At 63.2% G+C, this 57093-nt stretch carries 48 protein-coding genes and 1 pseudogene (2 of these 49 only partly in view); 18 read left to right on the top strand and 31 right to left on the bottom strand.

The genetic code is table 11. The annotated features are described in order from the left end of the window. Positions 1-501, top strand: the 3' portion of a protein-coding gene (locus tag NKH30_RS19395; RefSeq protein WP_352996634.1) for an RDD family protein. The gene continues 288 nt to the left of window position 1, outside the view; the window shows 501 of its 789 coding nt (coding positions 289-789); the start codon falls outside the window, past its left edge; the stop codon is at positions 499-501. A gap of 269 nt (positions 502-770) precedes the next feature. Here the strand turns inward: NKH30_RS19395 and NKH30_RS19390 are convergent, their stop codons facing one another. Continuing rightward, positions 771-1457: a D-lyxose/D-mannose family sugar isomerase gene (locus NKH30_RS19390; RefSeq protein WP_023674428.1), complete on the bottom strand. Its 687-nt coding sequence runs from the start codon at positions 1455-1457 to the stop codon at positions 771-773. Between the two features lie 246 nt (positions 1458-1703). On the opposite strand from NKH30_RS19390, the gene NKH30_RS19385 reads away from it, so the two are divergent. Next, positions 1704-2762 (top strand): D-TA family PLP-dependent enzyme, encoded by a 1059-nt coding sequence (locus NKH30_RS19385; protein ID WP_352996632.1) that lies wholly within the window; start codon positions 1704-1706, stop codon positions 2760-2762. Between the two features lie 224 nt (positions 2763-2986). Here the strand turns inward: NKH30_RS19385 and NKH30_RS19380 are convergent, their stop codons facing one another. From NKH30_RS19380 to hutI, 8 genes are all read right to left on the bottom strand, one after another. After that, entirely contained in the window at positions 2987-3739 is a 753-nt protein-coding gene (locus NKH30_RS19380) for a heme ABC transporter permease (RefSeq protein ID WP_352820534.1), read from the bottom strand. 350 nt (positions 3740-4089) lie between these two features. Continuing rightward, complete coding sequence (locus NKH30_RS19375) at positions 4090-5859, bottom strand: glucan ABC transporter ATP-binding protein/ permease (RefSeq protein WP_352614164.1); 1770 nt, start codon at positions 5857-5859, stop codon at positions 4090-4092. Between the two features lie 364 nt (positions 5860-6223). Beyond that, on the bottom strand, positions 6224-14794 hold the full coding sequence (locus NKH30_RS19370; RefSeq protein ID WP_352996630.1) for a glycoside hydrolase family 94 protein: 8571 nt from the start codon (positions 14792-14794) through the stop codon (positions 6224-6226). A gap of 267 nt (positions 14795-15061) precedes the next feature. Further along, on the bottom strand, positions 15062-15649 hold the full coding sequence (locus NKH30_RS19365; RefSeq protein ID WP_352996628.1) for a HutD/Ves family protein: 588 nt from the start codon (positions 15647-15649) through the stop codon (positions 15062-15064). Between the two features lie 8 nt (positions 15650-15657). Next, positions 15658-17328 (bottom strand): urocanate hydratase, encoded by a 1671-nt coding sequence (hutU, locus tag NKH30_RS19360; RefSeq protein ID WP_352996626.1) that lies wholly within the window; start codon positions 17326-17328, stop codon positions 15658-15660. Positions 17329-17360: 32 nt separating this feature from the next. Beyond that, the gene (gene hutG / locus NKH30_RS19355) at positions 17361-18179 is read right to left on the bottom strand and encodes an N-formylglutamate deformylase (RefSeq protein WP_352922675.1); all 819 of its coding nucleotides are present in this window, start codon (positions 18177-18179) and stop codon (positions 17361-17363) included. 409 nt (positions 18180-18588) lie between these two features. Further along, the gene (gene hutH, locus NKH30_RS19350) at positions 18589-20124 is read right to left on the bottom strand and encodes a histidine ammonia-lyase (RefSeq protein WP_352996624.1); all 1536 of its coding nucleotides are present in this window, start codon (positions 20122-20124) and stop codon (positions 18589-18591) included. After that, the gene (gene hutI, locus NKH30_RS19345; RefSeq protein ID WP_352996622.1) at positions 20121-21371 is read right to left on the bottom strand and encodes an imidazolonepropionase; all 1251 of its coding nucleotides are present in this window, start codon (positions 21369-21371) and stop codon (positions 20121-20123) included. The genes hutH and hutI overlap by 4 nt, the downstream gene beginning before the upstream one ends. 98 nt (positions 21372-21469) lie before the next feature. On the opposite strand from hutI, the gene NKH30_RS19340 reads away from it, so the two are divergent. Both NKH30_RS19340 and hutC read left to right on the top strand, forming a co-directional pair. Then, the gene (locus NKH30_RS19340) at positions 21470-22822 is read left to right on the top strand and encodes a formimidoylglutamate deiminase (RefSeq protein ID WP_352996620.1); all 1353 of its coding nucleotides are present in this window, start codon (positions 21470-21472) and stop codon (positions 22820-22822) included. Then, positions 22819-23580 carry a histidine utilization transcriptional repressor HutC gene (hutC, locus tag NKH30_RS19335; RefSeq protein WP_352996618.1) on the top strand — a complete coding sequence of 254 codons (762 nt, stop codon included), beginning with the start codon at positions 22819-22821 and terminating at the stop codon, positions 23578-23580. The genes NKH30_RS19340 and hutC overlap by 4 nt, the downstream gene beginning before the upstream one ends. A 408-nt stretch (positions 23581-23988) precedes the next feature. Here the strand turns inward: hutC and NKH30_RS19330 are convergent, their stop codons facing one another. After that, on the bottom strand, positions 23989-24333 hold the full coding sequence (locus NKH30_RS19330; RefSeq protein WP_023674415.1) for a RidA family protein: 345 nt from the start codon (positions 24331-24333) through the stop codon (positions 23989-23991). A gap of 211 nt (positions 24334-24544) precedes the next feature. On the opposite strand from NKH30_RS19330, the gene aztA reads away from it, so the two are divergent. The 4 genes from aztA (at position 24545) to NKH30_RS19310 (ending at position 27658) form a co-directional block, all read left to right on the top strand. Beyond that, on the top strand, positions 24545-25357 hold the full coding sequence (gene aztA / locus NKH30_RS19325) for a zinc ABC transporter ATP-binding protein AztA (protein ID WP_352996616.1): 813 nt from the start codon (positions 24545-24547) through the stop codon (positions 25355-25357). Next, the gene (aztB, locus tag NKH30_RS19320; protein ID WP_352457155.1) at positions 25357-26232 is read left to right on the top strand and encodes a zinc ABC transporter permease AztB; all 876 of its coding nucleotides are present in this window, start codon (positions 25357-25359) and stop codon (positions 26230-26232) included. Before aztA ends, aztB begins: the two co-directional genes overlap by 1 nt. Before the next feature lie 22 nt (positions 26233-26254). Next, entirely contained in the window at positions 26255-27196 is a 942-nt protein-coding gene (gene aztC, locus NKH30_RS19315; protein WP_352501460.1) for a zinc ABC transporter substrate-binding protein AztC, read from the top strand. 123 nt (positions 27197-27319) lie between these two features. Continuing rightward, positions 27320-27658: a protein tyrosine phosphatase family protein gene (locus tag NKH30_RS19310; protein ID WP_352473646.1), complete on the top strand. Its 339-nt coding sequence runs from the start codon at positions 27320-27322 to the stop codon at positions 27656-27658. A gap of 262 nt (positions 27659-27920) precedes the next feature. Here the strand turns inward: NKH30_RS19310 and NKH30_RS19305 are convergent, their stop codons facing one another. Next, positions 27921-28388 carry an Lrp/AsnC family transcriptional regulator gene (locus tag NKH30_RS19305; protein WP_352525401.1) on the bottom strand — a complete coding sequence of 156 codons (468 nt, stop codon included), beginning with the start codon at positions 28386-28388 and terminating at the stop codon, positions 27921-27923. 141 nt (positions 28389-28529) lie between these two features. Here NKH30_RS19305 and hppD point away from each other — a divergent pair, with 141 nt between their 5' ends. The 3 genes from hppD (at position 28530) to NKH30_RS19290 (ending at position 30313) form a co-directional block, all read left to right on the top strand. Next, entirely contained in the window at positions 28530-29645 is a 1116-nt protein-coding gene (gene hppD / locus NKH30_RS19300) for a 4-hydroxyphenylpyruvate dioxygenase (RefSeq protein WP_352542358.1), read from the top strand. A 69-nt stretch (positions 29646-29714) separates the two neighbouring features. Further along, on the top strand, positions 29715-29939 hold the full coding sequence (locus tag NKH30_RS19295; protein ID WP_352473643.1) for a type II toxin-antitoxin system Phd/YefM family antitoxin: 225 nt from the start codon (positions 29715-29717) through the stop codon (positions 29937-29939). After that, complete coding sequence (locus NKH30_RS19290; RefSeq protein WP_352542356.1) at positions 29936-30313, top strand: type II toxin-antitoxin system VapC family toxin; 378 nt, start codon at positions 29936-29938, stop codon at positions 30311-30313. The genes NKH30_RS19295 and NKH30_RS19290 overlap by 4 nt, the downstream gene beginning before the upstream one ends. Here NKH30_RS19290 and NKH30_RS19285 read toward each other — a convergent pair. The 5 genes and pseudogenes from NKH30_RS19285 to hmgA form a co-directional block, all read right to left on the bottom strand. Further along, positions 30314-30864: pseudogene (locus NKH30_RS19285) on the bottom strand (DinB family protein). It lies immediately after the preceding gene. Between the two features lie 4 nt (positions 30865-30868). Beyond that, positions 30869-31162 carry a hypothetical protein gene (locus tag NKH30_RS19280; protein WP_352774959.1) on the bottom strand — a complete coding sequence of 98 codons (294 nt, stop codon included), beginning with the start codon at positions 31160-31162 and terminating at the stop codon, positions 30869-30871. Then, on the bottom strand, positions 31159-32181 hold the full coding sequence (locus NKH30_RS19275; protein ID WP_352996614.1) for a fumarylacetoacetate hydrolase family protein: 1023 nt from the start codon (positions 32179-32181) through the stop codon (positions 31159-31161). The genes NKH30_RS19280 and NKH30_RS19275 overlap by 4 nt, the downstream gene beginning before the upstream one ends. A gap of 48 nt (positions 32182-32229) precedes the next feature. After that, complete coding sequence (locus NKH30_RS19270; protein ID WP_352996612.1) at positions 32230-33129, bottom strand: MBL fold metallo-hydrolase; 900 nt, start codon at positions 33127-33129, stop codon at positions 32230-32232. 10 nt (positions 33130-33139) lie between these two features. After that, positions 33140-34453, bottom strand: coding sequence for a homogentisate 1,2-dioxygenase (gene hmgA / locus NKH30_RS19265; RefSeq protein WP_352501450.1), 1314 nt, complete (start codon positions 34451-34453; stop codon positions 33140-33142). 154 nt (positions 34454-34607) lie between these two features. On the opposite strand from hmgA, the gene NKH30_RS19260 reads away from it, so the two are divergent. Next, positions 34608-35045, top strand: coding sequence for a MarR family winged helix-turn-helix transcriptional regulator (locus NKH30_RS19260; RefSeq protein WP_352473669.1), 438 nt, complete (start codon positions 34608-34610; stop codon positions 35043-35045). A 30-nt stretch (positions 35046-35075) separates the two neighbouring features. Here the strand turns inward: NKH30_RS19260 and NKH30_RS19255 are convergent, their stop codons facing one another. The 3 genes from NKH30_RS19255 to NKH30_RS19245 are packed head-to-tail and all read right to left on the bottom strand — an operon-like array spanning position 35076 to position 37988. Next, positions 35076-35699: a DUF4304 domain-containing protein gene (locus NKH30_RS19255; RefSeq protein ID WP_352473634.1), complete on the bottom strand. Its 624-nt coding sequence runs from the start codon at positions 35697-35699 to the stop codon at positions 35076-35078. Between the two features lie 18 nt (positions 35700-35717). Beyond that, positions 35718-36752 (bottom strand): L-threonine 3-dehydrogenase, encoded by a 1035-nt coding sequence (tdh, locus tag NKH30_RS19250; RefSeq protein ID WP_352996610.1) that lies wholly within the window; start codon positions 36750-36752, stop codon positions 35718-35720. Positions 36753-36800: 48 nt separating this feature from the next. After that, positions 36801-37988 (bottom strand): glycine C-acetyltransferase, encoded by a 1188-nt coding sequence (locus NKH30_RS19245; RefSeq protein WP_352996608.1) that lies wholly within the window; start codon positions 37986-37988, stop codon positions 36801-36803. 265 nt (positions 37989-38253) lie between these two features. On the opposite strand from NKH30_RS19245, the gene NKH30_RS19240 reads away from it, so the two are divergent. Further along, positions 38254-40368 (top strand): putative bifunctional diguanylate cyclase/phosphodiesterase, encoded by a 2115-nt coding sequence (locus tag NKH30_RS19240; protein ID WP_352996606.1) that lies wholly within the window; start codon positions 38254-38256, stop codon positions 40366-40368. Here the strand turns inward: NKH30_RS19240 and NKH30_RS19235 are convergent. Both NKH30_RS19235 and NKH30_RS19230 read right to left on the bottom strand, forming a co-directional pair. Further along, positions 40340-40582, bottom strand: coding sequence for a type II toxin-antitoxin system Phd/YefM family antitoxin (locus NKH30_RS19235; RefSeq protein WP_352452273.1), 243 nt, complete (start codon positions 40580-40582; stop codon positions 40340-40342). The two genes, NKH30_RS19240 and NKH30_RS19235, sit on opposite strands and share 29 nt — an antisense overlap. A gap of 20 nt (positions 40583-40602) precedes the next feature. Beyond that, positions 40603-41031 (bottom strand): MarR family winged helix-turn-helix transcriptional regulator, encoded by a 429-nt coding sequence (locus NKH30_RS19230; protein WP_023674397.1) that lies wholly within the window; start codon positions 41029-41031, stop codon positions 40603-40605. A gap of 117 nt (positions 41032-41148) precedes the next feature. Between NKH30_RS19230 and NKH30_RS19225 the strand changes: the two genes are divergently transcribed. After that, complete coding sequence (locus NKH30_RS19225; RefSeq protein WP_023674396.1) at positions 41149-41556, top strand: hypothetical protein; 408 nt, start codon at positions 41149-41151, stop codon at positions 41554-41556. 140 nt (positions 41557-41696) lie between these two features. On the opposite strand, the gene NKH30_RS19220 is transcribed toward NKH30_RS19225, so the two are convergent. Beyond that, positions 41697-43742, bottom strand: a complete 2046-nt coding sequence (locus tag NKH30_RS19220; protein ID WP_352996604.1) for an oxidoreductase — start codon at positions 43740-43742, stop codon at positions 41697-41699. Positions 43743-43855: 113 nt separating this feature from the next. On the opposite strand from NKH30_RS19220, the gene queF reads away from it, so the two are divergent. After that, entirely contained in the window at positions 43856-44317 is a 462-nt protein-coding gene (gene queF / locus NKH30_RS19215; RefSeq protein WP_023674394.1) for a preQ(1) synthase, read from the top strand. A gap of 14 nt (positions 44318-44331) precedes the next feature. Here the strand turns inward: queF and NKH30_RS19210 are convergent, their stop codons facing one another. The 6 genes from NKH30_RS19210 to NKH30_RS19185 form a co-directional block, all read right to left on the bottom strand. Beyond that, the gene (locus NKH30_RS19210; protein WP_352473627.1) at positions 44332-45117 is read right to left on the bottom strand and encodes an alpha/beta hydrolase; all 786 of its coding nucleotides are present in this window, start codon (positions 45115-45117) and stop codon (positions 44332-44334) included. A gap of 110 nt (positions 45118-45227) precedes the next feature. Further along, positions 45228-46412 (bottom strand): mandelate racemase/muconate lactonizing enzyme family protein, encoded by a 1185-nt coding sequence (locus NKH30_RS19205; RefSeq protein WP_352542345.1) that lies wholly within the window; start codon positions 46410-46412, stop codon positions 45228-45230. Between the two features lie 11 nt (positions 46413-46423). Further along, entirely contained in the window at positions 46424-46981 is a 558-nt protein-coding gene (locus tag NKH30_RS19200) for a hypothetical protein (protein ID WP_352845185.1), read from the bottom strand. A gap of 4 nt (positions 46982-46985) precedes the next feature. Continuing rightward, positions 46986-47465, bottom strand: a complete 480-nt coding sequence (locus NKH30_RS19195) for a DUF3828 domain-containing protein (protein WP_352542343.1) — start codon at positions 47463-47465, stop codon at positions 46986-46988. 105 nt (positions 47466-47570) lie between these two features. Beyond that, positions 47571-49220 carry an ABC transporter substrate-binding protein gene (locus NKH30_RS19190; protein ID WP_352996602.1) on the bottom strand — a complete coding sequence of 550 codons (1650 nt, stop codon included), beginning with the start codon at positions 49218-49220 and terminating at the stop codon, positions 47571-47573. Positions 49221-49261: 41 nt separating this feature from the next. After that, the gene (locus NKH30_RS19185; protein WP_352569798.1) at positions 49262-50812 is read right to left on the bottom strand and encodes a trimethylamine methyltransferase family protein; all 1551 of its coding nucleotides are present in this window, start codon (positions 50810-50812) and stop codon (positions 49262-49264) included. 91 nt (positions 50813-50903) lie between these two features. Here NKH30_RS19185 and NKH30_RS19180 point away from each other — a divergent pair, with 91 nt between their 5' ends. Then, on the top strand, positions 50904-51806 hold the full coding sequence (locus NKH30_RS19180; RefSeq protein WP_352996600.1) for a LysR substrate-binding domain-containing protein: 903 nt from the start codon (positions 50904-50906) through the stop codon (positions 51804-51806). Positions 51807-51823: 17 nt separating this feature from the next. Here NKH30_RS19180 and NKH30_RS19175 read toward each other — a convergent pair whose 3' ends face one another. Further along, the gene (locus NKH30_RS19175; RefSeq protein ID WP_352996598.1) at positions 51824-52813 is read right to left on the bottom strand and encodes a zinc-dependent alcohol dehydrogenase family protein; all 990 of its coding nucleotides are present in this window, start codon (positions 52811-52813) and stop codon (positions 51824-51826) included. 103 nt (positions 52814-52916) lie between these two features. Here NKH30_RS19175 and NKH30_RS19170 point away from each other — a divergent pair, with 103 nt between their 5' ends. Both NKH30_RS19170 and mutL read left to right on the top strand, forming a co-directional pair. Further along, positions 52917-53819: a LysR family transcriptional regulator gene (locus NKH30_RS19170; RefSeq protein WP_352996596.1), complete on the top strand. Its 903-nt coding sequence runs from the start codon at positions 52917-52919 to the stop codon at positions 53817-53819. A gap of 603 nt (positions 53820-54422) precedes the next feature. Further along, positions 54423-56273, top strand: coding sequence for a DNA mismatch repair endonuclease MutL (gene mutL / locus NKH30_RS19165; protein WP_352996594.1), 1851 nt, complete (start codon positions 54423-54425; stop codon positions 56271-56273). 61 nt (positions 56274-56334) lie between these two features. On the opposite strand, the gene NKH30_RS19160 is transcribed toward mutL, so the two are convergent. Together NKH30_RS19160 and NKH30_RS19155 are read right to left on the bottom strand one after the other, a co-directional pair. After that, positions 56335-56679, bottom strand: a complete 345-nt coding sequence (locus NKH30_RS19160; RefSeq protein WP_352541554.1) for a DUF2185 domain-containing protein — start codon at positions 56677-56679, stop codon at positions 56335-56337. 76 nt (positions 56680-56755) lie between these two features. Further along, on the bottom strand, positions 56756-57093 hold the end of the coding sequence (locus NKH30_RS19155; RefSeq protein WP_352474383.1) for a DMT family transporter. 556 nt of this gene lie beyond the right edge of the window; 338 of the gene's 894 nt are visible here — the last part of the coding sequence; the start codon falls outside the window, past its right edge; it ends in the stop codon at positions 56756-56758.

The raw sequence follows: 57093 nt of genomic DNA, 5'->3' as shown, positions 1-57093 counted from the left end.
CGCAACCTGATGCGCGAGATCGAGGTGTTCCTGCCGCTGTCGATCATCGTTGGACGCAGCGGGACCGACCTCGCCGACACGTTGACGACGGTGTTCGGACTGGTGTGGACGCTGCTGTTTGCCTTGTTCCCGCTGTTCAATCGCGACCGCATGCGGATCGGCGACCTGTTGGCGGGGACCTGGGTGGTCGAGGCACCGAAGCGCGCCTTGCTGGAAGATCTGTCGGCCCGGCAGGATGCCGGCGCTGGCGCGTTCCGGTTCAGCCACGCCCAGCTCGACGCCTACGGAATTGCCGAACTCCACAAGCTGGAGGAGGTGCTGCGCCGCGACGACTATTTCGCCCTGCGGACGGTTGCCGAGACGATCGGACGCAAGATCGGCGCGGCACCCCAAGCCCATGACGCGCGCGCGTTCCTGACGGCGTATTATGGAGAACTGCGGGCGCATCTCGAGCGCAAGCTGCTGCTGGGCAACCGCAGGGCCGACAAGCATGCGCGGTAGCAGTTGCCGAACAGGTGCAGCTAGCGAGAAGCATCGGTGCTGCCCCTCATCCGCCTGCCGGCACCTTCTCCCCGTATAGTGACGGGGAGAAGGGAGATAGACGCAATGTCGACCACTATTCCGCAACGCTGCCTGTTTGCGAAACCATCTGCGATAGCGTCTTTCTCCCCGTCACTATACGGGGAGAAATGCCCGGCAGGGCAATGAGGGGCGGCGCCGACGAACCTGATGAGCCCCTCTCATGAGGCCGGTTGAAATGCCACCCTCCCCTATCCCACCCACTTCTCATAATCGGACACCAGCAGGTGCAGCGGTGCTGTGTCCTCGTCGATGTCCGCGAAGCGGCCGATTGGTTCGCGGAAGACGTTGTCGGTGAGATCGTCGTTGACGGTCGAAACCTCGCCGATCAGCACGTCCTTGCCCTCGGCCCAGAAGGCGTGCCAGACGCCCGGCAGCAAGGTGACGCTCTGGCCTGGGTCGAGCTTCAGGAGCCCACCCGCAGGTAGTCTGTGGATGGTTCCGTCGACAGGCACCGATACTTCGGCCTTCGGATCGATGCCGCCATCGCGATCATGCATGAACAGCTCCAGCACCAGTTTGCCGCCGCCACGGTTGATGATGTCCTCGGCCTTGATGTTGTGGCGGTGCATCGGCGACAGCTGATCCTTGCGCGAGATCATGATTTTTTCGGCATAAAGCATGCCCATGCCCTTCTTCATGTCCTCGTAGCGGCCGTTGCGAACGGTGAACAGGAACAGGCCGAGCTCGTCGAATTTCTCCTGGCCGTAGTCGGTGATGTCCCAGCCAAGCCGCGACGAGAAGATTGCCGACGAATCCTGCCGGCGCGCCTTCATCTCTTCCGGCGACCAGTAGGCGAAGGGCGGCATGATGTAGCCGAACGAGCGGATGAAGGCGTCGGCGTCGCGGATGATGTCGTTGATGGCGGAGCGTTTCATGATCGTGGTTCCTTCCCGTCGCTTTGCGAGCGCTAGAACGGTTCATCGTTTCACGGAAACGCCGAACCGCTCGATCTTTTTTTGGACGCAATTCCGGACGGAAAACCGTTTCACACTTTTCCTGGAATTGCTCAAACCGCAATAGCCGAACGTCCATCCGGTGTCGATGCAAACTGCTGTCGCTGGCCCCATGACATGCGGTCCGATCAGGGCCATAAGGTCAACCAATTTTCCGATGGTGAGACCATGCGCAGCATAGACGACCTCGATACGCCGGCGATCCTGATCGATGCCGACCGCGCCGAAGCCAATATCGCGCGGGCGCAGGCCCATGCCGACCGGCACGGGCTGAAGCTCAGGCCGCACGTCAAGACCCACAAGCTGCCCTACTGGGCAAAGAAGCAGATCGCGGCGGGCGCCGTCGGCATCACCTGCCAGAAGATCGGCGAGGCCGAGGTCATGGCCGATGCCGGACTGACCGACATCTTTCTGCCCTACAATATCGTCGGGCGGGCCAAGCTGGAGCGCCTCAAGGCGCTGCACGGCCGCGTAACCCTGTCGGTGACAACGGACAGCATGGACACGCTGATGGGGCTTGCCGCCACCTTTGCCGATCCCGGCCACCGCCTGCCGGTGCTGGTCGAATGCGACACCGGCATGGGCCGCTGCGGTGTGCAGTCGGCCGGCGAGGCAGTCGCGCTGGCGAGCGAGATCGACAAGGTTCGGGGGCTCGTCTTCGGCGGCTTGATGACCTACCCGGGGGCCGGCCGCGCCGCCGAGACCGAGGCGTGGCTCGCCGAAGCGCGGCAAGCACTTGCCGCAGCCGGCCTTGCTTGCGAGCGCATCTCCAGCGGCGGCACACCCGATATGTGGCGTTCCGGCGAGCACAGCGTCGTTACCGAATACCGGCCCGGCACCTACATCTATCTCGACCGCTACCAGGTCGCCAAAGGCGTCGGCAGCCTCGACGATTGCGCACTGACGGTGCTGTCGACGGTGGTCAGCCACCCAACGCCGACACGCGCCATCCTCGACGCCGGCAGCAAGGCGCTCTCCAGCGACACACTGGGGCTCGCCGATTTCGGCGAGTTGCTGGGCATTTCAGGCGCAAGGGTGACCAGCCTCAGCGAAGAGCACGGCAATGTCACGCTGTCAGGCGGCGCCGAGCTTCGCATCGGCGAGCGCGTGCGCGTCGTGCCCGATCATTGCTGCGTCGTTACCAACCTGTTCGACGAGGTGCATCTGGTCGAAGGCGAGACGGTGATCGAGACGCTCCAGGTCAAGGCGCGAGGACGGATGGGGTGAGTCCAGCTGGAGCGCGTGCGCTTCAGGTACAAAATCCTTCAAACGCTGGAGGGACAGCGCCCCCTCTGGCCTGCCGGCCATCTCCCCCTCAAGGGGGGAGATCGGTAGCTTCGCCTCTCTTTCAACATTCGCGATTGGCGAAACGATACGTGACATTCAATCTCCCCCCTTGAGGGGGAGATGTCCGGCAGGACAGAGGGGGGCGCGAAGGAACTCGACGGCGGTCAGTTAGCCTGCCTCGCGGCAACCCGCCGCATCGAAATGACGCGGCGGCGGAGGATTTCCGTGCGCATCGCCGCTAGGTGCAACGCGAAGAAAAGCACGGTGAAGCCGAGCGCCATCACCAGCAATGGCCACAACAGGCTTGGATCGATGGTCGGCCCGCCGAGACGGAACACCGACGCCGGCTGATGCAGCGTGTTCCACCAGTCGACCGAAAATTTGATGATCGGAATGTTGATGAAGCCGACCAGGGTGATGATGGCGGCGGCCCAGGCGGCGCGCCCGGCATCGTCGAGCGCGCGGGTCAGCGCGATGATGCCGAGATACATCAGGAACAGGATGAACACCGAGGTCAGCCGCGCGTCCCACACCCACCAGGTGCCCCACATCGGCTTGCCCCAGATCGAACCGGTGATCAGTGCAAGGGCGGTGAAGACGGCGCCGATGGGTGCCGCCGATTTCAGCGCCACGTCGGCCAGCGGATGGCGCCAGACCAGCGTGCCCAGTGCCGAGACCGCCATCAGCGTGTAGCACATCATGGCGAGCCAGGCGAAAGGCACGTGGATATACATGATGCGAACGGTGATGCCTTGCTGGAAGTCCTCGGGCGCCGTGAAGCTCATGTAGAGGCCGACAGCGAGGATGATGGCGGCAACGCTCGCCAGCCACGGCACGACCTTGTCGGCCAGCCCGACGAACCGCGTCGGGTTGGCAAGGTCCATCCAGCCGGAGAGGCGTGAAGTCGTGTCGCTCATGCCGCCTTACATAGACCGCCGGCGGAGTTGCGGCAACCGCAGCGGCGGTACGGCGTCTCCCGTTCTCCCCGTGAACGGCGGGGCAATCGCATTTGGATTCTTACGAAGATGGATCCCCACCCTAACCCTCCCCACAAGGGGGAGGGAACGCTGCCGCATGCCCTTACTTCCCCTTTTGGCGCCGAAAGGCAGGCAAATTTGCCGAGGTCAGCGCCAACGGAAGTCTCCCTCCCCCTTGTGGGGAGGGGTTAGGGGCGGGGGTACATCGTAGAGCGAAAGCCTCGGCTCTCCACCTGCGATGGCGCTGCCCCCCTTGTGGTTCCCACAGGGGAGAAGGCAAGCCGTGCTGCTCAAGCGGCTTCGTTCACCGGACGGCTGAGGCGGCGGACCTCCTCGTCGTTGAGCAGGCCGCCGGCGCGCAGCAGGCTGGCGAAGCGACCGTTGCGCAGCGACAGTTCGGTGAACCCGCCCATCTCGACCACCCGGCCCTTGTCCATGAACACGACCAGATCGGCATCGCGAACGGTGGTCAGGCGGTGGGCGATGATGAAGGTGGTGCGGCCGCGCCGCAATTCGTCGATGGCGTCCTTGACGCGGTCTTCCGTCTCGACGTCGAGCGCGCTGGTCGCCTCGTCGAGAACCAGGATGGGCGCGTCCTTCAGCACGGCGCGGGCGATCGCGATGCGCTGGCGCTCGCCGCCGGACAGCTGTCCGCCGCGTTCGCCGACGACCGTGTCGTAGCCCTCGCTCTTCGACAGGATGAAATCCTGCGCGGCGGCGGCATTGGCCGCGGCATGAACCTCGTCATAGGTCGCCTCCGCGCGGCCGACGCGGATGTTGTCCTCGATCGAGCGGTTGAGCAGGCCGGCATCCTGGAAGACGGTCGCGATCGAATGGCGCAGCGACTTGCGGGTCACCGTGCGGGTGTCGATGCCGTCGATCAGGATACGGCCGCTGGACGGGGTGAAGACGCGCTGCAGAAGGTTGATGAGCGTCGTCTTGCCGGCGCCCGTCGGGCCGACGATGGCGACGGTCTGGCCGGCCTGGACCTCGAACGACGCGTCGTCGACGCCCTGCCCGGAATTGCCGAACTCGAAGCAGACATTCTCGAAACGCACATGACCCGTGACGTTGACGAGATCGCGCAGCCCATCGGGCTCGGCGGCGTCGGATGCAGAGTCCTCGAGATGATAGAATTCCTCGAGCTTGGCGCGCGCCTCGGAAATCTGGTTGGCGAAGGCCGACATCTGGTCGAGCCGGGCAATCAGCAGCGTGGCAAAGCCGGTAAAGGCGATGACGTCGCCGATGCGCAACTGGCCGTGCGTCACCAGATAGGCGCCGATCAAGAGCACCACCATCATCGAAATCGTCGACGACAGGCGGTGCAGCGCGTTGGCCATCGCCCACCAGTCGAGCACCGGATTCTGTGCGTCGAGCAGGTTCTTGACGTAGCACTTCAGCGCCTCGGTCTCATGGCCGATGCGATTGTAGCTCTGCAGGACGGCGACGTTGCTGACCGAGTCGGTCACATGCGCAAATACCTTGTGGTAGTGCCGCTCCACGGCCGCCTGGCCTTCCTTGGTGCGCCGCATCACCAGCCGTCCGATGCCGACATAGAGCGCGCCAAGCGCCAGCAGCACCATCGACATGCGGATATCCATGCTGAGCGCGGTGGGCACCAGCAGGACCAACGCAACCGCGGTCGACAGATGCTGCCGCATGAATTCCAGCCAGAGGCTGAACAAGGTCTCGACCGCGCGCAGGAGCGTGTGCAGGGAATTGGAGGTGCCGCGCTGATGATGCCAGGCAAGCGGCATGGTGATCACGCGCTCGAACGACTGGCAAAGAACCTCGCTGCGCCGCTGGTGGGCAAAGCGGTCGGCGCCGCGCGCCACCAGCACGAAGGCGATGATGTTGAACGCGCCGAGACCGGCCCACATTGCGAGCGTCGCGAATACCGAGCCGCGGTCCGAAATGGCATCGATCACCCGGCCGAACATGATCGGCTCGAGAATGGCGATAATGGCAAGCGCGACATTCGCCCCGCAGATAAACGCAACGCGTTTCCTGTCGGCAGCGAGATAACCAAGGGCTCGCCAGTAGATTTGCAGAAGTGACACTTCAGCTACTCCGCCAATTATTTATGGTGCAGTGCGTCATTTTTTGACTCGTATCGGTTGACGCGTCGCAAAACAATGCTCGTCTAGCTCTTCCGTTCCCATTCCGCGAACAAAAGATGACGACGCTTCGAAATTTGCCGTGATCGTCTAACAGTTTGAGATAAAAGGTGAAATGTCAGCGTTGCGGCAAAATCATGGCAGCTGGAAAGCACTGCCACAATTTTAATCAGCAAGACCCTGGGCACGACGTCTAAAGTCGTGTGCAGGCATTCAGCAAGGTCAAACGCAAATATAACCGGTAGAGGCACTTGGAGCGCCCGTGCGTGCCCTGGGAAACGCTAAGCGACGCTCCAAGCCCTTGAATCTAGGCCGGTATTCTGACGACCACCTCGGCACTATCTCCGGCTTTTGGCTCGAAGGACGAAGATTTGGTCTTCGTGCCATTCACTTCAAGTGAGATGGCCCGGGCCTTTTTGTCGCGGACGACGCGTACTTTGATCTCGGCGCCCAGCATCTTCAGAGTTGCCGAATAGCCGTCCCAATGGCTAGGAAGTCTCGGCGTGAACTGGAGGCGCTGTCCGCGGCGCTCTATGCCGAGAATGCTCTCGACCGCGGCGCGATAAAGCCAGCCCGCCGACCCGGTATACCAGGTCCAGCCGCCTCGGCCGCCCTTGTCTTGCCCGGAATAAACATCGGCCGCGACGACATAAGGTTCCACGCGGTAGCGCTCCGCCGCGGCTTCATCGAGAGCATGGTAGACCGGATTGAGCATTGAAAGGCAGCGGTAGGCATCGTCGGTGCGACCCATCTCGGCCAGCGCAATGACGAACCATGTCGCCGCGTGCGTGTATTGGCCGCCGTTTTCACGGACCCCCGGCGGATAGCTCTTGATGTAGCCCGGGTCCTTTTCCGTCTTCGAGAAGGGCGGGGTGAACAGTTTGACGATGTTGAGGTCGTCGTCGACGAGCGCTTTCATCGCCTGCGCCATTGCCGTGGTCGACCGCGCCGGGTCGCCCTCGCCCGAAAGCACGCTCCAGGACTGGGCGATCGAATCGATCTTGCACTCGTCCGACTTGCGCGAGCCGAGCGGCGTGCCGTCGTCGAAGCTGCCGCGCCGATACCACTCGCCATCCCAGGCGGTGCTTTCCAGCGCCCGCTTCAGCACCTCGGCGTGCTTCGTCCAGGCCTGCACGCGCTTGGCATCGCGCTCCGCCTTGGCGACAGCGGCAAAGTCGCCCAGCGTCTTCAGCAGGAACCAGCCCAGCCACACGCTCTCGCCCTTGCCGTGCTCGCCGACGCGGTTCATGCCGTCGTTCCAGTCGCCGCCGAGGATCAGCGGCAGCCCGGCTGGGCTGCTGCGCTTGACGGCAAGATCGAGCGCCCGCGCGCAATGGTCGTAGAGCGAGGCTGTCTTCTTCGAGATTTCCGGGATGAAGAAAGCATCGTGCTCGCCTTCGCCCAGCGCCTGCCCTTCGATGAAGGGCAGTTGCTCCTTCAGGATCGCGGTGTCGCCGGTCACCAGCAGGTAACGGGCCGTGGCGTGGGCCAGCCAGACCACGTCGTCCGAGATCATGGTGCGGACCCCGGCCTCGGTGCGCGGCAGCCACCAATGCTGTACGTCGCCTTCGGGAAATTGCCGCCGCGCCGCGTTGAGGATCTGATCGCGCGCCAGCTTGGGGTCATGCGCCAGCAAGGCCAAGGTATCCTGCAACTGATCGCGGAAGCCGAAGGCACCGCTCGCCTGATAGAACGCAGAGCGGGCACGGATGCGGCAGGCCAGACTCTGATAGGGCAGCCAGTGATTGACCATGGCGTCGAGTGCCTTGTCCGGCGTCTCGACCTGGATGGTGTCGAGAAAGCCGCGCCATGTGCGCTCGTTGTCGGCCAGCCGCTGATCGAAATCCCTGGAGCGATGGGTCTGCACCAGCGCGCTGGCCGCCTCGGGTGAGGCCGCGTCGCCGAGCAGCCAGAGCAGCGTGACGTCGCCGCCGGCAGCGATGTCGATGTCGCGTGCGATGGCCGCGCAGGGATCGTCGCCGGCCTCGACACGGCCGGACAGGCCGGCGCCGCTCAGCACGGCATGCGGAAACTCGCTCGTGCCTTGCCTGCCGATGAACTCGCCGCGATCGGCGGTGACCGAATGCACAGCACCGTCGGCGGCCAGAAAGGCGATCCGCTCGCCGAAATCGAGCCCATAGGGATTTTGCGCCAGCAATGCGCCGGTTGCGGCATCCCTCGACGGAACGATGCTTGCAGCGGTGCGCGAGCGATGGCCGCCAAGAACCCATTCCGCATAGGCGTAGACGCGCAGCCGCATCGGCACCGAACCCGAATTCTGGATGCGCAGCCGCGATATCTTCACCGGATCGACGGGATCGACGACATGGGTCAGGTCCATCGACAGCGGCCCGCGTTTTGAGCGGAACGTCGAAAAACCCTGCCCGTGCCAGGTTTCGTAGGTCATTGTCGGATCACGCACCACGGCAGCCATTGGCGAGAACGCCCTGCCACTGGCGTGATCGTAGATGTAGATGCCCTCGCCCGGCCGGTTGGTGACCGGATCGTTCGACCATGGCGTCAACTGATAGTCGCGGCTGTTGCGGCTCCAGGTGAAGGCAGCGCCTTCAGCCGAAATGTGGAACCCGAACGATGGGTTGGAGATGACGTTGATCCACGGCTGCGGCGTCGTGCGCCGGCCGGCAAGACGCACGACGTAGTGGCGTCCGCCGCCGTCGAAGCCGCCGAAACCGTTCCATTGGTCGAGCCCGCTGCCGTCGACGCGGCCCTCGATCAGTGCCTGGGCGGCAGATACTTGCGACGTCGGCACCGGCAAGGACGGCTCGCGAAGCGCTGCAAGGTCTGCCGGCTGGAGGGCGGCGTCCCGCGCCTGCAGTGCCGCGGCCTCGGCACGCTCGATCTGGTCGAAGATGGTGCCGTTGCGCGTATGCAGCACCACCCGAGCGACGGCGAGCAAGGTCCGGTAGGTCGTTTCCTCCATCAGATCGCGGCGCACCGCGAAGATGTGCTGGCGGGGTCCGAGTTCCTTGCCGCGCAACCGGCTGTTTTCGCACAGCGTCTCCACCGCGCGCTGCAGGTCCTGCACGTAGGACGACGCCTGCTCGTTGACGACGACAAAGTCGATCATCATGCCGCGGGCGCGCATGTATTCCTGGAAGCGAAGCGCCTGGGCGACGATCTCCAGATCGGCGACATCGGCGATCCTGACCAGGAAAATCGGAAAATCGCCGGATATGCTGGTCGGCCACAGGCTGGACTGCCTGCCGAGCCCGGAGACGATGGATTCGCCCGGAAGGCGCAGGAACGGATCGGGATAGATCAGATAGCGCGCCAGCTTCTGCACATTGGCGGCGTCGGACAGGCTGAGGCCAAGGTGCCGGGTCTGTACCTGCGAGCGCGTCCAGGCGAGCATCGCCTGGCGGGCGAAGCTTTCGGGATGGTCGAGCCGTGCGATGGCGGCATCCAATTCGGCGCGATGGGTACCGACGACGGTCCAGAACGTCAGCGAAATCTTCTTGTTGGCCGGCACGCGCACCTGCCGGCGAAGCGATGCGATCGGATCCAGGGTGAAGCCGGAATGGCCGCCAAGCTTGGCGCCGGGATCAAAGGCCGCCGCTTCGGTGATGGTGCGGCCGCGGCCGATGAAGGCGCGCCTGTCGGTTTCCGCCTCGGCGTCTCGCGCCGATCCAGACGGGTCGGTGACGAAATGCACCATGGTGACGTCGGGTTCGTCCTTTTCGCGCTTGCGCCTGGTGGCGAAGATCGCGCCGTTGTTCGGCGCGATCTCGGTTTCCACGAACATCTTCGAAAAAGCCGGATGGGCATTATCCGAGGGCTCGGAGCCCAGCACCAGTTCGGCAAACGAGGTTACTTCGATATGCCGGTCGGCGGGGCCATCATTGTGGAGCGTCACCCGTCGGCCCTCACCATTGCCTTCCGAGATGACGATGCACTCGACTTCCGAACGCAGCGATCCAATCGATTTGACGAAGCTCGCCTTGTCGTCGGAGAACAGCGTCTGCGCACGCTCGCCGGCGGCGCGCTTCGGCTCGGCGGTGGCCGACCACCAGTCGCCGTTGCTGGCGTCGCGCAGGAAAATATAGGAACCAAGGCGGTCCTCGGTCGGATCCGGCTGCCAGCGCGTGACGGCAAGTTCGCCCCAGCGGCTGTAGCCGGAGCCGGTGGCGGTCACCATGACCGAATAGCGGCCATTGGACATGACACTGGTCGAGCGGAGCGCCCTGAGCGGATCGAGCACGATGCGGGTATCCGGGCTTTCCAGCTCGGTCTCGTCCTTCGAGCGCTCGTCGGCCTCGGTCCTGACGGTCGCAGTCGGGATGTCGCGCGGCGCCCTTTCCTGCAGCAGCAATTCGGCCGACTCGATCACCGGATCGCTGTGGAAGCGGTCGCGCAGGCGCCCTTCGAAGATCGCATCGGCAACTGCCGCAATCGACATGCCGGAGTGGTGGGCCATGTAGTTGAGCACGACGGCATGGTCGGTGCCCTCGGGGACGCGTTGCGGCGTGAAATCCACCGCGTCGTAAAAACCGTGCCGGCCCAGTGCGCCCAGCCGCCTCAGCCTGGCCAGGTTCTGGACGGATTCATGCGGCGTGAACTGCGCTGCGAGCACGGTCGCGTAAGGCGCGATCACCGTGTTTTGGCCAAGGCCGCGCTTCAGGCCGAGCCCGGGCACGCCGAAATTGGTGTACTGATAGGTCAGTTCACGGTCGCGGGCGTTGTAGGCCGCTTCCGAAATCCCCCAGGGAACGTTCTTCGAACGGCCATACTGGATCTGGCGCTTGATGATGAGCTTGCTGGTCTGGTTGAGAATGCTGCCTTGCGGCTCCTTCATCACCAGTGGCGGCATCAGATATTCGAACATCGAGCCGGACCAGGACATCAGTGCGCCCTGGAAGCCGATCTCGACGATCGGCCGGCCGAGCCGGAACCAGTGCTCGGTCGGCAAATCGCCCTTGGCGATGGCGAACAGGCTGGTCAGCCGCGCCTCGGAGGCCAAAAGGTCGTAGCAGCTTTCGTCGAGCTGATGCTCCTCGACCCGGTAACCGATCGACAAGAGCTTGCGTTCGGGCCGCATCAGGAACGAGAAATCCATCTCGAAGGCGAAGCGGCGCGTGCGCTCGCGCAAGGTCAGAAGCTTGGCCCGCAATGCCGCGACCGCGTTTTCGTCGCTGTGCGCGTCGTGCACATGCGCCTCGCAGGTGGCTTCGAGCCTGGCCGCCCAATCGGCGATGGTGTCGCTCTGGGTCGACGCGGCCTCGGTGTGGATGGCTGTCGCGAGCTTGCGTATCTCGCCGGCCAGGACGGCCAGGTTGATGGTACGGATCGACGCCATCTCCGGCTGCGCCTTGATCAATTCGACCGCCCGCCGCATGCCGTCGAGACGGTCGGCGAGCCGCTGGCGCAAGGGCCGCAATTGACGCCGGTCGTCGGGCAGTTCCTCAAGGCTTTCATCGAGGATGGTGACAGTATCGAGGATGCCTTCGAAGTCGCCCTGCACATGCACCGACGGCGCTTCGGCCCATTCGGCGCAGGCAGCGGCCACGGCCACCAGATGGCCGGCGAGATTGCCGCTGTCGACCGCCGAAATGTACAGCGGGTAGAGCGGCTTCAGGGTCGTCGTGTCATACCAGTTGAAGAGATGGCCGCGATCGCGCGGCATGCTCTCGATGGTCGACATGGTCGCGTCGATGCGGTTGACGGCGTCGGAGAGGCTGATCCAGCCGAAATCGCGTGCCGAAATCACCGACAGCAGGTAGACGCCGATATTGGTCGGCGAGGTGCGGGGCGCCACCACGGGGGCCGGGCTTTCCTGGAAATTATCCGGCGGCAGATTGTGATGCTCGGCCGTCACGAAGGTCTCGAAATAGTGCCATGTACGCCGCGCCACGGTGCGCAGCGCGTGGATGTCGGCGGCCGATATGCGCAGGCGGTCCTCGGTTTCGGCCGAACGGCTGATCCAGCAGGCGATGGCGGGCGAGCCGATCCAGAACAAGGCAAAGAAGAAGGCGACGAAGGCGCCGGTGGAATCGGCCAGCACCGGGACAGCGAGGCCGACGACGCCGATGATCACCGCGCCGTACATGATGCTGTAGTAGGAGCCGAGATCGTTGTCGCCGCCCTTGTGTGCCTGCGAGGCGGTGCGCCATTCGAGCAGGTTCTGGCGGCTGACGAACAGGCGGTAGAGCGTGCGGATGATCGCGTCGCCCATCATCCAGGCAAGATGCGCCATCAGCACGATCTTCAGCGCCACCAGAGCGGTGCCGAAGGCAACGTCGCGTGCCAGTGCCGAGAAATGGCCGCGCGGCGTCTGATCGCCGCTCTTCGGCAGGATGGCGTTGACGATGTCGAAAGTGGGCGCCATGAACAGCGTAAGGATCAGCAGCGCCTGCCATTGCGCGGCCTGCGTGAAGGGCAGCAACGTCCAGCCGGCGATCGCGGCCATCACCCAGAAGATCGGCGTCACCGAGCGGCGCAGATTGTCCACCATCTTCCAGCGCGACAGCGCCGGCACGTTTGAGCGTGGGCCAAGGATGAAGCCCAGAAGCTGCCAGTCGCCGCGTGCCCAGCGATGGTGGCGCGACGCATCGACCGAATAGCGGGTCGGATAGTCCTCGACCAGTTCGACGTCGGTGACCAAGGCCGAGCGCGCCAGGGCGCCTTCGAGCAGATCATGGCTGAGGATGGTGTTTTCCTCGATGCGACCCTTCAGCGCCGCCTCGAAGGCGTCGACATGGTAAAGACCCTTGCCGGTGAAGGAACCGTCGCCGAAGATGTCCTGGTAGAGGTCCGACACGGCAAAGACGTACGGATCGAGCCCGCGATTGGCGGAAAAGACACGCTGAAAGAACGACGCCTCGTCGCCACTGGTCAGCGACGCGGTGATGCGCGGCTGCAGGATGGAATAACCTGCCGTAACCTCGCGCCGTGCGACATCGAAATGCGGACGGTTGAGCGGGTGGCAAAGCTTGCCGGCCAGCGCAGCGACGGCGTCGCGGGTGGTGCGGGTGTCGGCGTCCAGCGTCATCACGTGGACGACGCTCTCCGGCAATGGCACTTCCAGCGGCAGGAAGGTGGTGTCGCTGTCGCCGCGCAGCAGAAGGTTCAATTCGTGCAGCTTGCCGCGCTTGCGTTCCCAGCCCATCCAGACGCCTTGCGATGCGTTGTAGAGCCGGCGCCGATGCAGCAGATAAAAGCGCGGCGCCCCGTCCGAGGGATAGCGGGCGTTCAGCCTGGCGATTTCGGCGCGGGCGAATTCGAGGATTTCGACGTCCGCCGTGTCGATCTCGGTCTTGGAGTCCGGCCAGTCGGAAAGCAGCGCGAAATAGACTTCGCCCGCCGTGTTGGCGAGGTGATGCACCTCGATGTTGCGGATGTTCTCCTCGACATCGTCGCGCGAGCCGATCAGCGACGGCACCACCACCAGCGTGCGCGCCTCGGGCGGCACACCGTGCCTGAAATCATAGCCGATGAGACGCGTCGGCTTCAAAAACAGCGAGACGACGGTGTTGAAGAATGCGAGCGCGCCTTCGCTGGCCGGCACCGCGAACAGGGCCAGCATCAGGACGATCGACGGCACCGACAGGCCGAGATTGGCAAGCGCATTGCCGGAAACGACCAGAAGCAGGACCGTCAGCGCAAACACCGGCACGACAATGCCCAGCCATCCGGTCTTGCGGAAGGTCCGGTTGAGCGTCTTGCCGATGGTCGGCCGGTAGCCGATCGACCGCTCGAGCTCCTGCCGGCGCGGGCCGACCAGAAAGAAGCCGACGTCGGTGTGAGCGATCGGACCGGTTTCGGAGCCCGGTGCAGCGGCAGCATGGCCGGCGAGCTCGATCGCCCTTTCGGCAACGCGAAATTCGGAGAGATCGGAACGGCGCGCCAGCTCCTCGATCGCAGTCCGGTACTGGTCGCGGGAAAAGAAATCGAGCGCGGCGAAATCGGTGCGTTCGCGCAGCAAGGTGTCGATGCGGCTGACGCCCTCGAACCACACCGTCCAGTCGATGTCGTTGATCAGGCGCAGGCCGCGGATGATGTTGCCGGTGGTCACGTTGCCGCTGGACAGCGTGTGGTGCTCGCTGAGGATGATCTCCTCGGCGTCGGAGCCGGTCCGTTCCAGCTCGCCCTCCAGCCATTCCAGCGCCCTGCCGGCATTTTGCGAGCCGTCACGCAGCCGGTAGAGCAACTGGGTGGCGAAGGTGGTGTCCTGCGCATGGGCGCTGTAGTGGGAAAGTATCGCCTGCCGGTCGGCGCTGTCGTCCGTCGCCAGCACACGGTCGGCGACCTCGTTGGCGATCTGGCGCAGTTCCCGCGTGCGATTGACGCGGACCGCGATCCGGCGAAGGTTCTCGATCAGGACGAAGCGCAGCAGCGACGGCAGCGCCCATAATTCGCCGATCTTCAGCGGCTCGACGGACTGGAAGCCTTCGACGATCGCCTTGAACATGGCCGACGAGACGGAACTGTCGGAATGCGCGACATAGGTCCACGCGACCGCCAGGGCGCGCGGCACGCTGGATCCATCCGACAGTTTCAGCGTCGGCAACTGGCGGTAGAAGCGGCGCGGCAGGTCGCGCTTGACCTGAAAAATGGTCTCCTCGACCAGGTAGTTGTTGTCGAGCAGCCACTGCGCCGCGGGCGTGATCGTTTCGCCCCTCGCCTGGGCAGCGTTGGTGGAACGGTAGACATCGAGAATTTTCCTGGCGCTGTCGCGGATGCGCGCCTGAAAATCGAAAGGCGTCAGACCGAACAAATCCTTGGCATCGCCATTGGCAAGGGCTGCGCCCAAAGCGCGCAGGCGATCTTCCGGCAGGAAATTGGAGCGTATCGGCTCGTCGGTGACAGCCGGGAAGCTGGCGCTCGTCTTTTCGATCTGTGCGAGATTGGTCTGGATATTCATCTAAGGTTCCGTGTTGGGGACGCAGTGCGGCGTCACCGCCACGGCAATGTCCCTAAAACCGGTCCAAATGCAATTGGTTGCATCGCAACACTTGGCCGAAAGTTTGTTTCCGCACCACGACAAGATGCCGTCTTTCGACAACTTCCAGGCGAGCACTATGGGCATCGTTTCGGCTTCTGATCGGCGGAAGATTCAGGCTTTTTCGTGATGCAGCGACCAGCTTACGCGATATTTGGCCGGCGTCACGATCATGTTTGGAAACAGACGTTAATCGTTGCCGGCAATGCGCTCGATGCGGATCACGAACAGCATGGCCGGCCGGACCGGATCCAGGCGCAGTTCCGGCGCTTGCGCCCCGAGCAACAGCGCGTCGAGCGGCCCAAGTTGCATGGGCGCCGCGCCGGCCACGCTGAGTTCGCCGTCGACGCACAGGATGAGTGTTTCATCGGCTTCGGCCTGGATCTCCGTCGGAGCCGAAATCAGCAGGCGCTCGACCGTGTGGATCGCCCGGGCGCGGCGGGTCATGACGTTGAGGTCGGTGATCGGACCGGCGATCGGCGTGGCTTGCGTCGGCACGTCGGCCGGAAAGGCAAGCGGTGCGGAAGCCTTGGTGATTTCGACCGGTAGCCGGCCGGCGATGCCGAGGATCATGCCCTCGCCTTCCAGCAGGGCCAAGGTCCGATCGACGCCGGCGAAGCCGGAGAACGGCCCGCTGCTCTCGACGCGCGCCATCGAGACGCGCCAGTCGAAATCGTCGAGCCCGGCACCTGGCGGCGAGACGGCAATCTCCGTCGTCACCCCGCCGCCGTTCTTCCACGGCATCGACCGGTATTCGGCTGCCCGAAGGATGCGCAAGGCGCGGCTCAGCCCAAAATGCCGGGCAGGTTGAGCTGGTTCTCCCGGGCGCACTCGATCGCGATGTCATAGCCGGCATCGGCGTGACGCATGACGCCGGTCGCCGGATCGTTCCACAGAACCCGCTCCAGGCGCTTGGCCGCCTCGGGCGTGCCGTCGGCGACGATGACCATGCCGGCATGCTGCGAAAAGCCCATGCCGACGCCGCCGCCATGGTGCAGCGACACCCAGGTGGCGCCGGACGCCGTGTTGAGCAAGGCGTTGAGCAACGGCCAGTCGGAGACGGCATCGGAGCCGTCCTTCATCGCCTCCGTCTCGCGGTTCGGCGAGGCGACCGAGCCGGAATCGAGGTGATCGCGGCCGATGACCACCGGCGCTTTCAGGTCGCCCCTGGCGACCATCTCGTTGAAGGCGAGGCCGAGCCGGTGGCGATCGCCAAGCCCAACCCAGCAGATGCGCGCCGGCAGGCCCTGGAAGGCGATGCGCTCACGCGCCATGTCGAGCCAGTTGTGCAGATGGGTGTTGCCGGGGGTCAGCTCGCGCACCTTGGCGTCGGTCTTGTAGATATCCTCGGGATCGCCGGAAAGCGCTGCCCAGCGGAACGGGCCGATGCCGCGGCAAAACAGCGGACGGATGTAAGCCGGCACGAAACCCGGGAAGGCAAAAGCATTCTCGAACCCCTCCTCCTTCGCCACCTGGCGGATGTTGTTGCCGTAGTCGAGCGTCGGCACGCCGGCGTTCCAGAACGCCACCATCGCCTCGACATGCTCGCGCATCGACGCGCGGGCAGCTTTTTCGACGGCCTTCGGATCGGAGGTGCGTTTCTCGCGCCACTCGGCCAGCGACCAGCCCTTGGGCAGATAGCCATTGAGCGGGTCATGCGCCGAGGTCTGGTCGGTGACGATGTCGGGGCGCACGCCGCGCCGCACCAGTTCCGGCACGATGTCGGCGGCGTTGCCGACCAGGCCAACCGATTTCGCCTCACCGGCTTTGGTCCAGCGCTCGATCTTTTCCAGAGCCTCGTCGAGCGTGTCGGCGCGCTCATCGACATAGCGGGTGCGCAGCCGGAAATCGATGCGATCGGGATCGCATTCGACGGCCAGGCAGCAGGCGCCGGCCATCACCGCGGCGAGCGGCTGGGCACCGCCCATGCCGCCGAGGCCGCCGGTCAGGATCCATTTGCCCCTGAGATTGCCGCCATAATGCTGGCGGCCGGCCTCGACGAAGGTCTCGTAGGTGCCCTGCACGATGCCTTGCGTGCCGATGTAGATCCACGAGCCGGCCGTCATCTGGCCGTACATCATCAGGCCCTTTCTATCGAGCTCGTTGAATTTCTCCCATGTCGCCCAGTGCGGCACGAGATTCGAGTTGGCGATCAGCACACGCGGGGCGTCAGGATGAGTGCGGAACACGCCGACCGGCTTGCCCGATTGCACCAACAACGTCTCGTCGTCGCCAAGCGTCTTCAGCGAGGCAACGATGCGGTCGAAATCGTTCCAGGTGCGCGCCGCCCGGCCGATGCCGCCATAGACGACCAGTTCGTTGGGGTTTTCGGCGACGTCTGGGTCGAGATTGTTCATCAGCATGCGCAACGGCGCTTCCGTCAGCCAGGTGCGGGCGTTGAGCTCGCTGCCGCGCGGGCTGCGCACTTCACGGATGTTGTGGCGAGGATCGGTCATGATTGTCCCTTTCGAGTGAGGTGCACCGCGCGTCAGCGTTCGGCCCAGGCGATCGCGGTTTCCAGGATCTTCTTCAGCGTGACGCGGATCGGCGCCGCGAATTCGGCCTCGTAAGGCACCGGCCAGTTAGCCGGTTCGCCCTTGCCTTCGGGCTCGCGCATATAGCCGCGGTTGGAGAGTTCCATCTGCAGCGCGTGGACGCCGGCTTGCGGCTGGCCGAAATGGCGCGTGATCCAGCCGCCCTTGAAGCGGCCGTTGACGACGTAACTCTCGCGGGTTTCGGCGAGGATCTGGCCAACCGTCGCTTGCAGCGTCGGATCGGCGCTCTTGCCGTCATTGGTGCCGAGATTGAAGACCGGCAATTTGCCTTCGAAAAGGCGCGGCAGCACCGAGCGGATCGAATGGCAGTCATAGACGACGACCTTCCCATGCAAAGCGTGCAGCCTGTCGATCTCAGCCTGCAGGGCGGCATGATAGGGTACGAAGAACTTCTCGCGGCGCTCGTCGATCTCAGACGGCCCCGGCTCTTCACCCTTGCGGTAGAGCTGATCGCCGTCAAAGGTCTCTGTCGGGCAGAGCCCGGTCGTCGTCTGGCCGGGGTAGAGCGAAACGCCGGACGGATCGCGGTTGACGTCGATAACGGTGCGCGAAATCGCCGTATGCACGACCGTCGCGCCGAGGCTCTCGGCGAAGTCATAAAGCTTGTCGATCCACCAGTCGGCGTCACGGCGGCCGAGCCAGGGCGAGACCAGCCGGCTGTCGAGGCCGGCGAGATCGATGCCGGTATGCGGGATCGAAACCAGCAGGGGTGCTGTGCCTTGGGTGACGGTGAGCCAGGAGGGTGAGGTCATCGGAAGTCTCCGCGCGAAGGAACGCGACTTTGCAATCGTCCTTGAACACCGACTTCGGTTTTTATCGCTCGCAACGCATTTTGTTCTTGCTTTGTGCCGGCAGCTATGCTACTAAATTCGGTATGGTGCTGATTCGGCCCGACGACCCGCCTTTGAGGCGGGTTTTTTGTTTCTGGATTTGAAAGTTTCGGTGTTGCCGGGCTGAGGTTGGCGGGACAGCGCCCCCCTCTGTCCCGCCGGACATCTCCCCCTCTAGTGGGGAGATTGGCAGCTTCGGCGCCTCGCTCAGTCCTGCAACGCTGGAGATTGGCGAAAGCCGAGACGACAGCCAATCTCCCCCCTGGAGGGGGAGATGTCCGGCAGGACAGAGGGGGGCGCGACAGAACGCGGCCTGTGACGGTGAACCGTCTCACGACGTCACCCCCGGCAGCTTTACCGCGCTTGCCGCTTCGACCGCCGCGCCGCTGCGTATCACGGCGATGGCCTTCTCCATGTCGGGGTGGAAGTGCCGGTCGTTGTCGAGATGGGGCACCTCTGCCCTGACCAGCCGGCGCACCGCCTCCAGTGCCGCGCTCGAGGCCAGCGGTGCGTGGAAATCGCAGCCTTGCGCGGCGGCCAGCAATTCGATGCCGATGACGGCCGTCGCATTCTCGACCATGCCGATGAGGCGGCGCGCGCCATGCGCCGCCATCGAGACATGGTCTTCCTGGTTGGCCGAGGTCGGGATCGAATCGACGCTGGCCGGATAGGCCTTTTGCTTGTTTTCAGAAACCAGTGCTGCCGCCGTGACCTGAGGGATCATGAAACCGGAATTCAGACCCGGCTTGGGCGTGAGAAAGGCCGGCATGCCCGACAGCGCCGGATCGACCAGCATGGCGATGCGCCGCTCCGACAGCGAGCCGATCTCGCAGACGGCGAGTGCGATCATGTCGGCGGCGAAGGCGACCGGCTCGGCATGGAAATTGCCGCCCGAAAGTGCGGAGTCGTCCTCGGCAAAGATCAACGGATTGTCGGTGACGCCGTTGGCCTCGGTGCCGAGCGTCTCGGCGGCCTTGCGGAGCACGTCGAGTGCTGCGCCCATCACCTGCGGCTGGCAGCGCAGGCAATACGGATCCTGCACACGCTCGTCGCCGACGCGGTGCGATTCACGGATGGCGCTGCCGGCCATCAAATTGCGCAACGCCTCGGCCGTCTCGATCTGGCCGCGATGTTTCCTGAGCAGATGGATGCGTGGATCGAACGGAGCGTCGGAGCCCTTGGCGGCATCGGTCGACAGCGCGCCGGCGACCAGTGCCGACTGGTAGAGCACTTCCGCCTCGAACAAAGCGGCAAGCGCATAGGCGGTCGAAAACTGGGTGCCGTTGAGCAGTGCCAGGCCTTCCTTGGCGCCCAGTGTCACCGGCTCCAGGCCGTGCGAAACGAAGGCGACCTTGGCGGGAAAGCGGCCGTGCGGGGTAAAGCACTCGCCGACGCCGATCATCACGGCGGTCATGTGCGACAGCGGCGCAAGGTCGCCGGAAGCGCCGACCGAGCCTTGCGCCGGCACCACGGGGATAACGTCGTTGGCCAGCATCGCCTCGAGCAGTTCGATCGTCCGCGGCCGCACGCCGGAGGCGCCCTGTGCCAGGCTGGCCAGCTTCAGCGCCATCATCAGCCGGCAGATTGCGACGGGCATCGGCTCGCCGACGCCGGCGGCATGAGACAGCACGATGTTTCGCTGCAACGTTTCCAGATCGGCGGCGGGGATGCGGACGCTGGCCAGCTTGCCGAAGCCGGTATTGATGCCATAGACCGGCTCGCCCTTGGCAACGATCCTGGCGACGGCCTCGGCGCTGGCCTTGATCTTCGGCCGGCAGGCATCGTCGAGCCTCAGTGCGGCGCCGCGATAGATGGCGCGCCAATCGGCCAGCGTGGCATTGCCCGGCCTTAGCTTGAGTTCGGTCATTGTCCCCTCCAGATGCGGGCATGCAGCGGGTTGAAGCCCATGCGGTAGACGAGTTCGGCCGGGCGCTCGACGTTCCAGATCGCCAGATCGGCGGATTTTCCGGCCTCCAGCGTGCCGGTCTGTCCAAGCAGCCCGAGCGCGCGGGCAGCCTCGCGGGTAACGCCGGCAAGGCATTCATCGACGGTCAGGCCGAACAACGTCGCGGCCATGTTCATGGTCAGCAGCAGCGAGGTCAGCGGCGACGTGCCGGGATTGTTGTCGGTGGCAACGGCCATCCTGACGCCATGCTGGCGAAACAAGGCGATCGGCGGCTTCTTGGTCTCGCGGATGAAGTAGTAGGCGCCGGGCAGGATGGTCGCCACGGTTCCGGCCTTCGCCATCGCCGCCGCACCGGCCTCGTCGGTGTATTCGAGGTGGTCGGCCGATAGTGCACCATAGCGCGCCGCAAGTTCGGCGCCATGCAGATTGGACAGCTGGTCCGCATGGAGCTTGACCGGCAGGCCCGCCGCCTTTGCGGCATCGAACACGCGGGCGATCTGCTCCGGCCAAAAGGCAATGCCTTCGCAAAAACCGTCGACGGCATCGGCCAGGCCCTCAGCAACGACGGCCGGCAAAATCTCGTTGGCGACAAGATCGATAAAGGCGTCCTTGTCGCCTTTTGCTTCGGGCGGCAGTGCATGAGCGCCGAGGAAAGTGGTCCTGACCGTCACCGGCCGCCCACCGCCGAGCCGTCGTGCGGCGCGCAGCGACTTCTTCTCGTTTTGGAGGTCGAGACCGTAGCCGGATTTGATCTCCACGGTGGTGACGCCTTCGGCGATCAGCGCGTCGAGCCGCGGCTGCGACTGGGCGACCAGTTCGTCCTCGCTCGCCGCGCGCAATGCCTTGACCGAGGAAACGATGCCGCCGCCGGCCTTGGCAACCTCCTCATAGCTGGCGCCGGCCAGCCGCATCTCGAATTCATTGGCACGGTTGCCGGCGTGAACCAGATGGGTGTGGCAGTCGATCAGGCCGGGCGTAATCCAGCGGCCTTCGCAGTCGGTCGCCTCGGCGTCTTTGCCAAGTGCTCTGGGGCGGAGCGCTGCCGGCATGTCGGCTTCCGGCCCGGCATAGACGATCCGGCCATTGCGCACGGCGATTGCACCGTGCTCGACAACGCCTGACCCGGGGCTGCTTTCGGCCATGGTCGCGAGGCGCGCATTGCGCCAGAGGCGAAGCTCTCCTGCCCGGCTTTTGCTCTCTGCAGCCATCATCTTTTCCGTTTCAATAGGTGACGATTATGTATATACATATGAAAAGGCACTGCAAGCGCTATCATGGCACGGCAGACCGGGATTTGGAGAAAAACGTGACAGCAATCTTTGCAGAACAGGCGCTTCTGCCCGACGGCTGGCACAGCAATGTGCGGATCGTCATCTCCGACGGCAGGATCGCCACGGTCGAGGCGAATACCTCGCTCCTGCCCGGCGACGAGCGCCGTGCCATCCTTTTGTCCGGCATGCCGAACCTGCACAGCCATGCCTTCCAGCGCGGCATGGCCGGCCTTGCCGAATTGCGCGGCCCTTCCGCCGACAGTTTCTGGAGCTGGCGCGAGGTGATGTACCGTTTCGCGCTGTCGATGACGCCGGACCAGGTCGAGGCGGTCGCGGCCCAGCTCTATGTCGAGATGCTGGAGGCCGGGTTCTCGCGCGTCGGCGAGTTTCACTATCTCCACCACGACCGTGACGGCCGGCCCTATACTGACATCGCCGAGATTGCGCAGCGCATCGTTGCCGCAGCGTCCGAGACAGGCATCGGGCTGACTTTGCTGCCCGTCTTCTACGCGCATTCCTCTTTCGGCGGCGCTGCGCCAAATGAAGGCCAGCGCCGGTTCATCAACGATGTGAACCAGTTCTCGCGGCTTGTTGAGAAATGCCGCGAATCCATTCGCGCGCTGAATCAAGGCGTCGTCGGCGTCGCCCCGCACAGCCTGCGTGCGGTGACACCGGAGGAACTGGAAAACATCACGGTGATGGCGCCGGAGGGGCCTATCCACATCCACATCGCCGAGCAGATGAAGGAGGTCGAGGACTGCCTTGCCTGGTCCGGGGCGCGGCCGGTCGAATGGCTGCTTGCCAACGCCAAGGTCGACCGGCGCTGGTGTCTCATCCACGCCACCCACATGACCGACACCGAGACGACCGATTTGGCGAAAAGCGGCGCCGTTGCCGGTCTCTGCCCGATCACCGAGGCCAATCTCGGCGACGGCACCTTTGCCGCGTCCTTGTTCATGCAGCATGGCGGCCGCTTCGGCATCGGCTCGGATTCAAACGTACTGATCGGCCTGCCGGACGAGTTGCGGCAGCTCGAATATTCGCAGCGCCTCGCCCACCGCGCCCGCAACGTGCTGGCGGTGGCCGGCGGCTCGACCGGCCGTGCTTTGTTCGATGCCGCGCTCGATGGCGGCAGTGCCGCGCTGGGCGCCGGCCTCTCGCAGATCGCAGCAGGTGCCTCGGCCGATTTCGTCTCGCTCGACGGCAAGCATCCATCGCTGGCCGGCAAGACGGGCGATGCAATCCTTGATGCCTGGATTTTTGCCAGCGGCACCAAGGTCGATTGCGTCTGGGTGCATGGCAGGAAACTGGTCAGCGGCGGCATCCATGCCAGGCGCGATGCCATCGCCGAGCGCTTCCGCAAGGTGATGACGGCGCTTTCGACATGAGCATGATCGGGACAATAAGCGCGGATTCTGGAAGCGCGGACGGCGGCGAGGTTCTTTCGCTGCACCAGCGCATCCTGTCGGACATCAGCGACCGGATCCTGTCGGGTGCCTGGGCGCCCGGCCACCGCATTCCGTTCGAGCATGAACTGACGGCCGAATACAATTGTTCGCGCATGACAGTGAACAAGGCGCTGTCGCAACTGGCCAAGGCCGGGCTGATCGAGCGCCGGCGTCGTTCGGGCAGTTTTGTCCGCCGGCCGCAGTCGCAGGCAGCCGTTCTCGAAATCCACGACATCCGGATCGAGGTCGAGGCACTTGGCCTGCCCTACCGCTATGAGCGCATGGCGCGAGACAGAAGGCGCAGCAGCGCCGACGACCGCGCCCTGCTGGAACTCGACGTCGCCGGGCCGGTGCTGGTGCTGGAATGCCGGCATTTCGCCGGCAAGCGGCCGTTCGCCCACGAGCAGCGGCTGATCAACCTGGCTGCCGTGCCGGAGGCTGCCGAAGAAGCGTTTTTCGACACGGCGCCCGGTCCGTGGCTGATCGGGCGCGTGCCGTGGAGTGCCGCCGAGCATCGCATTCGCGCCGTTGCCGCCGAAAAGCACATCGCGGCGGCGCTCGACATCGCGACCGGTGCGCCGTGCCTGGTGATCGAGCGGCGGACATGGAGCGCCGAGCACCCCGTCACCCATGTCCGCTTCACCTATGCGGCAGAGAACCACACGCTGGTGGCGCGGTTCACGCCGTCGCAGGGATAGTGACACGCCCCTTGAGGGGAGGGTCGCGGAGCAAATTGCCGCATGGCGGCATTTTGTGACGCGGGGTGGGGTCGGTGCGACCTCGCCGACCCGACCCCGTCTCGCAGTCTCCGCTTCGCTTCGACTACTCGCCGACCCTCCCCTCGAGAGCAGGGCTATCGCAGATGGAAAGCCGAGGCTTTCGCTCTACGACGTACCCCCACCCCTAGCCCCTCCCCACAAGGGGGAGGGAGACTTTCGTTGGCGCTGACCTCGGCAAATTGCCTGCCTTTCGGCGCCAAAAGGGGAAGTAAGGGCGCGCGGCAGCGTTCCCTCCCCCTTGTGGGGAGGGTTAGGGTGGGGGTCCATCTTCGTAAGAATCCAAATGCGATTGCCCTGCCCTCGAGGGGGAGGGTTAGGAGCCGCCTCTCAAATCGCCGCGGTAACAATAATCTCGACCAGATATTCCGGTCCGGCAAGTTTCGCTTCGCCGGTGGCGCGGGCCGGCGTGTTGCCTTGCGGTACCCATTTGTCCCACTCCGCGTTCATCTCGGCAAAGGTGCTCATGTCGGCCAGCCAGATGATCGCCTGCAGGATCTTGGTTTTGTCGGTGCCGGCCTTGGCCAGCAATTCGTCGATCGCCGCCAGAATGTCCCTGGTCTGGGCACCGACGTTTCCGCCCGGCTTGCCGACCTGACCGGCCAGATAGACGGTGTTGCCGTGGATGACGATCTGGCTCATTCGCGGGCCTACATCGATACGACGAATGCTCATTGGATATTCCTTCTCCTCTTGTCGGTGCGCCTGTTTAGGGGCGGGGTTCGCCGGGGGCAAGGCCGCTCGAGCGGAACTTCTTGAGCCAAGCCAAAGCAGACAACATGACGGCCCGGCCGCAATTCCGCCCGATTGGCTTGTTGACTAATGTAATAACATCACATATCGAATCCGCCCCTGCTGCACCGATCATCGCCCCATGGATCGTCACATGAGCCAAACCTGCCTGACCTTCCACGACCTGACGCTGGGCTACAATAGCCATCCTGCGGTCCACCACCTCAATGGTACGATCCGCAAGGGATCGCTGACGGCGGTCGTCGGCGCCAACGGCTCCGGCAAGTCGACGCTGATGAAGGGCATTGTCGGCGTCCTGAAGCCGATGGCCGGCGCGGTGATCCGGGCGCCCGGCGTACGCGCCGCCTATCTGCCGCAGCAATCGGAACTCGACCGCTCCTTTCCGGCCCGGGTCGTCGACCTGGTTTCGCTTGGTCTGTGGCCGCGGCGTGGCATGCTCGGCCGTTATACGAGGGAAGATCGCGACTCGGTCAGCAAGGCGCTGATGGCCGTTGGCCTAGGCGGTTTCGAGAAGCGCCCGATCGACACACTGTCGGGCGGCCAGCTGCAGCGCACGCTGTTTGCCCGCGTGCTGTTGCAGGATGCCGAGCTCATCCTGCTCGACGAGCCGTTCAACGCCGTCGATGCCAAGACGGTCGGCGACCTGATCGCGCTGATCAAGCGCTGGCACGGCGAGGAACGCACGATCATGGTTGTGGTCCACGATCTCGATCTGGTGCGGCAGAATTTCCCCGAAACACTGCTCCTGGCGCGCCAGCCGATCGCCTGGGGCGAGACCAGGGAGACGCTGCAGCCGGAGAATCTGTTGCGCGCGCGCCGCTTCCACGAAGCCTGGGAGGACAACGCGCCATGGTGTGAGCCCGGCGAGCATGATCACGAGCACAGTGGCCACGAGCACGGCCATGACCACGACCATTATCACGGCTCCGGGCCGAGGGCGGCATGATGGAGGTGCTTTACGGTCTGTTCGTCGCTCCTTTCGCCGACTACGCCTTCATGCAGCGGGCGCTTGCCGGTTCGATGATGCTGTCGCTCGGCGCCTGCCCGGTCGGCGTGTTCCTGATGCTGCGGCGCATGAGCCTGTCCGGCGATGCCATGGCGCATGCCATCCTGCCGGGTGCCGCCGCCGGCTTCCTGTTCTATGGCCTGGAGATCCTGCCGATGACCATCGGCGGACTGATCGCCGGCATCATCGTGGCGCTCGGCGCCGGCGCCGTCTCGCGCTTCACCATCCAGCGCGAGGACGCCTCGATGGCGGCCTTCTATCTGATTTCGCTGGCCATCGGCGTGCTCATGGTGTCGATCCGCGGCTCAAGCGTCGATCTCATGCATGTGCTCTTCGGCACCGTGCTGGCGCTCAACAACGAGGCGCTGACGCTGATCGGCGGCATCGTTGTGGTGACGCTGGTCAGCCTCGCCATCTTCTGGCGGGCGCTGGTCGCCGAATGCCTCGACCCTTTGTTCCTGCGCTCGGTCAGCCGGATGGGCAGCCCGGTGCATTTCATCTTTCTCGGCCTCGTCGTGCTCAACCTCGTCGGCGGCTTCCAGGCGCTCGGCACCTTGCTGTCGGTCGGGCTGATGATGCTGCCGGCAGCGGCGGCCCGCTTCTGGACCTCGCGCGTCGAGCCGATGTGCGTGCTGGCCACAGTAATCGGCTTTGCCTCCTGTATTGCCGGGCTGCTGTTGTCCTACCATGCGTCATTGCCGTCCGGCCCGGCCATCATCCTGTCCGCCGGCGTCGTCTATTTCGCCTCGATCCTGTTCGGCACGCGCGGCATCCTGCGCGCCCGCATCGTCCATCACCGCCACAGAACTGCCTGATCCCAACAAGGAGAAACTGTCCATGCTGAAATCGATCCGCGCCGCTTTGGCCGTGAGCGTTATAACATTAACCGCCTTTGGCGCATCTTCGGCCTTTGCAGAGCCGTTGAAAGTGGTTGCCAGCTTCACGATCATCGCCGATTTCGCCAAGAATGTCGGCGGCGACCGCATCGATCTGACCACCATCGTCGGGCCGGACGGCGACGCCCACGTCTACGAGCCGAGCCCCGCCGATGCTGTGGCGATGGCCAAGGCCGACATCGTGCTGGTCAACGGCCTGCATTTCGAAGGTTTTCTGCAGCGCCTGGTCGACGCCAGCGCCACCAAGGCTTCGATTGCCGTGCTGACCAAGGGGGTCACGCCGATCAATTTCAAACCCGAATTCGCCGAGGCCGATGCCGCCGAAGGCGCAGAAACCGATGGCGGCAAGACGGTCACCGATCCGCATGCCTTCCAGTCGATCGCCAATGCCAAGATCTATGTGAAGAACATCGCCGACGCCTTTTGCACGGCCGACGCTGCGGGTTGCGACAGCTACAAGGCCAATGCAGCCGCCTATACGCAAAAGCTCGAGGCGCTTGAGGGCGAAGTGCAGGCGGCGATCCAGTCGATCCCGCAGGAGAAGCGCGTCGTCATCACCTCGCATGACGCCTTCGGCTATTTCGAGCAGGCCTACGGCTTGACGTTCCTGGCCCCGGAAGGCGTGTCGACCGAGTCGGAGCCCTCCGCCGCCGACGTCGCCAAGCTGGTCAGCCAGGTGAAGCAGGACAAGGCGGCGGCGATCTTCGTCGAGAACATCACCAACCCGCGGCTGATCGAGCAGATCGCCAGCGAGACCGGCATCAAGGTGGGCGGCACGCTCTATTCCGATGCGCTGTCGCAGCCCGACGGCCCGGCCGCGACCTATATCGACCTGATGCACAACAACATCGCCCAGATCAAAGGCGCGATCCTCGGCAGCTGAGCTGTCTAGTCACTCCATCCGGTCGGGCTGAAATTGCCCGGCCGGATTTCTATCTAACGGCGGTTGCCGACCGGGTCCGGGAGTGGCAAGACTGCCGCTAGCCAGATTGTGAGGACCCCAGCCATGGAATACCGTCAGATCAGCGAGGACTATTCGGTCTCCGGCCAGATCCAGCCCGAAGATGTCGCGACCATCAAGGCCGCCGGCTTCAAGAGCGTGATCTGCAACCGGCCGGACGACGAGCAGCCCGGCCAGCCATCGGCCGACACCGTCAAAGCGGCGGTCGAGGGCGCCGGGCTCGCCTTCCGCTACATCCCTGTCATCAGCGGCCAGATCACGGCCGAGAATGTCGAAGACCAGGCCGAGGCGCTTGACGAACTCGAAAGCCCGGTCTTCGCCTATTGCCGCTCCGGCGCCCGCTGCACCAATCTCTATGGGCTGATCAAGCAGTCGAAGGGGTGAGAGGCCTCACGTTCCGAGCGGAGGAAGTCAAGTTCCGCACTGTGGCGATCCTTCACACCCCCCTCTGTCCTGCCGGACATCTCCCCCTCAAGTGGGGAGATTGGATGTCGCGTTGGCTTTCGCCAATTTTCAGCGTTGCGGAGTGGGCCGCGAGGTCAGAGCTGCCAATCTCCCCACTTGAGGGGGAGATGGCCGACAGGCCAGAGGGGGGTGCTGTCCTGGGTGCTGTCCCTCCGCCATATCTAACGAAAAGCCGTCTGGGCTAAATCGGCAGCGCGCCGGTTTCCTTCAATGTCTCCAGCACGATCGCCGTCTTCACATGCTGCACCGATTCGTGCGGCAACAGCACGCCGTTGACGAACTCCGACAATGATTTGAGATCGGGCGTCACCACTTTCAATATATAATCCATCTCGCCGGTCAGCGCGTGCGCTTCCTGCACTTGCGGCAGCCGCGCCACCAATTCGCCGAAGCGCCGCGCATTGTCGCGGTTGTGGGTGGCGAGCGTCACCGAGATGACGTTGACCAGGGAAAAACCGAGCTTGTCGCGGTCGAGCACCGCCCGGTAACCCTTGATATAGCCGTCCTCCTCCAGCCGCTGGCGACGGCGCGAGCATTGCGACGCTGACAGGTTCACCCGTTCCGACAGATCGTTGTTGGTCAGCCGTGCATCGCCCTGCAACAGAGCCATTATCTTGCGGTCAAACTGGTCGATGCGCGCGTCATCCATGGATTTTCCCAAACATATGCACAATTCACGCATTATCTGATCATTTCAAGCGTTTGAATGCAAGCACCATGCACCGCGTCCGCGTTATCATTGTGTTGAGATGGCTTTTCCCGGCCAACAACAGCTTTGGAGGACACTGCCATGGGTCCCTTCCCGCACGACGCACCGCCCGCCACGATCAGCAAAACCAATCCCGCCGGTACCGACGGCTTCGAGTTCGTCGAATTCGCGCATGCCAAGCCGGAAAAGCTCGCCGAGTTGTTCACCCGCATGGGCTATGTGCCGGTGGCCAAGCACCGCAGCAAGGACATCACCGTCTGGCGGCAGGGCGACATCAACTATGTCGTCAATGCCGAACCCGGCTCGCATGCCATGAAATTCGTCGACAAGCACGGCCCTTGCGCCGCCTCGATGGCGTGGCGGGTGGTCGATGCAAGGCATGCCTTCGATCACGCGGTGGCCAAGGGCGCGACGCCCTATGAAGGCAACGACAAGACGCTCGATGTGCCGGCGATCGTCGGTATCGGCGGGTCTCTGCTCTATTTCATCGAAACCTACGGCGAGAAGGGCTCGGCCTATGATGCCGAGTTCGACTGGCTGGGCGAGCGTGACCCGAAGCCGGAAGGCGTCGGCTTCTATTACCTCGACCACCTCACCCACAATGTCTATCGCGGCCAGATGGACAAATGGTGGGATTTCTATCGCGACCTGTTCGGCTTCAAACAGATCCATTTCTTCGACATCGACGGCAAGATCACCGGCCTGGTCAGCCGCGCCATCACCTCGCCCTGCGGCAAGATCCGCATTCCGCTCAACGAGTCCAAGGACGAGACCAGCCAGATCGCCGAATATCTGAAGAAGTATAATGGCGAGGGCATCCAGCACATCGCCGTCGGCACCGACGACATCTACGGCGGCACCGACAGGCTCGCCGCCAACGGCCTGAAGTTCATGCCGGGCCCGCCGGAGACCTATTACGACATGTCTTATGCCCGCGTGAACGGCCATGAAGAGCCGATCGAGCGCATGAAGAAGCACGGTATCCTGATCGACGGCGAAGGCGTCGTCGACGGCGGCACGACCAAGATCCTGCTGCAGATCTTTTCCAGGACAGTGATCGGCCCGATCTTCTTCGAGTTCATCCAGAGGAAGGGCGACGAAGGCTTTGGCGAGGGCAATTTCCGCGCCTTGTTCGAATCGATCGAGCAGGACCAGATCAAGCGCGGCGTGCTGAAGGTGGACGGCAAGGCAGCGTAGCCAACTCGGCCGAGGTGCCTTGTGGTTTGATCAATTATGACCTAAATTCTGGTCATAAGAGGTCTGACCATGAATGTTTCAATTGCCGAAGCCAAGGCCAAATTGTCGGAACTCGTCAGCCGCGCGGAAGCCGGCGAGGAGATCGTGCTCACACGCCACGGCAAGGCGGCGGCGCGTATCGTACCTCCGGCAGTGGCCGAACCCCTGCCGCGTATAGGCGCGTTGAAGGGCAAGATCTGGATTGCGGACGATTTTGATGAACTCGGTCCCGAGTGGGATGAGTACGTGAAATGACGGTCGGCCCGTTTCTCGCCGACACACACATCATCCTCTGGTCGATTTCGGACGATCGACGTCTTAGCGAGCACCACCGCGTCATTCTGGCTTCGGAAGCGGTGGTGTTCGCGAGCGCGGCAAGCGTCTGGGAAATTGCCATCAAACGTTCGATCAGAAAACTTAATGCGCCGGACGATCTGCCAGCGCTGCTTCCAAGGATGCAATTTCAGCCGCTCGCCGTAACCTTCCAGCACGCGAACGCCGTCGGCGGCCTACCCCACCACCATGGTGATCCGTTCGACAGACTTCTGATTGCGCAGGCGCAAGTGGAGAACCTCACCATCCTGACATCCGACCCGCATTTCGCTCGTTACGATGTGGCTTTGGCATGATTATCCAAGCAGTTGGTCTCGCAAGCCCAGCCGCTCAACCTCCGCTTTCCTGAGTTTCAGATCATAGCCGAGCAAGAACTCGTCGAGTTGCGGCGGTTTCACCGAGGTGCCGGACTGCATCGCGTGCACCTGGCCGCGATGATGGATGTCGTGGATGAAGAGATGGGCGAGCAGATCGCCGATCCGTTCCGGTATCATGCCGTCCTCGCGCCGGTCGGTGAGAACGCGGCGCTCGAGATCGTCCGCCGACAGGCGGTCGCAAAAGGCGATCAGCCGCCGGTCGGCCTCTGTGCAACAAAAAGCGCCTTGGCATCATTGAACGGCACAAAATCGTCATGGGCGGCGGCGCCGACGCCGCCCTCTTCGAGAAAATCGAGATAGAGGTGATCGACCGCCAGGATGTGATTGAGCGTTGCCTTGATCGACGGAAAGAAGCTCGTCCGTTCGGCTTCGAATTCGCCGGGCTCAAACTGCAGCACGGCGCGGTAGAGCCGGTCGTTCGACCACAGATTGTTGGCTGCCATGCGCCGAAAATGGTTCAGCAGGTCCATGACTTCACGGCGCGACCCGGAATAGCGACACACCCGCCCATAGAAGCGCAAACCCAGCCAAAACAATCAGCAGCAGCCCGATCATGCGCCGCCGCATGGCTTGCGTTTCCTGGTCCAGCGCGACATTCGTGTTGGTGACGGTGTGAAACATCATCGCCTTGCGCGGAAAGCCGCTGCGGTTGGTCAGGCCGGGCGAGCGCGCCTCGATGCAATAGCTCAGGCGGATCGCCCGGATGAAGATCGCCAGCATGACAAGGGCCCAGACACCGCACAGCAGATAGAATGTCTCGCCCGTCATGCTCTTGCCCCCTCGTACCGCTCGACCTTCTGCTCGATGGCGCCGAAGATCGAATGCCCGCCCCTGTCCTTCATCTCGATGCGCACGCTATCGCCAAAGCGCAGGAACGGCGTTTTCGGTTCGCCGGCTTCGATGGTCTCGATCATGCGCAACTCGGCGATGCAAGAGTAGCCGGCGCCGCCCGCCGAGACAGGCTTGCCCGGCCCGCCGTCGAGCTTGTTGGAGACGGTGCCCGAACCGATAATGGTGCCGGCGGCCAGCGGCCGCGTTTTTGCGGCGTGAACAATCAGCGCCGGAAAGTCGAAGGTCATGTCGATGCCGGCGTTCGCCCGGCCGAACGGTTTGCCGTTGAGATCGACCAGCAGCGGCAGGCTGACCTTGCCGCCGTCCCAGGCATCGCCCAGCTCGTCCGGCGTCACCGCAACCGGCGAAAAGGCCGATGACGGTTTCGACTGGAAGAAACCGAACCCCTTGGCGAGTTCAGGTGCGGTGAGGCCGCGCAGCGTCACGTCGTTGACCAGCAAGACCAGCCGGATCGCCGCCCTCGCCTCGTCGAGGCTTGCGCCCATCGGCACATCGTCGATTATGACCGCGACCTCTCCTTCCATATCGATGCCCAAGGCCTCGTCGGCCATCCGGATCGGGTCGCGCGGTGCGAGAAAGGAGTCTGAGCCGCCCTGGTAGATCAGCGGGTCGGTCCAGAAGCTTGGCGGCATCTCGACGCCGCGCGCCTTTCGCACCAGTTCGACGTGGTTCACATAGGCCGAGCCGTCAGCCCATTGATAGGCCCGCGGCAGCGGCGAATGGGCGTCGTGCTCGTGAAAGCGGGCGGACGGCACCGCATTATTCTCCAGCGATTCGGCCATCGCAGCGAGATGCGGGGCGATGCGATGCCAGTCGTCGAGTGCGGCCTGCAGCGTGCGCACCAGGAACGAAGCATCGGTAAACCGCGTCAGGTCGCGCGAGACGACGACGAGCTTTCCATCGCGCGTCCCGTCCTTCAATGTGGCAAGCTTCATGCGGTTTCCTCTCCTGGCGCAGCTTTGGCGCTGCTTTGATTTTTTGTTCTACGCATGATCTCTTCCGAAAACCGGTTCCCACTTTTCGGGATCATGCTCCAGCCTCACAACAAGGCCGTCGCGGGCGATCGTCAAGTCGCCGGCCCATGTTTTCCTGACGGCGGCAATCCAGTCGGCCTCGCCGATCTCGGGATCGTCGGCCGGAATGAGGTGGTTGACGACTAGCCTTTTGACTTTGGCATCACTAGCAATGCGGCCCGCCTCTTCGGCAAAGCTATGGCTGGCAAGCAGGTGTTCCCTCAGCCTTGCGCCGTTGCCGGTCTTCGCGACCAGCCGCTCGATGCCTTCTTCCAGCATGGCCTCGTGGACCAGAATGTCGGCGCCCTCGGCGAAATCCGCCAATGGCGGAAAGAACGCCGTATCCGACGAAAAGACGATGCCTTGCCCCGCATGATCGAAGCGCAGCGCAAAGCAGTCCGTCACCGGCGGGTGGTCGACACGCAGCGCCGATATTTTGAGACCGCGCTCTTCGGCCACCTGGCCTTCACCAAATTCGACGATCGAGACCAGGTCGCGGAGATCCGGCCTGCCTTCATCGGCGATGCGGATCTCGATGTCGAACTCCATCGCCTGGCAAAAGCGCTGCCAATAATGGCCGATGCCGGGCGGGCCGAACAAAGTGACGGGCGCCGCCAGGCCGGCGGTCCAGGCGGTGTGGATGAGAGGTCCGAGTTCCAGAACATGGTCGGAGTGCAAATGCGTGATGAAGATCAGGTCGAGCGCCTTCAGGCTGATGCCGGCATCGGTCAGCCCGCGCGTTACGCCCAGCCCGCAATCGACGACGATGGTGCGGCCGCCAATCTCCAGCAGCGACGAACTCGGCCACGGGCCGCCCGGCCGCAGCGCCGGGCCACCCTTCGAACCCAGAAGCACCAGACGATCCGTCATACGACGGCGCTCAAGACCAGTCGCCCTCTGGCGTGCCGTTGAAGCGCTTCTTCAGGCCGGCCCAGCAGTCGATGTAATTGTCCTGCCGGGTTTCGAGCTCGGCGCCATAGCGGGTCACCATCTGCGGAAAGCGTGTCTCGAACATGAAGGCCATGGTGTTGTCGAGCTTGACCGGTTTCAGCTCCGCTCGCGAGGCTTTTTCGAAGCCAGACGCATCGGGTCCGTGAGCCAGCATCATGTTGTGCAGGCTGATGCCGCCGGGCACGAAGCCCTCTTCCTTGGCATCGTACTGACCATGAATCAGGCCCATGAACTCGCTCATGATGTTGCGGTGATACCAGGGCGGGCGGAAAGTGTTTTCCGCCACAAGCCAGCGCGGCGGGAAGATGACGAAATCGATATTGGCGGTGCCTTCCTCGCCGCTCGGCGCGGTCAGCACGGTGAAGATCGACGGATCGGGGTGGTCGAACAGGATTGCGCCGACCGGCGAAAAGGTCGCAAGATCATATTTGTAGGGCGAATAATTGCCGTGCCACGCCACCACATCCAGCGGCGAATGGTCGATTTCGGTGACATGGAACTGGCCACACCATTTCGCGATCAGCCGACAGGGCGTGTCCTTGTCCTCGAACCAGGCGCAGGGCGTCTTGAAATCGCGCGGATTGGCCAGGCAATTGGCGCCGATCGGGCCGCGATCCGGCAGCGTCAGCTTGGCGCCGTAATTTTCGCAGACATAGCCGCGCACTTGCGGATCGACCAGTTCGACCTTGAACACCAGGCCGCGCGGCAGCACGGCAATCTCGCCCGGCCTGAGTTCGATAACACCCATCTCGGTGACGAAGCGCAAGGCTCCAACCTGGGGCACGACCAGCAACTCGCCGTCGGCGTTGAAGAAATGATCGTCGACCATCGAGCGATTGGCGACATAGACGTGTGCCGCCATGCCGGTCTGGCCGAGCACGTCGCCGGCGGTGGTGATCGAGCGCATGCCGGCGATGAAATCGGTCGGTTCCTTCGGCATCGGCACGGGGCTCCAGCGATACTGGCCGAGTGCGAGCTGATGGTCGCCGACGTTCGGCGCGCTTTTCCAAAGCGGATAATTCGCCGCTTTGAAGCGACCGGTGTGCCTGACGCTCGGCCTTATCCGATAAAGCCAGGAGCGCTCATTGGTGCCGCGCGGCGCGGTGAAAGGAGAGCCCGAAAGCTGCTCGGCATAGAGGCCGTAGGCCGGCCGCTGCGGCGAGTTTCGGCCTTGCGGCAGCGAGCCCGGCAGAGTCTCGGTCTCGAAGTCGTTGCCGAAACCCGGCATGTAGGAATAGGCCATGGAATCCTCCCGAATTCATGGTCTCGGAGCATCGTTTGCGCATCCGCAAAGATGCTCCGAGTTGACCATACCGGTTTCATTTGTAACCATTGAAAATGTAACCATCAACGGTGATTTCGGCATGAGCCGCCAGCATGCCCAGTCAGGGCCAACCATGGAAATCCTCGAGCTGGAATCCTTCCTGCCTTACCGGCTCTATCGGCTTGCCGATGCCGTCAGCCGCGAATTCTCAAGGATATACAAGGACCGCCACGGCCTGACCCGGCCCGAATGGCGCACGCTTGCGGGACTTGGACAGCACGGCACGATGACGGCGACGGCGCTCGGCGAGCAATCGGCCATGCACAAGACCAAGGTTTCGCGCGCGGTCGCCGAACTCGAGCGGCGCCGCTGGCTGACCCGCACGCCAGACGAGAAAGACCGTCGCGTCGAGCATCTGACGCTGACCAAAGCGGGGCTTGCCGCCTATCGCGAAATGGTGCCGCTGGCGAAGGAGTTCGAGCGGGAGCTGCTGGAGAGGCTTGGTGCGGAAGAGCGGGCGGCGATTGTCAGTGGGGTAGCGGCGCTGGAGGCAAAACTCACAGTGGGTTGAAATCCTCCATGGGTTTGACCGTCGTAGAAATCAGATCGCTATTGCGGCAGGTAACGCTCCTAGACCGTAGTAGGCGCGTTCGGCTACAATGAAGCCTCTGACACGGCTTCGAAATGCTATCGGATCATCGATGTAGCCCAAGAGAAGCTGCGCCTGCGAAGCCGCATGTCTCTGAGCGCTTTCAAACAGCCGCCTTGCCGTTTCAAAATCACCAGCCAAACCGGCCGCCACCCCGGCGTGGAAGGCCGCCCACTCGCCGTAGGCGCCCGGCTGCAATTCATTCACGAGGATTGTCGCTGTCGCCTGCACGGAAGGGAACATTGATCGGTGAACCCGATCGATTTCGACGGCCTTCTTGGCCATTTGATCAACCGCGAGCAGAAACTGTGCCGGGCTCTCGAACGGAACGAACTGTCCAATGCGCTGAGGACGATCGAAGGTAACTGTTTCAGGGAGCGAACCCCAGAGCCAGTGGACTGCTACGTTAAGGTAAGTGCCTTTGGACCAAGAGCTGGGCTGGAACTCGACTACACTTAGCCAGAAGCCGCGATCGGCGATCCAGATTCGAGACTTCCCTTTGCGTTGAAATCCGGCGGGCTTCAGTCCGATCTTTGCCTGCGAGGCAATGATGCGACCGTGCTCACTATCCGCCATCTTGCACCGCTATATGCCTCACCAATCCATCACCACCTTGCCGGAATTGCCGCTCTTCATCGCTTCGAAGCCGGAAATATAGTCGTCGATGCCGATGCGGTGGGTGATCAGGCCGCTGACGTCGAGAGGACCCTGCACCAGCGCGATCATCTTGTACCAGGTCTCGAACATCTCGCGGCCGTAGATGCCTTTCAGATGCAGCATCTTGAAGATGACCTTGTTCCAGTCGATCTCGAAGCCGGTCGGCGCGATGCCGAGAATGGCGATCTTGCCGCCATTGTTCATGGTGTCGATCATGTCGCGGAAGGCAGGTGCGGCACCCGACATTTCGAGGCCGACGTCAAAACCCTCGGTCATGCCGAGCGCCGGCATGACGTCGCGCAGCTTTTCCTTCGACGCATCGACGACATGCTGGACGCCGAGCTTTTTCGCCAGTGCCAGGCGCACCGGGTTGATGTCGGTGATGACCACTTTTCGCGCGCCGACGCACTGCGCCACCAGTGCACCCATGATGCCGATCGGCCCGGCGCCGGTGACCAGCACGTCCTCGCCGACCAGATCGAAAGACAAGGCCGTGTGGACGGCATTGCCCAGGGGATCGAATATCGCGGCGATCTCTTCCGGCACATCGTCGGGGATGGGCACGACATTGTGCTGCGGGATCGCAAGGTATTCGCCAAAGGCGCCCGGCCGGTTGACGCCGACGCCGAGCGTGTTGCGGCACAGATGCCCCCTGCCCGCCCGGCAGTTGCGGCAATGGCCGCAGACGATATGGCCTTCTCCGGAAACCCGCTGGCCGAGTTTGTACTCGGTCACCGCCGTGCCGAAATCGGCGACGGTTCCGACGAATTCGTGGCCGGTTACCATCGGCACCGGCACGGTCTTTTGCGCCCACTGGTCCCAATTGTAGATGTGTACGTCGGTGCCGCAGATCGCCGTCTTCCTGATCTTGATCAGCACGTCGTTCGGACCGATTTCCGGCACCGGCACTTCTTCCATCCAGATGCCCGGCTCGGCCTTGGCTTTGACCAGCGCCTTCATCATGTTCGACATTCTTTTGTCCCCAGAACCTTAGTCGCTTGAATCTCTTGATCCGGCCGCTCAGGAAATCACGCCGAGTTCGCGACCGACTGCGGCGAACGCCTCAACTGCGCGGTCGATGTCGGCGCCGGAATGGGCGGCCGACATCTGCGTGCGAATGCGCGCCTGGCCTTTCGGCACCACCGGGAAGGAGAAGCCGATGACGTAGATGCCGCGCTTCAGCATCCGCGCCGCCATCTCCTGCGCCAGCGTCGCGTCGCCCAGCATCACCGGGATGATCGGATGATCGGCGCCGGCCAGTGTAAAGCCGAGCTTTCCCATCTCGGAGCGAAACCGCGCTGCATTGGCATATAGGCGCTGACGCAACGCATCGCCATTGCCGATCAGCTCGAAAACCCGGATCGAGGCGCCGGCGATCGCCGGCATCAGCGTGTTGGAAAACAGATAGGGGCGCGAGCGCTGGCGCAGCCAGTCGACTACCTGCTTCCTGCCCGAAGTGTAGCCGCCCGACGCGCCGCCCAACGCCTTGCCAAGCGTGCCGGTGATGATGTCCACCCTGCCCTCGACGCCGCAATGTTCGGCCGAGCCGCGGCCGTTCCTGCCGACGAAACCAACTGCATGGCTGTCGTCGACCATCACCATCGCATCGTATTTGTCGGCGAGGTCGCAGACGCCCTTCAGATTGGCGATGATGCCATCCATCGAGAACACGCCATCGGTGGCGATCAGCCGGAACCGGCAGTCGCTCGCCTCTTTCAACCGCGCCTCCAGATCGGCCATGTCGTTGTTGGCGTAGCGGAAGCGCTTTGCCTTCGACAGCCGTACCCCGTCGATGATCGAGGCGTGGTTCAGCGCATCGGAGATGACCGCATCCTCCTCGCCGAGCAGCGTCTCGAACAGGCCGCCATTGGCGTCGAAGCAGGAGCCGTAGAGGATGGTGTCCTCCATGCCGAGGAAGTCAGAAATGGTCGCCTCGAGCTGCTTGTGTTCTTCCTGCGTGCCGCAGATGAAGCGCACCGATGCCATGCCGTAGCCGTACCGGTCGAGCGCCTGCTTGGCCGCCTCGCGCAGTTCGGCGCTGTCGGCGAGGCCGAGATAATTGTTGGCGCAGAAATTCAGCACCTTCTCGCCGCCGACCTCGATCTCGGCCGATTGGGTCGAGGTTATCACCCGTTCGGATTTGTAAAGGCCGGCCGATTTCAGTCCTTCAAGCTCGCTGTCGATGTGGGAAAGGAATGCTTCGGTCATGATCAGGCCCTGTTGAGATCGATGAGGACTGTCGCGCCGCGCGGACGAAAAATCCATCGCAAAAGCGACCGCTTCGGTGGCGGCAATGGCACGGCAGAGGCCACGATGTTCAAATGCGGAGGCGCCGCGAAAGATTGCAATAACCACTTTGCGGGTTTCCCGCCACGGTCGCCGCCGCCGGCATGCTGCCGTCCCAAACCTGTTAACACTTTGAAGCCAAAGGTTGTCGCACAAGAATTCGTTGGCGAGAGGGCCGCCTCAGAAAATGTCACAGCAGCCGGTGCACGCCGTTTCGGGCAGGCTCATACTCCTGATCAAATCCGGCTACTGGCTGGCTCTGCTGATCATCGCCGCCATGGTCGTGGCCTCCTTCATCCTGCTGCAGCAGATGATGGCGGCCCAGCAGCACAACCAGGCACTGCTCGATGTGGTCAGCACACAAAAAGCCCTATCGCAGCGCATCGTCTTCCTTGCCGGCGCCACCGGTACCGCCTCACGCGACCAGCAGCCGGCCCTGGTTAGCGCGCTCAAGCAAGCGACGGTGGAGTTCGAGAAGAACTACGATCTGCTGCTCGAACGGACCGCCGCCGATCCGGCGTCGCCGGCAAGGTTCGATCCGAAATCGATCGAGAGCGTGCTTTTCGCCAAGCCGTACCATCTCGACTATTTCTCGGTCGGGCTTATCGCCAACGGCGAACGCCTGATCTCGTCATTCGAATCGCGGCTCAACATGGCCGGCAATGGTGGCTACAAAGGCGGAGAGGAGCGCGTCAACCTGAACGCTTCCGTTGCCAACGCAACATTGTCGGGCTATGCCGCACTTGGCCAGCGCATCAGCGCCTTTGCAGACCAGCGATCCGAAACACTTCTCGATCTTAACCGCACATTGTTCTACTCGACCATCGGCGTCATCGTGCTGGTGGCGCTTTTCATTTTCAGGCCAATGTCGAATGCTATCCTGCGCAGGACGCGCGAGCTGGTCGATGCGCGCAATTCCATGGCCTTTATCGCCGTGCATGACGGGCTGACCGGCCTGCACAACCGCACCTTCTTGACCGAGCATTTCGATACGCTGATCAATGCCGCGCAGCGACGGCGTGAACGGGTTGCCGTGGTGCAGTTCGATCTCGACCGGTTCAAGCAGATCAACGACACGTTCGGCCACGCCGCCGGCGATTATGTGCTGGTGGCGGCTGCGCAGCGCATGCGTGATTCGTGCCGTACGTCGGATCTCAACGTGCGGCTCGGCGGCGATGAATTTGTCATGATTCTCAACGGCGCCGGCAGCACCGAGGACATCGATACCGTCGCCCGGCGCATCCTGACCAAGCTCAACAAGCCGATCGTCTTTCGAGGCACGACAATCCATCCGGGCGTAAGTGCCGGGATTGCGGTCTACCCTGTCGACGCCGACAATGCGCAGGATCTGCTCGTCCATGCCGATCTGGCGCTGTATTCCGCCAAGAAGCAGGGCGGCGGCAGCTTGTCGTTCTTCTCCGAGGAGCTGAGGCACGAACTCGATTATCGCAAGCAGCTCGAGCTCGACATCAGGACCGCCATCTCGGAGAAGGCGTTCGAAGTCTATTTCCAGCCGCAAGTGTCGCTGTCGGACGGCGGCATCAGCGGCATCGAGGCTCTGGTTCGCTGGAGACATGCCGAGCGCGGCATGATCGCGCCGGGCGAGTTCATTCCGATCGCGGAAAAATGCGGTCTCATGCCCGAGATCGGCCGCATCGTCATTGCCAAGGCGATCGACGAAGCAGCCGAATGGAACCGCGCAGGCATCGCCTTCGGACGGATCGCCGTCAATGTATCCGGCTCGGAGCTGCGCGAGACAGATTTCGAAGTCTTCCTGTTCGACATGCTGGAGAGGGCTGGCCTGCCAGCGCACAAACTGTCGCTGGAGATCGTCGAATCCGTCATCCTCGACGACGAGAAGACCGGTATCGCGGCAAAGCTGCGGCACATTCGCGCCGCCGGCATCCATCTTGAGCTCGATGATTTCGGCACCGGCTACGCATCGCTCAGCCATGTCAATCCAAACGAGATCGATCGGCTCAAGATCGACCGCCGTTTCGTCCAGAACATCAACGAGAACAGCGGCAACACCAAGATCGTGCGTGCCCTCACCGAGCTCGCCCGCGGTCTCGGCATCTCGATCGTCGCCGAGGGCGCCGAAACCGAAGCCGAGCTCGACTCGCTGATGGCGATCGGCTGCGACCAGGTGCAAGGCTATTCCATCGCTTTCCCGATGCCGCCGGACAGCGTGCGCGAATGGCTGGTGGCGCGAACGCCCAAGAAGGCCAGGCTGACAGTGCTGCAGTGCTGCAGGGCTGCCGGGCGTAGATCCGTCATGGTTCGGACTTGCGAACCGACCTGATCTGCCGAGGCGGAAGGTCATCCTCATCACCGGGAAATCCTGCCAGCAATTGTCCAAAGCTGGGCACACGCGCCAGTCTTTCGTAGTCCTGAAACGACAAAATGACCGCCTGCTTGCGGCCGTGCCGGGTGATGATGGCCGGTTCTCCCGCGACGACCTGATCGAGCAGCGCCGAGAGTGTAGCCCCGGCATCCTTCAGCGAAATTTCGCGCATGGCGTTTCCTATCCTAATTTCTAACCCTCGACATTGGCCCGCAGCGCAGCCAGCACCTGTGCAAACTCCGCCAGCCTGTCGTCGGACAGTCCTTTCCGCAGCCGCTTGTCGAAGGCTAACGCGGCGGTGCGCAATTTCAGGAACAGCGCTTCTCCGGCTTGGGTCAGCTCCACCTGGTGAACCCGGCGGTTCTCGGGATCGCGGCGGCGCATCAGCAGGCCCTGCGTCTCCATGGCGTTGAGGTGGTGGGTCAGCGTTGCGCCCCGGATGCCGATCATGCCGGCGAGCTCGCGTTGGTTGGCCAGCTCCCGCGACTTGACCGACAGCAACGTGACCCAGACCGGCAGGGTGCCGCCTGCCTCGACCAAGGCAGCGTCGAAAGCCTGCGCAACCAGCTTGGCGGTGCGCGCGAGATTCATCCCGATCGGCGGGCGGTCAAAGGGCGTCATGATCCGACACTAGAACAAGGGCAAAGCCTATGGAACCGGCTCGAGCTTATGCGTTGACATCTAATCATTTGATATCTATCAATATGCCTAGCGGTGGGCAAGAGAGGAAATGCGGTCATGCAATATGTCTACATCATCGTCCTCGGCCTTCACGTCATGGCGGGCGTGTTCTGGGCCGGCACCACCATCGCGGTCGCCCGCGAACCGGAGATCAGGGCGGAACGTTTCTTCCGGCCGCAAATGGGCGCAGCCGGCGTGGTTTTCCTCACGGGCTTGCTGCTGTGGTATTTCTTCCACAACGGCTCTTTCGGCTCGATGGAGAAGGTCTTGGCGCTGGGCATCTTGACGGCGTTAATCGCCGCCGGGGTTCAGGGCGCGCTGGTGGGTTCCGCCAGCAGGCAGTTGGCCGGCGCTGATGCGGCGAAGCAAACCCAGTTGCGCGCCAAGATGACAAAAGGCGAACGCATCGCTGGCGGCCTGCTGGTCATCACTGTGTTCTGTATGGCCACCGCCAGGATGTTTTGAACGTCCTGCCGCAATCGCAAGATCGTACGGTGCCCGGCGATGGCCGGCGGCGTGCGCGGCGCGCAGACCGGACCAAAGTACCGTGGTGGCTCTCCGTACGGAGGTTCGGCTGCGCGCCACCAATCAATCCAAAATATTCCTCAGATCCGCAAGCCGAACCTGATGCCGTCATAGATGGCGGCATGGATGTTGCGCGAGGCTACTGCATCGCCGATGCGGAAGAGCACGAAACCACTCTGCGGATTGCGCACCGGAAAGATGTCGCCGCCATTGACCAGTTTTTCGTAATCGATCGCGCCGGCGTTCTTCGACAGCGGCTTCAGCGCCAGGTAGAGATCGTCGAGCGGCAGCGTGCCATGCTCGACCACCACCTGGTCGACCCGCCGCTCGCCGCGCCAGCCATCGGCGAAGTCGGAGGCGAGCTCGGCGATCAGCTGGTTGCCTTCGCGCCGCACAGAGCGTAGCCGTGTGTTGATGGTCACCGTGACCCCCTTTTCCTGGAAGGCACGCATATAGGGCACATGATTCATGCCGCCCATTTCCGGGGCGAAGAAGCGTTCGGGCGAAACCAGCTCAAGCCTGGCCCCGCTATTGGCGATCAGTTCGGCAGCACCCATGCCCTGATGGCCGCCATTGTCGTCATAGAGCAGCACGTTCTCGGCCGGCTTGATGCTGCCGGCCATGATATCCCAGCTCGAGGTGACGAGATTGTCGCCCGCCGTCAGCGGCGAGTTCTGCGGCAGCCCGCCGGTGGCGATCACCACCACGTCCGGCGACAGCGCCAGCACGTCGTCCTTCTCCGCCCAGTTGTCGTAGCGGATCTCGACGCCAAGCCGGTCGAGTTCGGCCAGCCGCCAGTCGATGATGCCGATCAATTCCTTGCGGCGCGGGTTTTGCGTTGCCAGCCGCACCTGGCCGCCGGCCTGGCTCGATGCTTCCAGCACCGTCACGTGGTGCCCGCGCTCGGCGGCGACGCGCGCTGCCTCCAGCCCGCCGGCGCCGGCGCCGACGACGACCACCTTCCGCTTCGGTCCCTCGGTTTTCGGAATAATATGCGGGATATCAGCCTCGCGGCCCGTCGCCGCATTGTGGATGCACAGCGCCTCGCCGCCCTCATAGATGCGGTCGAGGCAATAGGTGGCGCCGACGCAAGGGCGGATCTCGTGCTCGCGGCCCTCCATCACTTTTTTGACGATATGCGGGTCGGCAATGTGGGCGCGCGTCATGCCGACCATGTCCAGCTTGCCGGTGGCGATGGCGTGACGCGCGGTGGCGACGTCGGAAATCCGCGCCGCATGGAAGGTCGGGAATTTCGTCGCTGCCCTGATCTCGCCGGCAAAGTCGAGATGCGGCGACGACCGCATGCCGGTCACCGGGATGACCTTGGTCAGCGCCGCATCGGTCTCGATCGAGCCACGGATGATGTTGAGGAAATCGACCTTGCCGGAGCCGGCCAGCCGCCTGGCGATTTCGACGCCCTCCTGTTTCGACAGGCCTTTCTCGAAATCCTCGTCGGCGACCATGCGGATGCCGACGACGAACTTTTCGCCGACCGCGGCACGCACCGCGTCGAGCACCATTCCGGTGAAGCGCAGCCGGTTGTCGAGCGAGCCGCCGAAATCGTCGTCGCGCTGGTTGGTGGCCGGCGACCAGAAACCGTCCATCAGATGGCCGTAGGCTTCGAACTCGATGCCGTCGAGGCCGGCAGCCTGGCAGCGCTGCGCGGCCGCCGCATAGTCGGCTACGATGCGCTCGATATCCCAGTCCTCGATAGTCTTGGGAAAGGCGCGATGGGCCGGTTCGCGCACCGGCGAAGCCGACAGCACGGGCAGCCAGTCGGCCTTGTTCCAACCGGTGCGGCGGCCGAGATGGGTGATCTGTATCATCACCTTGCAATCGTGCTCGTGGCAGGCATCGGTAAGCTCGGCGAGCCACGGCACGATGCGGTCGTCATAGACATGCAGATTGCCAAAAGCGGCCGGGCTGTCGCGCGAGACGATCGCCGAACCGGCGGTCATGGTCAGCGCCATGCCGCCCTTGGCCTTTTCGGCATGGTAGAGCCGGTAGCGTTCCTTCGGCATGCCGTCCTCGGAATAGGCCGGCTCATGGCTGGTCGACATCACCCGGTTCTTCAGCATCAGATGCTTGAGCCGATAGGGCTGGAGGAGCGGGTCGTTGCTGGTCATCGTCTTCCTGCTGTTTCAAATTGTGCTAATGAGCGGCAAATTTTGTTTTTACGCATGTCGCTGTCCCAAAATCGCTGCGCAGTTTTGGGCGACATGCAGCAAGGAACCTGCTCATGACCGATACGAAAAACCTCACCCAGCTCGGCACCAACGTCGAGGCGCCACAGAGCCCTGAAGCGGCAGTCCTGGAAACCGTGCCGTTTTCGCGTGGCGACGGCCCGCCGGCCATCGTTCGCTTCACCTGCCCGGAATTCACTTCGCTCTGCCCGGTCACCGGCCAGCCGGACTTCGCCCATATCGTCATCGACTACGCACCCGATGCGCTGCTGGTGGAATCGAAGTCGCTCAAGCTGTTCATGACCTCGTTTCGCAACCATGGCGCCTTCCACGAAGAATGCACCGTCATGATCGGCCGCCGCATCATCGCCGCGACCAAGCCATTGTGGTTGCGCATCGGCGGCTACTGGTATCCGCGCGGTGGCATTCCGATCGACGTGTTCTGGCAAACCGGCGCGCCGCCGGAAGGTGTGTGGTTGCCCGACACCGGCGTCGCCCCCTATCGCGGGCGCGGCTGATCGGACGGAGCGGCTCACCTGATCCCGGTCCGGCACAGGTTGGTCTCCAGGAAAGGCATCACCGCGTCGCGGTACCGCTGTTGGTCATAGCGATAGAGATCAACATGCCGCGCGCCGTCGAACCAGACCAGCTTTGCGTCAGCGCCTGCCGCATCTTTCAACGCCAGTGTCTGGCTGCGAGCGACAAACGGATCCGAATTGCCTGCTAGCAGCAATATCGGCCGATCAATCGCGCCGATGCGATCGACCGGCCTGACATCATCTACCCCGAAGCCAAGGCGGAGCTGCATCTGCGCCAAGAGGATGGTCGCCTGTATGTCGCGCAACATAGGCAAGGGCGCTCGCAACGCCGTGGTTTCCAGCAAAGTCGCGTAGAGCTGCTCCAGGACATAAGCGTCGGCATGCTCCTGCTGAGCGCCAAATACAAAAGCAGCCGCACCGAGCGACGAGCCGATGGCCGCCACCTTGCGACCGGCGAAGCGTTGCCGGGCAAAGGCGAGGATGCGGCTGGCGTCCTGCCGTTCGATGTAACCAAAGCCTCTGATATCGCCGCCGCTTTCGCCATGTCCCGACAGATCGAACAGCACGATCGAGTAGCCGCTTTCGAAAAGCAGCTTCGCTCTTGGAACCATGGCCAGCTTGTTTGAACCACGTCCGTGTAACAGCACGATTGTTCCGCAACTGTCCTGCCGATCCGCCACCCAACCGGCAAGGTCGGGCGCGCCCTCCCGCTTCAGAACGATGCGCTCCACCGGTAACCCCACAGGCAGCGTGAAGCTTTGCTGAGGCACGCGGGCCACCGCGTGGCTTCCTGCCTCCCAGGTGACAGCGCAGGCCAGGACGCAAACCGCCGCGAATAAAGCAACCACGACAGGACCTCTTCTCATCGATCGGTCACGTGCACTTCGCATCAGTTGAGCGGCAGCCGCCGGTAGCGGCTGGGGCTGTTCGGGTCGCTGAAATGGTGCATCGGCCCGTGTTCGGCAAAGTGCGCTGACCAGCGTTTCATTGCCGCCGGATCGAGTTCGACGCCCAGCCCGTCACCCTCCGGCACGCGCACCGTATTGCCCGTCTGGCGGAAAGGACCGTCCTTGATGACATCGCCGATCTGCCAGCGAAACAACGACTGCGACGCCTCGGTGATCCACGGTGTCGCCGCCACGACGTGCAGATAAGCCGATGTCATGATGCCGAGATCGTTCGAATAGCACCAGAACCCCTTGCCCATCGCCTCACAGGCGGCGATGAATTTCAGAGTTTTCGACAATCCGCCGAGTGCTGCGAAATTGCAGACGAAGTAATCCGGCGCACCGAGCGCGACTGCCCGTCTGAGATCCGGGATGTGCGTCGAGAACGGAATGCGCGAATGCTGGCGCAGCGCAGCCATCTCCTCGAAGGTCGCGACCGGATCCTCGTAGTTGCGGATGTTGAACGGCTCGATCTCGCGCAGCACCCAGCGCGCTGTGGTCAGCGACCACTGCATGTTGGAATCGAGTTTGATCTGCGCTTTATCGCCAAGCGCCTCGCGCAGCATGCGCACTGTCCTGATCTCGAGCTCGGGATCGCCCATGATCAGCTTGCCCTCGAAAATCGTCGAGCCGTGCTGTTCTCGCATGCCGAGACAGTAGTCGACGATCGCTTCGGCGGTCATCTCGCCGCCGGCTCCGCCGTGAGCGGGGCGAAAGGCGAAATATTCCGAAAACGGAATGTCCTTGCGCACCGCGCCGCCGAGCAGCTTGTAGAGCGGCATGCCGAAGACCTTGCCTCTTATATCCCACAGCGCCAGTTCGACGGCGCCGAACGCCACCGTGGCTGCATTCTCGCCGGTGTTGGCGGTAATCTGCCAGGGCGGCACGCAGCGCGCCTCGCAGTCGGCGATGTCGAGCGGATCGGCGCCAATCAGCGCCGGCGCGATCTCGGCCTTGATCACCTCGCCGAAATGCCACCATGGCGCCTCGCCCAGTCCGACCACGCCTTCGTCCGTCTCGACCTCGATGATCGATTTCGAGGCGCCGCCGTAGAGACCAGCCGTCCACCAGAACGGAGCATCGAGCGGGACGTTGACGTGGGTGACGCGGATGTTGGTGATCTTCATCGGTTCCGTTCTCACTCACACTGGTATTGGCTTAGCGCCCATTCGCCGGTCACCGAGAGCAGGTCCGATATCTTCCAGTCGCCATCGATCTTTTTGAACTTCCATTCCAGCCGGTGCGGATTGCCGGAGACGACAAAAGCGACGACGACCTTGGCCTCGTCGCCCTTGATCGCTTCGATGGTCTTCAGGCTCTTGTCGATCTCCGCCTTTTCGTATTCGGAATTGTCGAGCGCCATGTTGGGATCGAGGCACTCGCCCTGCCCCGACCTCCGCAGCGCGTCGCTCTTGTCCAGCACCGACTTTGCCGGGTCGGTGAAATGACCCCGCTGAGCCGGATCGACCTCGAGCCCGGCATGCTCGTAGAACGGCTTCACCACCGCGGTCGGCGAGCCCGGCTGCACGGCTGCGGCCGGCGCGTTTTCTGCCGGCGGCGAAACTGCCGGCGGAGGTGCCGCACTGTCGGCCGGCGCATTTGCGGGCGGCGCGCCGAATAGGCCCTGAGCGGCGGCGCTGCTCAATCCGGCCAGCAGGCACGCAGTCGCCAAAATCCAGGGACGGCAGCGAAGCACGGCATCACTCCGGCGACTGTCCGGCCAGGCATTCGAGCGCACTCAGGGTCCAGCCGCTGGTCTTCGAGGTAATGTCGGCGACCTTCCACTGGCCGTCGATCTTCTTCAACGACCAGACCATTTCGCGTTTGGAACCATCGCCTTCCGGAAAAAGGTTGAACGTCGCCGTCACCTCGGCGCTGTCGCCGTCCAGCGTTTCGGCCAGCGTCAGCGTCTTGGCCACGGTCTTCTCGTCATAGTCCTGCGCATCGAGACCAGGGGCGAAGTCGATGCAGGGAACTTCATCCGGATGGTTCTTTGCCGCATTGTCGTTCAATTCGAACAGTTTCGTCACCGGCGCGGTGAAGCGGTCGCGATATTGCGCATCGGCCTCGAACTTGACCGACGGGACATAAAAGAACTTCACGGCGTTGGCAGCAGGGCCGGCAAACGCGGCCGCCGGCACGGCCATCGAAAGCGCGGCAACAAAAAGTGGCAGTTTCATGGGTGTCCCCGATTGTTCACTGACGGAAGCTATCAGTACCACGCATCTTGCCCGTCGGCCTTCTTGCGGTCCATGAAATCCTGCAACGCGTCCTCTGCTGGCAACTCAGGCGTTCAGCCAGACGTTCTGGAGATCCATCTCGAAGGTTTGGTGGACACCGTAGTTCTTCACCTTCTCGTTCATGTGGCTGAACAGCTTCTGCCAAAACGGCTGAATGATGACGCCCGAATCTTGCAGGATCTGCTTGATGTCCTTCATGACCTCGCGGCGCTTTTCCACGTCGATGAGCGAAAGAGCCTGCTTGAGCTTGGCGTCGAAATCAGGGTTCGAGTAGCCGGTTTCGTTCCAGGCCTCGCCGGTGCGATAGCCGAGCGCCAGCACCTGTACGCCAAGCGGGCGCATGTACCAGATGGTCATCGAATAGGGGTATTTCGTCCAGTCGTTCCAGAATGTCGATCCCGGCAGCACGGTGCGCTTCACCTTGATCCCGGCATCGCGCAACTGGCCGGCAATAGCGTCGCCGGTGTTCTTTTGCCAATCGTCCTCGACGGTGATCAGTTCATGCTCGAAGTCGTCCTGCCCGGCATCGGCCATAAGCTTCCTGGCGCCCGCGGCGTCGCGTGTCTTCTTGGGCAGCGCGTAGTATTCCGGATGAATCGGACTGACGTGGTGGTTTTCACCAACAGTGCCTCGCCCGGCGTAGCCAAGTTCGAGCACCGCTTTGTTGTCGACGGCCATCTGGAGGGCGTTGCGAACCCGCTTGTCGTCATAGGGCTTGTTCGTGATGTTGGTCCGGGCGACGAGCGTGGTCGCTGTCGCAACCTCCGATTTGACCAGCCCCATCTTGTCGAGAATGTCTATGAAGTCGGCCGGCGTCTCGAAATTGAGGTCGATTTCGCCGGAGTCGAATGCATTTATCGAGGCGTTGAAATCGGTTCCGTAGTCGATGAATTCGACGCCGTCGAGAAGCGCTTCACCGCCCCACCATTTGCCATTCTCACGACGCTTGACGACCGCTTTCTGGCCGACCGCATAAGACACCAGTTCGAACGGCCCGGTGCCAATCGGCTTCTCGATCGGATTGGCGCCGTCGGCGTCGAAGTTGCGATGGACCACCAGCGCCGGATAGTCGGTGAAGTTCGGGATCAGCGAGACGTCCGGCTCGTTCAGCTTCAGCTTCACCGTGTTGTCGTCGACCTTGGTGATCGCCCCTTCCCTGGCCTTGCCGGTCTTTGCATCGATCAGCGCACCGACGCGCGCGGCCATCGAATTGCCGGCGGCAGCCTTCTCGCACCAGCGCGTCAGATTGTAGGCCACGTCATCGGCGTTGAAAGCATCGCCGTTGTTCCAGGCGATGCCCTTGCGCACATGCAGCACGTATTCGGTGGCGTCGTCGTTGACCTCCCAGCTTTCGAGCAGAACCGGCTCGAATGTGAACTGGCGGGTGTAGCGTACGAGCGGCTCGAGCCAGCAGCGTGAAATGTTCGCAAGTTCCACCCAGTCGTAGGTGCGCGTGTCCTTTTGCGCCTTCACCGACATCGAAACGTGCAGCGTTCCGCCTTTCTTCGGCTCTTCAGCCAAAGCCCGCTCCGGCACGGCAAGTCCAATCATGCCGTAGGCAAGGGCCGTCGATGCGCCGAAAGCGCTTGCCAGGGCCAGAAACTCCCGCCGGTCGACGCGACCGGCGCGCGCCTCGCTGGCCATTGCTTCGATGGCGCTCGGTACGCTATCGCCGTTGCTTCTGAAGAGTGTCATTTTTTCCTCCCTTATGGTTCGCATCGGGTCTTCGCCCGTGATCAACTAACGCTGTCCGGCAGTTTCTCCTCGCGCCGCGCAATCAAATCTTTGAGACCATCGGCGATGCCCTCATCGAGCTTCGGCTCCTCATAATCGGCGAGCATGTTGCGCGCTTTCTCGCGGCCGCGGGTGTCGTGGTCCTTTGCTCCTTCCGCCTTCCACTGTTCGAATGAATTGAAGTCCATGATGCTCGGTATGAAGAAGGCGGACTCGAAATGTTCAAGCGTGTGCTGGGTGCCGAGGAAATGGCCCTGCGGTCCGACCTCGCGGATAGCCGCCATAGCCTCCTTGAAATCGTCGAATGGCAGCCCGCCAGCATATTTATACCAGCCGACAAGCTGCTCGCAGTCGGTGGCAAATTTCGAATAGCCGCAGGTCAGGCCGGCTTCGAGCCAACCGGCGGAGTGCCAGATGTAGTTGGCGCCGGCAAGGATGGCGGCATGCATCAGCATGTTCGCCTCGTAGCCCGCCTGGGCGTCGTTCAGCTTCGAGCCGACATGGAAACCGGACGTGCGCCACGGCAGACGATACTTCCGCGCCAGCGCGCCCATGAGATACATCATCTGGGCCGCCTCCGGCGTGCCGCCCATGGGAGCGCCGGTCTTCATGTCGACCGTCACCATGAACTGTCCGTAGATCTGCGGCGAACCCGGACGCAGGAGCTGTGTGAACGCGACGCCCGCCAGCGCTTCGGCATTGACCTGCGCGACCGCACCGACGGCAGAGGCCGAAGTCGAGGCGCCGCAAAGGGCGAAGGGGGCGAGGATCAGCGGCTGGTTGTGGCGCGCATAGACTTTCATCGCGTCCAGCATGGTGGCGTCCCACACCAGCGGCGAATTGCAGTTGGTGATCGACACCAGAACCGGGTTGTCGCGGACAAAATCCTCGCCGAACACGATGCCTGCCATCGCCATCGTGTCTTCGGCTCGATCCCTGGAGGTCACGATGCCCATGAACGGCTTGTCGGAGTGCTTCAGCGCCGAATGGATGATGTGGAGATGACGTTTCGGCACCGCGATTTCCATCGGCTCGCAGATGATCGAGCTCGACGAGTGCAGCGCCGGCGCCATGTAGGCGAGCTTGTGGAAATTGTTGAGGTCGGCGAGTGTGCCGTAGCGCCTGTTGTTGTCGAGGTCGCGCACGTAAGGCGCCCCGTACATCGGCACGAAGATGGAGTTGTTTCCACCCACACGTACGGAACGCTGGGGATTCCTCGCATTGAGCGTGAACTCCGACGGGACCTTCGAGATGAGCTCCATCAGCAGAGCGCGGTCGATCCGGACCCTTGTCTCCGAGACATCGGCGCCCGCCGCCTTCCACATTGCGATCGCCTCGTCGTCGCGGAACTCGCATCCGACTTCTTCGAGGATGGAGAGCGACTCCTGGTGGATCAGCTCAACCGCCTCGTCCGGGACCATCTGATAGACGGGAATCTGACGGACCAGGGTTGGAAACGACGCTATGGGTGCGCCCCGCAGCGCCTTGCGCCCCAGGCGGCCGCCGCTGCGGCGGTTGGTGTGTTCGCTCACTTCAACGGCCGGTGCGTTCATGAAGGCTCCATCTTCCTGTCTCGACCAATCTAGCCGGACAAAATGCGGCTGTGACGCTGGAAAATCCTGATCTCTTGTATAAGCTCAGCTTATGCGAAGCTTGCGCCACCTGCTGCCGTCGGCCGGCAGCCTGATCGTTTTCGAGGCCGCCGGGCGGCTGTCGAGCTTTACCGCCGCCGGGCGGGAGCTCGGCATGACGCAGGCTGCCGTCTCCTATGCGATCCGCGGGCTCGAAGAGCAGCTCGGCGCCAAACTCTTCCAGCGCCGCCACCGGCAAGTCAGCCTGACCGAGGCCGGCGACCGCTTCCATGCCGACGTCTCGCTCGGCCTGTCGCACATTCGCAAGTCGGCGGAGGATCTGCGCCAGATCGCCGTCGGCGCGCATGTGACACTCGCCGCCTCGACCGCCTTTGCCTCGTTCTGGATGATGCCGCGCCTGCAGCAGTTTCGCGACGAATTGCCGGGCATCGACCTGCGCATCCAGACCGCCGACCGCGATCTCGACATCATCGCCGAAGACATCCCGCTCGGCGTCCGCGGCGGCGAGCCCAGGGAATGGCCGGATTATCATTCGCTGCCGCTGGCCGATGAGGTGATATTCCCCGTTGCCGGTATTAGTTATGTGGCACGGTTCGGGCTGCCGGAGGGTGTCGCGGACCTTCAATCGCACCGCCTCATCCATCTCGAAGAGCCGTTTCGCGAGGCCGCGAGCTGGGACGAATGGTTCGCCTCGGCCGGTGTCGACATCGCCGATGCCGGACGCGGCTTGCGCATCAACGACTATGCGCTGGTGATCCAGGCAGTCATGGAAGGGCAAGGCATCGCGCTCGGCTGGGGTCACCTCGCCGAGCGGCTGCTGGCATCAGGGCTGCTGGTGCGCGTCACCGGCCACACGATGACGACCGGCAAGGGCTTTCATGTCATCTGGTCGAAGAACCGCGAACTCAGCGACAACGCCCGCAAGGTGCGGGACTGGCTGGCGGCGCAGGCGTGAGGCCGATAAATGCCCGGTCAAACGGTCACGACGATCTTGCCGAATTGCTCGTTCGATTCGAGATAGCGGTGCGCCTCGACGATCTGGTCGAACGGAAAGGTTCTGGCGATTGCCGGCTTCAGCGAACCCGAGCTCAGTCCGTCAAGGATGAACGCCTTGGCGGCCTGCAGCCGGACCGGATCGCGCACGATCTCATGGACGAGATAACCGCGCATCGTCAGTGTCTTTGCCAGCACTGCAGGTAGTGGAAAGGGTGTCGGGTCGAGGCTCAAGCCGCCATATTCGATGAGAATGCCGCCCGGTGCCATCGCCGCCGTCAGAGGCTTGAAAATCGGGCCGCCGACGGCATCGAACACCACGCGCACGCCGTCCGGGCCGGCGATTCGCTTCAGCCTGGCTTCCAGGTCCTCCTCTGCCGAGGCGATGACGTGGGCCGCGCCGAACTCAAGCAAAGCCCGCTTCTTGGCAGATGTCCGTGTGACCGCGATCGGGGTCGCGCCAACCATGTTGGCGATCTGGATCGCGGCAAGTCCGACGCTGCTCGAGGCCGCGGTAATGACAACAAAGTCCTCGCTTTGGAGGTTGGCAATGTCGATCAGCGCACCGTAGGCGGTGAGATATTGCATCCACGCTGCGGCGGCTTCTTCCCAACTCAGCGATGGTGGATGCTTGACGACGAGCTCGGCGGGATATGTGGCAATCTCACCATAGGCGGGCCAGCGGGCCATCGATAATGGCGGCACGATGCTGACGGCATCGCCAGGCGCAAACCCGTCCACGCCTTCGCCGACCATCTCGACGATACCCGCCGCCTCGAGCCCAAGACCGGAAGGCAACGGCGCGGTCTGGATGTAGGTCCCCGAACGCAGCAGCGCGTCGGCGCGGTTTATACCCAACGCCTTGACGCGGATCTGAATCTCACCGCTCGTGGGCGCAGGCGTGTCAACATTCTCGATGCGCAGGACCTCGGGACCACCGAGCTCATGAAAGCGAACGACACGTGCCATCGGTCACAACTCCAAAATATTTGAACTGAATCAGCTATGCCAGCGCTCATCAGGCGGATAAATAGCCGCTTGAGTAGATCAGCAGAAACTGTAGGTTTTGAATATGGATCGCCTTACGAGCATGGCCGTGTTCGTCAAAGCCGTCGACCTGGGCTCGTTCGCAGCCGCGGCGGCGGCTCTCGATCTGTCCGGGCCGATGGTCGGCAAGCATGTCCGGTTTCTCGAGGAGCGCCTGAGCGTGCGCCTCATCAACCGGACCACGCGCCGCCAAAGCCTGACCGATTTCGGGCGCGCCTACTATGAACGCTGCCGGCTGGTGCTTGCCGAAGCGGAGGCCGCGGATGCACTCGCCGCCGACCAGCTTGCCGAACCGCGCGGAAAGCTGCGTGTCCTCATGCCGGTGCATTTCGGCCGGCGCTGCGTTGCCCCGATCCTGTTCGGGTTTGCGCAGCAATATCCGGCGCTGGAACTTGACCTGTCGTTCAGTGATGCCATCGCCGACCTCGCCGAGGACGGCTGCGATCTTGCCATTAGAACCGGCGACCTGGAGGACCAGACCGGGGTGATGGCGCGTCGCATCGCGCGCCAGCACATGGTCGTCTGCGCGTCGCCGTCCTATCTCGACCGGCACGGCCAGCCGCAGGAAATAGATGACCTCGGCAGCCGTCACGCGATCATCTACCGCCGTTCCGGGCGTGCCGTTCAGCCGTGGCTGTTTCCGCGCAATGGCCACCCCGCGATTGAGGTCAGGCCCGTCAGCAGATTACGGCTCGACGATCTCGATGCCATCGCCGATGCCGCGGCGGCCGGCATGGGGCTCGCCTGGCTGCCATACTGGATGGTTCGCGAGCGCATCCAGGCCGGCGTACTTGTCCCGCTGTTGCCGGAACAATCCCGGTTTCTCTACGACGTTCATGCCCTGTGGTTGCAGACGCCTCATCTGCCGATGAAGGTCCGCCTTGCCGTCGATGCACTGTCGGCAGCGCTGCCCAAGCTCATGACTTGAATGCACGGTCGCGGTTATCTGCGTGGATTTCCTCGAGAACGACTCGACGCAAGCGCAAGCCGTTCGAGGCGAGGCTTCGTCGATGGGCTCGGCAGCGCCGCTATCGATCCGCTCGCGCCTCGCATTGGGCGACAGTGCCCCCGAGATCCGCATCGAGGGTGTCCGCGATCGAGCCTGCGGCGGCACCTGCGGCGCAGTGGTAGAAACACGAAACTATATGGTCAGGTTTCGAATATACAGGAGATAAAATAGAAAAACTGTTAGCAATATCGAAATAACCGTCCAAATAGTAAACCAAATTATTCTCGCAATACGACTCTTTCGACGCTGTATCCATCGAGCGAAATTTACCATCAAGTAATCTAGGATGACGTCCAAATGTCGCCTCCAACGGCCATTCGCTTCGGATTTTGGCCTTCGCCCGACTAATTCTAATAAGTCAATTGGGGGCCAAGCCCATTCACTTCAACAATATTCCTATCTCTACATCGTGGCGGGACAGCACCCCCCTCTGGCGGAGCAACGGAGCGGTCTCACTGCCTTGCTACGGTCAACGCTATTCTCCCCCTCTCGCATCGACCACGAATCCGCCTATAGTGCCCCATGCCCATCCGCCAGCTTTCCGAAACGATGATCAACCAGATCGCCGCCGGTGAAGTCATCGAGCGTCCGGCAAGCGTGGTCAAGGAACTGGTCGAGAACGCGCTGGATGCAGGCGCTACCAGAGTCGAGATCGTCACCGCCGGCGGCGGGCTGAACCTGATCCGCGTCAGCGACGACGGCTCGGGCATTCCGGAAAAGGAACTGGCGCTGGCGATCGCGCGCCATTGCACCTCCAAGCTCGCCGACAACATTCACGACATCCGTTCGCTCGGCTTTCGCGGCGAGGCCTTGCCGTCAATCGGCTCGGTGGCGCGGCTGTCGATCCGCTCGCGCACCGCGTCCAGTGAAAACGCCGCCGAGATCGGTATCGACGGCGGCCGCGTCTCCGCGGTCAGGCCGGCGGCGGCCAATCGCGGAACCACGGTCGAGGTGCGCGACCTGTTCTTCGCCACGCCCGCAAGGCTCAAATTCATGAAGGGCGAGCGCGCCGAAAGCTCGGCCATTAGCGACGTGGTCAAGCGCATCGCCATCGCCTTTCCCGCCGTGCGCTTCACCCTGGCCGGCCCGGACCGCTCGACGCTGGAACTGCCGGCGACCGACGACAGCCCGGAAGGCCGGCTGCGCCGGGTGGCGCAGGTGATGGGCGCCGACTTTCCGGACAATGCGATCGCCATCGACGCGATGCGGGACGGCGTGCATCTCGCCGGCCATGTCTCGGTCCCCTCCTTCACCCGCGCCAACGCGCTGCAGCAATACGCCTATGTCAACGGCCGTCCGGTGCGTGACAAACTGATCGCCGGCGCCATTCGCGGCGCCTTCGCCGACGTGCTGCCGCGCGACCGCCATGCCGCCACCGTGCTGTTCCTGAGGCTCGATCCGGCGATCGTCGACGTCAACGTCCATCCGGCCAAGGCAGACGTGCGCTTCCGCGACCCGGGGCTGGTGCGCGGGCTGATCGTCGGCGCCATCCGCGAAGCGCTGGCCAATGCCGGCATCCGCGCCGCCACCACCGGGGCCGCCGGCATGATGGCGGCGTTCCGGCCAGGCGCCGCATCCTATGCGCATGGTGGCCCGGCCAACGGTCACCGCAGCTACGAGGCCGCCTATCGGGCATCGGGCTTTGCCGGGTTCGATCCTGCCCGTTCGCCGCAGCGGCCGCTCAATATGGGCGACGGGTTCGGCGAGGACGAGCAGGCGGCCTTCGACGCCGGGCCGCTGCACAGCGCCGATGCGCGCGCCGGGCAAAACGAAGCGGCGGAAACGCTGCTCGGCACGGCGCTGGGCGCGGCGCGCGCGCAAGTGCACGAGAATTATATCGTCGCCCAGACCAGGGATTCGCTGGTCATCGTCGACCAGCACGCGGCACATGAGCGGCTGGTCTACGAGGCCTTGAAGAACGCCCTCCACTCACGCTCGGTGCCGTCGCAGATGCTGCTGTTGCCCGAGATTGTCGATCTGTCGGAAGAGGATGCCGAGCGGCTTGCTAGGCATTCCGAGACGCTGGCCCGCTTCGGCCTCGGCATCGAGCGCTTCGGCCCCGGTGCCGTCGCGGTGCGCGAGACGCCGTCGATGCTCGGCGAGACCAACGTCCAGCAGCTGGTGCGCGATCTCGCCGACGAGATCGCCGACAACGACACGGTCGACACGCTGAAGGAGCGGCTGGACAGAATAGCCGCGACCATGGCCTGCCACGGCTCGGTACGTTCCGGCCGCCTGCTCAAACCGGAAGAGATGAACGCGCTGCTGCGGCAGATGGAGGCGACGCCGGGCTCCGGCACCTGCAACCATGGCCGCCCGACCTATATCGAGCTCAAGCTGGCGGATATCGAGAGGCTGTTTGGGAGGCGGTGAGAAGGTCGCTCGCGCTGGCGCTGTCTATAACTCGCTAGCAAGGCTGGTTCCACAGGCGGCTTTAATCATCATCTGGGGGTTCGAACTTCTGACGGACAAACTTCCCCTCGATTCTCAAAAACGCACTTCCACAAGGCGCCTCTAAACAAGAGGTAATGAGCGGGTCGTAATTCGCAATTGTATTGACATCGTACAACCCGGAATTGTTGGGGTCGTTGATGTATTCGTCAGATTCATCGCCTGCAAAAAAGCACCATCCGCTATCAACCGGATGATCTGGCGTTTCGCGGTAAAGATAGCCTACTTGCGCGCCATCCACGGTGATGCGGTCGGTCGCAATACAGCTGCCGTAACCAACTGCTATTGGGCGAAACGTCGAACCATCCCTGAAAAACGTCTTAGGCATTCAAAGCTCACTGGTGGCAACCGTACTTCTAGTTAAATCAGCCGCGTACGCCACCAGCAGTCAAGCACTAAAGCTCTCATCTCTTCAAATTCACCACGATGACGCCGCCCAGCGCCAGCGCGCCGCCGAAGATGCCAAGCAGCGTCGGCACCTCGCCCAGCCAGAAGAAGCCGATCAGCGTCGCCATCGGCGACACCAGATAGAGGAAGTTCGAGGCACGCGCCGCGGGCAGGCGGGAAAGCGCTGTTGCCCAGGCAGCGTAGGCGATCAGGCTGGGTACGATGCCGAGAAAGATGACGGCGCCGAGCCCGGCGGTGTCGGCGACCGCTGCCTGCGCCAGACCGCTCGGCAGGAACGGCGACAGGCAGAGCGCGCCAAGCACCATGTTCGAGGCCGAGATCGTCAGCGGGTGAT

Source organism: Mesorhizobium sp. M1273 (assembly GCF_040318195.1).
In the GTDB taxonomy this organism is placed as follows: Bacteria; Pseudomonadota; Alphaproteobacteria; order Rhizobiales; family Rhizobiaceae; genus Mesorhizobium.
This window is presented reverse-complemented; position numbering and strand designations above follow the sequence as displayed.

What these genes read in the sequence shown, in the direction of transcription:
- NKH30_RS19390 (WP_023674428.1), bottom strand. Translation starts at nt 1,457, where the DNA reads ATGAAACGCTCCGCCATCAACGACATCATCCGCGACGCCGACGCCTTC.
- NKH30_RS19385 (WP_352996632.1), top strand. Translation starts at nt 1,704, where the DNA reads ATGCGCAGCATAGACGACCTCGATACGCCGGCGATCCTGATCGATGCC.
- NKH30_RS19380 (WP_352820534.1), bottom strand. Translation starts at nt 3,739, where the DNA reads ATGAGCGACACGACTTCACGCCTCTCCGGCTGGATGGACCTTGCCAAC.
- NKH30_RS19370 (WP_352996630.1), bottom strand. Translation starts at nt 14,794, where the DNA reads ATGAATATCCAGACCAATCTCGCACAGATCGAAAAGACGAGCGCCAGC.
- hutU (WP_352996626.1), bottom strand. Translation starts at nt 17,328, where the DNA reads ATGACCGATCCTCGCCACAACATCCGTGAAGTGCGCAGCCCGCGCGGC.
- hutG (WP_352922675.1), bottom strand. Translation starts at nt 18,179, where the DNA reads ATGACCTCACCCTCCTGGCTCACCGTCACCCAAGGCACAGCACCCCTG.
- hutH (WP_352996624.1), bottom strand. Translation starts at nt 20,124, where the DNA reads ATGACCGAACTCAAGCTAAGGCCGGGCAATGCCACGCTGGCCGATTGG.
- hutI (WP_352996622.1), bottom strand. Translation starts at nt 21,371, where the DNA reads ATGGCTGCAGAGAGCAAAAGCCGGGCAGGAGAGCTTCGCCTCTGGCGC.
- hutC (WP_352996618.1), top strand. Translation starts at nt 22,819, where the DNA reads ATGAGCATGATCGGGACAATAAGCGCGGATTCTGGAAGCGCGGACGGC.
- NKH30_RS19330 (WP_023674415.1), bottom strand. Translation starts at nt 24,333, where the DNA reads ATGAGCATTCGTCGTATCGATGTAGGCCCGCGAATGAGCCAGATCGTC.
- aztA (WP_352996616.1), top strand. Translation starts at nt 24,545, where the DNA reads ATGAGCCAAACCTGCCTGACCTTCCACGACCTGACGCTGGGCTACAAT.
- aztB (WP_352457155.1), top strand. Translation starts at nt 25,357, where the DNA reads ATGGAGGTGCTTTACGGTCTGTTCGTCGCTCCTTTCGCCGACTACGCC.
- aztC (WP_352501460.1), top strand. Translation starts at nt 26,255, where the DNA reads ATGCTGAAATCGATCCGCGCCGCTTTGGCCGTGAGCGTTATAACATTA.
- NKH30_RS19310 (WP_352473646.1), top strand. Translation starts at nt 27,320, where the DNA reads ATGGAATACCGTCAGATCAGCGAGGACTATTCGGTCTCCGGCCAGATC.
- NKH30_RS19305 (WP_352525401.1), bottom strand. Translation starts at nt 28,388, where the DNA reads ATGGATGACGCGCGCATCGACCAGTTTGACCGCAAGATAATGGCTCTG.
- hppD (WP_352542358.1), top strand. Translation starts at nt 28,530, where the DNA reads ATGGGTCCCTTCCCGCACGACGCACCGCCCGCCACGATCAGCAAAACC.
- NKH30_RS19295 (WP_352473643.1), top strand. Translation starts at nt 29,715, where the DNA reads ATGAATGTTTCAATTGCCGAAGCCAAGGCCAAATTGTCGGAACTCGTC.
- NKH30_RS19290 (WP_352542356.1), top strand. Translation starts at nt 29,936, where the DNA reads ATGACGGTCGGCCCGTTTCTCGCCGACACACACATCATCCTCTGGTCG.
- NKH30_RS19280 (WP_352774959.1), bottom strand. Translation starts at nt 31,162, where the DNA reads ATGACGGGCGAGACATTCTATCTGCTGTGCGGTGTCTGGGCCCTTGTC.
- NKH30_RS19275 (WP_352996614.1), bottom strand. Translation starts at nt 32,181, where the DNA reads ATGAAGCTTGCCACATTGAAGGACGGGACGCGCGATGGAAAGCTCGTC.
- NKH30_RS19270 (WP_352996612.1), bottom strand. Translation starts at nt 33,129, where the DNA reads ATGACGGATCGTCTGGTGCTTCTGGGTTCGAAGGGTGGCCCGGCGCTG.
- hmgA (WP_352501450.1), bottom strand. Translation starts at nt 34,453, where the DNA reads ATGGCCTATTCCTACATGCCGGGTTTCGGCAACGACTTCGAGACCGAG.
- NKH30_RS19260 (WP_352473669.1), top strand. Translation starts at nt 34,608, where the DNA reads ATGGAAATCCTCGAGCTGGAATCCTTCCTGCCTTACCGGCTCTATCGG.
- NKH30_RS19255 (WP_352473634.1), bottom strand. Translation starts at nt 35,699, where the DNA reads ATGGCGGATAGTGAGCACGGTCGCATCATTGCCTCGCAGGCAAAGATC.
- tdh (WP_352996610.1), bottom strand. Translation starts at nt 36,752, where the DNA reads ATGTCGAACATGATGAAGGCGCTGGTCAAAGCCAAGGCCGAGCCGGGC.
- NKH30_RS19245 (WP_352996608.1), bottom strand. Translation starts at nt 37,988, where the DNA reads ATGACCGAAGCATTCCTTTCCCACATCGACAGCGAGCTTGAAGGACTG.
- NKH30_RS19240 (WP_352996606.1), top strand. Translation starts at nt 38,254, where the DNA reads ATGTCACAGCAGCCGGTGCACGCCGTTTCGGGCAGGCTCATACTCCTG.
- NKH30_RS19235 (WP_352452273.1), bottom strand. Translation starts at nt 40,582, where the DNA reads ATGCGCGAAATTTCGCTGAAGGATGCCGGGGCTACACTCTCGGCGCTG.
- NKH30_RS19230 (WP_023674397.1), bottom strand. Translation starts at nt 41,031, where the DNA reads ATGACGCCCTTTGACCGCCCGCCGATCGGGATGAATCTCGCGCGCACC.
- NKH30_RS19225 (WP_023674396.1), top strand. Translation starts at nt 41,149, where the DNA reads ATGCAATATGTCTACATCATCGTCCTCGGCCTTCACGTCATGGCGGGC.
- NKH30_RS19220 (WP_352996604.1), bottom strand. Translation starts at nt 43,742, where the DNA reads ATGACCAGCAACGACCCGCTCCTCCAGCCCTATCGGCTCAAGCATCTG.
- queF (WP_023674394.1), top strand. Translation starts at nt 43,856, where the DNA reads ATGACCGATACGAAAAACCTCACCCAGCTCGGCACCAACGTCGAGGCG.
- NKH30_RS19205 (WP_352542345.1), bottom strand. Translation starts at nt 46,412, where the DNA reads ATGAAGATCACCAACATCCGCGTCACCCACGTCAACGTCCCGCTCGAT.
- NKH30_RS19195 (WP_352542343.1), bottom strand. Translation starts at nt 47,465, where the DNA reads ATGAAACTGCCACTTTTTGTTGCCGCGCTTTCGATGGCCGTGCCGGCG.
- NKH30_RS19190 (WP_352996602.1), bottom strand. Translation starts at nt 49,220, where the DNA reads ATGACACTCTTCAGAAGCAACGGCGATAGCGTACCGAGCGCCATCGAA.
- NKH30_RS19185 (WP_352569798.1), bottom strand. Translation starts at nt 50,812, where the DNA reads ATGAACGCACCGGCCGTTGAAGTGAGCGAACACACCAACCGCCGCAGC.
- NKH30_RS19180 (WP_352996600.1), top strand. Translation starts at nt 50,904, where the DNA reads ATGCGAAGCTTGCGCCACCTGCTGCCGTCGGCCGGCAGCCTGATCGTT.
- NKH30_RS19175 (WP_352996598.1), bottom strand. Translation starts at nt 52,813, where the DNA reads ATGGCACGTGTCGTTCGCTTTCATGAGCTCGGTGGTCCCGAGGTCCTG.
- NKH30_RS19170 (WP_352996596.1), top strand. Translation starts at nt 52,917, where the DNA reads ATGGATCGCCTTACGAGCATGGCCGTGTTCGTCAAAGCCGTCGACCTG.
- mutL (WP_352996594.1), top strand. Translation starts at nt 54,423, where the DNA reads ATGCCCATCCGCCAGCTTTCCGAAACGATGATCAACCAGATCGCCGCC.
- NKH30_RS19160 (WP_352541554.1), bottom strand. Translation starts at nt 56,679, where the DNA reads ATGCCTAAGACGTTTTTCAGGGATGGTTCGACGTTTCGCCCAATAGCA.